Annotated in this window: 57 protein-coding genes (2 of these 57 cut by a window edge); 45 read left to right on the top strand and 12 right to left on the bottom strand. The window is 66.3% G+C overall.

Features of this window, described 5'->3' with window-relative positions; genetic code table 11:
* From U0042_RS18810 to flhA, 18 genes are all read left to right on the top strand, one after another.
* Positions 1–24, top strand: the 3' portion of a protein-coding gene (locus U0042_RS18810) for a hypothetical protein (protein WP_157977876.1). The gene continues 327 nt to the left of window position 1, outside the view; the window shows 24 of its 351 coding nt (coding positions 328–351); the start codon falls outside the window, past its left edge; the stop codon is at positions 22–24.
* Complete coding sequence (gene flhD / locus U0042_RS18805; protein WP_114813772.1) at positions 2–328, top strand: flagellar transcriptional regulator FlhD; 327 nt, start codon at positions 2–4, stop codon at positions 326–328. Before U0042_RS18810 ends, flhD begins: the two co-directional genes overlap by 23 nt.
* Before the next feature lie 45 nt (positions 329–373).
* Entirely contained in the window at positions 374–925 is a 552-nt protein-coding gene (gene flhC / locus U0042_RS18800; protein WP_114813770.1) for a flagellar transcriptional regulator FlhC, read from the top strand.
* A 306-nt stretch (positions 926–1,231) separates the two neighbouring features.
* Complete coding sequence (gene motA / locus U0042_RS18795; RefSeq protein WP_017772160.1) at positions 1,232–2,092, top strand: flagellar motor stator protein MotA; 861 nt, start codon at positions 1,232–1,234, stop codon at positions 2,090–2,092.
* A gap of 22 nt (positions 2,093–2,114) precedes the next feature.
* Positions 2,115–3,185 (top strand): flagellar motor protein MotB, encoded by a 1,071-nt coding sequence (motB, locus tag U0042_RS18790; RefSeq protein WP_114813768.1) that lies wholly within the window; start codon positions 2,115–2,117, stop codon positions 3,183–3,185.
* A 7-nt stretch (positions 3,186–3,192) separates the two neighbouring features.
* Positions 3,193–3,570, top strand: a complete 378-nt coding sequence (locus U0042_RS18785; RefSeq protein ID WP_114813766.1) for a response regulator — start codon at positions 3,193–3,195, stop codon at positions 3,568–3,570.
* Between the two features lie 93 nt (positions 3,571–3,663).
* A complete protein-coding gene (cheA, locus tag U0042_RS18780) occupies positions 3,664–5,970 on the top strand; it encodes a chemotaxis protein CheA (protein WP_114813764.1) in 2,307 nt (768 codons plus the stop codon).
* Positions 5,971–6,015: 45 nt separating this feature from the next.
* On the top strand, positions 6,016–6,552 hold the full coding sequence (locus U0042_RS18775) for a chemotaxis protein CheW (RefSeq protein WP_114813762.1): 537 nt from the start codon (positions 6,016–6,018) through the stop codon (positions 6,550–6,552).
* A 239-nt stretch (positions 6,553–6,791) separates the two neighbouring features.
* A complete protein-coding gene (locus U0042_RS18770; protein WP_114813760.1) occupies positions 6,792–8,759 on the top strand; it encodes a methyl-accepting chemotaxis protein in 1,968 nt (655 codons plus the stop codon).
* Positions 8,760–8,869: 110 nt separating this feature from the next.
* Positions 8,870–9,817 (top strand): CheR family methyltransferase, encoded by a 948-nt coding sequence (locus U0042_RS18765; protein WP_114813758.1) that lies wholly within the window; start codon positions 8,870–8,872, stop codon positions 9,815–9,817.
* Positions 9,814–10,596: a chemoreceptor glutamine deamidase CheD gene (cheD, locus tag U0042_RS18760; RefSeq protein ID WP_114813755.1), complete on the top strand. Its 783-nt coding sequence runs from the start codon at positions 9,814–9,816 to the stop codon at positions 10,594–10,596. Before U0042_RS18765 ends, cheD begins: the two co-directional genes overlap by 4 nt.
* Before the next feature lie 5 nt (positions 10,597–10,601).
* Entirely contained in the window at positions 10,602–11,684 is a 1,083-nt protein-coding gene (locus U0042_RS18755; protein ID WP_198665383.1) for a protein-glutamate methylesterase/protein-glutamine glutaminase, read from the top strand.
* Positions 11,685–11,751: 67 nt separating this feature from the next.
* Positions 11,752–12,147, top strand: a complete 396-nt coding sequence (gene cheY, locus U0042_RS18750) for a chemotaxis response regulator CheY (protein ID WP_026120914.1) — start codon at positions 11,752–11,754, stop codon at positions 12,145–12,147.
* A 1-nt stretch (position 12,148) separates the two neighbouring features.
* The gene (cheZ, locus tag U0042_RS18745) at positions 12,149–12,871 is read left to right on the top strand and encodes a protein phosphatase CheZ (RefSeq protein ID WP_114813750.1); all 723 of its coding nucleotides are present in this window, start codon (positions 12,149–12,151) and stop codon (positions 12,869–12,871) included.
* Positions 12,872–13,379: 508 nt separating this feature from the next.
* Complete coding sequence (locus tag U0042_RS18740; protein WP_114813748.1) at positions 13,380–13,946, top strand: DUF2844 domain-containing protein; 567 nt, start codon at positions 13,380–13,382, stop codon at positions 13,944–13,946.
* Positions 13,947–14,006: 60 nt separating this feature from the next.
* Positions 14,007–15,275, top strand: a complete 1,269-nt coding sequence (locus tag U0042_RS18735) for a DUF3443 domain-containing protein (protein WP_327204989.1) — start codon at positions 14,007–14,009, stop codon at positions 15,273–15,275.
* A gap of 408 nt (positions 15,276–15,683) precedes the next feature.
* A complete protein-coding gene (flhB, locus tag U0042_RS18730; protein WP_114815271.1) occupies positions 15,684–16,940 on the top strand; it encodes a flagellar biosynthesis protein FlhB in 1,257 nt (418 codons plus the stop codon).
* Complete coding sequence (gene flhA, locus U0042_RS18725; RefSeq protein ID WP_114815270.1) at positions 16,937–19,036, top strand: flagellar biosynthesis protein FlhA; 2,100 nt, start codon at positions 16,937–16,939, stop codon at positions 19,034–19,036. Before flhB ends, flhA begins: the two co-directional genes overlap by 4 nt.
* 114 nt (positions 19,037–19,150) lie before the next feature.
* Here the strand turns inward: flhA and U0042_RS18720 are convergent, their stop codons facing one another.
* Positions 19,151–19,402, bottom strand: coding sequence for a hypothetical protein (locus U0042_RS18720; protein WP_114815269.1), 252 nt, complete (start codon positions 19,400–19,402; stop codon positions 19,151–19,153).
* Between U0042_RS18720 and flhF the strand changes: the two genes are divergently transcribed.
* The 4 genes from flhF to U0042_RS18700 all read left to right on the top strand — a co-directional run bounded on the left by flhF (position 19,395) and on the right by U0042_RS18700 (position 24,003).
* Complete coding sequence (flhF, locus tag U0042_RS18715; RefSeq protein WP_114815268.1) at positions 19,395–21,509, top strand: flagellar biosynthesis protein FlhF; 2,115 nt, start codon at positions 19,395–19,397, stop codon at positions 21,507–21,509. The two genes, U0042_RS18720 and flhF, sit on opposite strands and share 8 nt — an antisense overlap.
* Positions 21,502–22,398 (top strand): AAA family ATPase, encoded by an 897-nt coding sequence (locus tag U0042_RS18710; RefSeq protein ID WP_114815267.1) that lies wholly within the window; start codon positions 21,502–21,504, stop codon positions 22,396–22,398. Before flhF ends, U0042_RS18710 begins: the two co-directional genes overlap by 8 nt.
* 32 nt (positions 22,399–22,430) lie before the next feature.
* Positions 22,431–23,165, top strand: a complete 735-nt coding sequence (locus tag U0042_RS18705; protein ID WP_114815266.1) for an RNA polymerase sigma factor FliA — start codon at positions 22,431–22,433, stop codon at positions 23,163–23,165.
* Between the two features lie 394 nt (positions 23,166–23,559).
* Positions 23,560–24,003, top strand: a complete 444-nt coding sequence (locus U0042_RS18700) for a hypothetical protein (RefSeq protein ID WP_114815265.1) — start codon at positions 23,560–23,562, stop codon at positions 24,001–24,003.
* Positions 24,004–24,228: 225 nt separating this feature from the next.
* Here the strand turns inward: U0042_RS18700 and U0042_RS18695 are convergent, their stop codons facing one another.
* The 3 genes from U0042_RS18695 to flgA all read right to left on the bottom strand — a co-directional run bounded on the left by U0042_RS18695 (position 24,229) and on the right by flgA (position 26,941).
* Positions 24,229–24,672: a flagella synthesis protein FlgN gene (locus tag U0042_RS18695; RefSeq protein WP_114815264.1), complete on the bottom strand. Its 444-nt coding sequence runs from the start codon at positions 24,670–24,672 to the stop codon at positions 24,229–24,231.
* A gap of 132 nt (positions 24,673–24,804) precedes the next feature.
* On the bottom strand, positions 24,805–25,158 hold the full coding sequence (gene flgM / locus U0042_RS18690; RefSeq protein ID WP_114815263.1) for a flagellar biosynthesis anti-sigma factor FlgM: 354 nt from the start codon (positions 25,156–25,158) through the stop codon (positions 24,805–24,807).
* Positions 25,159–25,459: 301 nt separating this feature from the next.
* The gene (gene flgA / locus U0042_RS18685) at positions 25,460–26,941 is read right to left on the bottom strand and encodes a flagellar basal body P-ring formation chaperone FlgA (protein ID WP_419150442.1); all 1,482 of its coding nucleotides are present in this window, start codon (positions 26,939–26,941) and stop codon (positions 25,460–25,462) included.
* Positions 26,942–27,228: 287 nt separating this feature from the next.
* Between flgA and U0042_RS18680 the strand changes: the two genes are divergently transcribed.
* The 19 genes from U0042_RS18680 to fliR all read left to right on the top strand — a co-directional run bounded on the left by U0042_RS18680 (position 27,229) and on the right by fliR (position 44,731).
* Entirely contained in the window at positions 27,229–27,723 is a 495-nt protein-coding gene (locus U0042_RS18680) for a flagellar basal body rod protein FlgB (protein WP_114815261.1), read from the top strand.
* A 261-nt stretch (positions 27,724–27,984) separates the two neighbouring features.
* A complete protein-coding gene (gene flgC / locus U0042_RS18675) occupies positions 27,985–28,410 on the top strand; it encodes a flagellar basal body rod protein FlgC (protein ID WP_017772137.1) in 426 nt (141 codons plus the stop codon).
* 20 nt (positions 28,411–28,430) lie between these two features.
* Complete coding sequence (locus U0042_RS18670) at positions 28,431–29,153, top strand: flagellar hook assembly protein FlgD (RefSeq protein WP_114815260.1); 723 nt, start codon at positions 28,431–28,433, stop codon at positions 29,151–29,153.
* A 73-nt stretch (positions 29,154–29,226) separates the two neighbouring features.
* Entirely contained in the window at positions 29,227–30,732 is a 1,506-nt protein-coding gene (locus tag U0042_RS18665; protein ID WP_114815259.1) for a flagellar hook protein FlgE, read from the top strand.
* Between the two features lie 17 nt (positions 30,733–30,749).
* Complete coding sequence (gene flgF / locus U0042_RS18660) at positions 30,750–31,508, top strand: flagellar basal-body rod protein FlgF (RefSeq protein WP_114815258.1); 759 nt, start codon at positions 30,750–30,752, stop codon at positions 31,506–31,508.
* A 40-nt stretch (positions 31,509–31,548) separates the two neighbouring features.
* Positions 31,549–32,337, top strand: a complete 789-nt coding sequence (gene flgG / locus U0042_RS18655; RefSeq protein WP_017772133.1) for a flagellar basal-body rod protein FlgG — start codon at positions 31,549–31,551, stop codon at positions 32,335–32,337.
* Positions 32,338–32,398: 61 nt separating this feature from the next.
* A complete protein-coding gene (gene flgH, locus U0042_RS18650; protein WP_114815257.1) occupies positions 32,399–33,085 on the top strand; it encodes a flagellar basal body L-ring protein FlgH in 687 nt (228 codons plus the stop codon).
* 2 nt (positions 33,086–33,087) lie between these two features.
* On the top strand, positions 33,088–34,266 hold the full coding sequence (locus U0042_RS18645; protein ID WP_114815272.1) for a flagellar basal body P-ring protein FlgI: 1,179 nt from the start codon (positions 33,088–33,090) through the stop codon (positions 34,264–34,266).
* A gap of 12 nt (positions 34,267–34,278) precedes the next feature.
* Complete coding sequence (flgJ, locus tag U0042_RS18640) at positions 34,279–35,211, top strand: flagellar assembly peptidoglycan hydrolase FlgJ (RefSeq protein WP_114815256.1); 933 nt, start codon at positions 34,279–34,281, stop codon at positions 35,209–35,211.
* A 465-nt stretch (positions 35,212–35,676) separates the two neighbouring features.
* Entirely contained in the window at positions 35,677–36,447 is a 771-nt protein-coding gene (locus U0042_RS18635; protein WP_198665444.1) for a flagellar brake protein, read from the top strand.
* A 237-nt stretch (positions 36,448–36,684) separates the two neighbouring features.
* The gene (flgK, locus tag U0042_RS18630) at positions 36,685–38,649 is read left to right on the top strand and encodes a flagellar hook-associated protein FlgK (RefSeq protein ID WP_114815254.1); all 1,965 of its coding nucleotides are present in this window, start codon (positions 36,685–36,687) and stop codon (positions 38,647–38,649) included.
* 11 nt (positions 38,650–38,660) lie between these two features.
* Complete coding sequence (flgL, locus tag U0042_RS18625) at positions 38,661–39,881, top strand: flagellar hook-associated protein FlgL (RefSeq protein WP_114815253.1); 1,221 nt, start codon at positions 38,661–38,663, stop codon at positions 39,879–39,881.
* 324 nt (positions 39,882–40,205) lie between these two features.
* Positions 40,206–40,709 carry a flagellar basal body-associated protein FliL gene (fliL, locus tag U0042_RS18620; protein WP_114815252.1) on the top strand — a complete coding sequence of 168 codons (504 nt, stop codon included), beginning with the start codon at positions 40,206–40,208 and terminating at the stop codon, positions 40,707–40,709.
* Positions 40,710–40,787: 78 nt separating this feature from the next.
* On the top strand, positions 40,788–41,786 hold the full coding sequence (gene fliM, locus U0042_RS18615; protein ID WP_114815251.1) for a flagellar motor switch protein FliM: 999 nt from the start codon (positions 40,788–40,790) through the stop codon (positions 41,784–41,786).
* Positions 41,779–42,225, top strand: a complete 447-nt coding sequence (gene fliN / locus U0042_RS18610; protein ID WP_114815250.1) for a flagellar motor switch protein FliN — start codon at positions 41,779–41,781, stop codon at positions 42,223–42,225. Before fliM ends, fliN begins: the two co-directional genes overlap by 8 nt.
* Complete coding sequence (gene fliO, locus U0042_RS18605; RefSeq protein ID WP_114815249.1) at positions 42,222–42,782, top strand: flagellar biosynthetic protein FliO; 561 nt, start codon at positions 42,222–42,224, stop codon at positions 42,780–42,782. The genes fliN and fliO overlap by 4 nt, the downstream gene beginning before the upstream one ends.
* A 102-nt stretch (positions 42,783–42,884) precedes the next feature.
* Positions 42,885–43,595 (top strand): flagellar type III secretion system pore protein FliP, encoded by a 711-nt coding sequence (gene fliP, locus U0042_RS18600; protein ID WP_232833636.1) that lies wholly within the window; start codon positions 42,885–42,887, stop codon positions 43,593–43,595.
* A 26-nt stretch (positions 43,596–43,621) separates the two neighbouring features.
* The gene (gene fliQ, locus U0042_RS18595) at positions 43,622–43,891 is read left to right on the top strand and encodes a flagellar biosynthesis protein FliQ (RefSeq protein ID WP_017772120.1); all 270 of its coding nucleotides are present in this window, start codon (positions 43,622–43,624) and stop codon (positions 43,889–43,891) included.
* A 57-nt stretch (positions 43,892–43,948) separates the two neighbouring features.
* Positions 43,949–44,731, top strand: a complete 783-nt coding sequence (fliR, locus tag U0042_RS18590; protein ID WP_114815247.1) for a flagellar biosynthetic protein FliR — start codon at positions 43,949–43,951, stop codon at positions 44,729–44,731.
* Between the two features lie 86 nt (positions 44,732–44,817).
* On the opposite strand, the gene U0042_RS18585 is transcribed toward fliR, so the two are convergent.
* The 8 genes from U0042_RS18585 to fliF all read right to left on the bottom strand — a co-directional run bounded on the left by U0042_RS18585 (position 44,818) and on the right by fliF (position 55,236).
* Positions 44,818–45,435, bottom strand: coding sequence for a hypothetical protein (locus U0042_RS18585; RefSeq protein WP_157977927.1), 618 nt, complete (start codon positions 45,433–45,435; stop codon positions 44,818–44,820).
* A gap of 9 nt (positions 45,436–45,444) precedes the next feature.
* A complete protein-coding gene (locus tag U0042_RS18580) occupies positions 45,445–47,694 on the bottom strand; it encodes a peptidase M23 (RefSeq protein WP_327204988.1) in 2,250 nt (749 codons plus the stop codon).
* 388 nt (positions 47,695–48,082) lie between these two features.
* Positions 48,083–49,705, bottom strand: coding sequence for a flagellar hook-length control protein FliK (locus U0042_RS18575; RefSeq protein ID WP_114815082.1), 1,623 nt, complete (start codon positions 49,703–49,705; stop codon positions 48,083–48,085).
* 81 nt (positions 49,706–49,786) lie between these two features.
* Entirely contained in the window at positions 49,787–50,236 is a 450-nt protein-coding gene (fliJ, locus tag U0042_RS18570) for a flagellar export protein FliJ (protein WP_114815083.1), read from the bottom strand.
* 2 nt (positions 50,237–50,238) lie between these two features.
* The gene (gene fliI / locus U0042_RS18565; protein WP_114815115.1) at positions 50,239–51,732 is read right to left on the bottom strand and encodes a flagellar protein export ATPase FliI; all 1,494 of its coding nucleotides are present in this window, start codon (positions 51,730–51,732) and stop codon (positions 50,239–50,241) included.
* Positions 51,729–52,409, bottom strand: coding sequence for a flagellar assembly protein FliH (gene fliH, locus U0042_RS18560; protein ID WP_114815084.1), 681 nt, complete (start codon positions 52,407–52,409; stop codon positions 51,729–51,731). Before fliH ends, fliI begins: the two co-directional genes overlap by 4 nt.
* Positions 52,402–53,397: a flagellar motor switch protein FliG gene (gene fliG, locus U0042_RS18555; protein ID WP_114815114.1), complete on the bottom strand. Its 996-nt coding sequence runs from the start codon at positions 53,395–53,397 to the stop codon at positions 52,402–52,404. Before fliG ends, fliH begins: the two co-directional genes overlap by 8 nt.
* Before the next feature lie 60 nt (positions 53,398–53,457).
* Positions 53,458–55,236: a flagellar basal-body MS-ring/collar protein FliF gene (gene fliF / locus U0042_RS18550; RefSeq protein WP_114815085.1), complete on the bottom strand. Its 1,779-nt coding sequence runs from the start codon at positions 55,234–55,236 to the stop codon at positions 53,458–53,460.
* Positions 55,237–55,616: 380 nt separating this feature from the next.
* On the opposite strand from fliF, the gene fliE reads away from it, so the two are divergent.
* The 4 genes from fliE to U0042_RS18530 form a co-directional block, all read left to right on the top strand.
* Entirely contained in the window at positions 55,617–55,952 is a 336-nt protein-coding gene (gene fliE / locus U0042_RS18545; protein ID WP_114815086.1) for a flagellar hook-basal body complex protein FliE, read from the top strand.
* Between the two features lie 232 nt (positions 55,953–56,184).
* Positions 56,185–56,619, top strand: a complete 435-nt coding sequence (gene fliS, locus U0042_RS18540; protein WP_114815087.1) for a flagellar export chaperone FliS — start codon at positions 56,185–56,187, stop codon at positions 56,617–56,619.
* Positions 56,616–56,948, top strand: a complete 333-nt coding sequence (locus U0042_RS18535) for a flagellar protein FliT (RefSeq protein ID WP_114815088.1) — start codon at positions 56,616–56,618, stop codon at positions 56,946–56,948. The genes fliS and U0042_RS18535 overlap by 4 nt, the downstream gene beginning before the upstream one ends.
* Before the next feature lie 209 nt (positions 56,949–57,157).
* Positions 57,158–57,397, top strand: partial view of a flagellar hook-length control protein FliK gene (locus U0042_RS18530; RefSeq protein ID WP_114815089.1) — the 5' portion only. Its footprint extends 1,446 nt past the window's final position; the window shows 240 of its 1,686 coding nt (coding positions 1–240); its start codon is at positions 57,158–57,160; the stop codon falls past the right edge of the window.

Here is a 57,397-nt window from a genome sequence, read left to right as displayed (position 1 = left end):
CATGAGCGCCACCACGACCAGTGACATGCTCACTGAGATCAAGGAAGTGAATCTGTCGTACCTGTTGCTCGCCCAACGTCTGTTGCGCGAAGACAAGCCGATGGGCATGTTCCGCATGGGCATCTCCGAGCAGCTCGCCGACGTTCTGGCCAGCCTCTCGCTCGCGCAGACGGTGCGGCTGGCGGCGTCGAACCAGGTGCCGTGCCGCTTCCGCTTCGACGATCACGCCATTCTTTCCTCGCTTGCCGACAAGGGCAAAACGCTTGCGCACGCGCAAACGCATTCCGCCATCCTGATGGCGGGCCAGCCTGTCGAGCAGATCGGCTGATGCGCGCCCCACGGGCGCTCCACCCGCACACGGGACACGAGGCGCATGGCCTATAAGAGTGTGGTACTCGAGGTCCGCGAGATCACGCTCGCGATCGAGCTGATCGAACTCGGCGCGCGGCTGCAACTGCTCGAAGCCGAGACCGGCCTGTCGCGCGACCGGCTCATCAAGCTGTACAAGGAACTGAAGGGCGTTTCCCCGCCCAAGGGCATGCTGCCGTTCTCGACGGACTGGTTCATGACCTGGCAGCCCAACATCCACTCGTCGCTGTTCTACAACATTTACCGGTTCATGATCGACCACGGCGGCTGCGAGACCATCCAGTCCATCGTGAAGAGCTACCGGCTCTACCTCGAACACGTGCAGTTGCAGGGCGAGGAGCCGGTGCTGAGCCTCACCCGGGCGTGGACACTCGTGCGCTTCTTCGACTCGGGCATGCTGCAGATGACCGGATGCGTGCGCTGCGGCGGACATTTCGTCGCGCACGCCCACGACCCTCAGCAAGGCTTCGTATGCGGTCTGTGCCAGCCGCCGTCGCGCGCGGGCAAGACGAGGAAGCCCGCCATCGCAGCCGAATCGCCGCTGCTCGCCTCCTGAGGCAAAACGCACCGCTCCTTACGCTGGTGAGGTTTTGCACCACCGCGCCTCAAGTAAGCACCCATGAAGCCGTAAAGCAGATACCGCCTGTCGCCCCCGGCAGGCGGGCCGATGCACCGGTCAAGTGCATCGGCAGGTCGGCCTTGACTGGCGGCGTGGTCGGATCGCCCGGAAGTCGCCGTCGCCTCTGGGTTTACACCGGCGCGACGTCCCCCTTTTCCACCAAAGTTTTCCGCTGCACTGCCGTAAACCGGGTAAACGACGCGGCCAACAACGGCCTCGCTCGATTCTTGTGAGGGCTCGGCAGTGCTGATTTTCGTGGGAACACTCGTAACGCTGTTGTCCGTCTTCGGCGGCTACGCGCTGGAGGGCGGTCATCTGGCCGCGCTGGTGCAGCCGGTCGAAGTGCTGATGATCGCGGGCGCCGGTTTCGGCGCGTTCATCCTCGGCAACGGCATCAAGACCATCAAGGCGACGGCACGCGTCATTCCGACCCTTTTCAAGGGGTCGAAATACAACAAGGACGTGTACATGGAGCTGATGGGCCTGCTTTACGTCCTGCTCGCCAAGGCGCGCAAGGAAGGCACGCTCACGCTCGAAGCCGACATCGACGATCCGGACAAGAGCCCGATCTTCACGCAGTACCCGAAGATCCTGGCCGACCGGCACATCGTGGAATTTCTGACCGATTACCTGCGCCTCATGGTGGGCGGCAACATGAACGCTTTCGAGATCGAAAGCCTCATGGACGAGGAAATCGAAACGCATCACTCGGAAGGCGAGGCGCCCGCTCATGCGCTCGCGAAGGTCGGCGACGCGATGCCGGCGTTCGGTATCGTGGCCGCGGTGATGGGCGTGGTGCACACCATGGCCTCCGCCGACAAGCCGCCGGCGGTGCTGGGCGAGATGATCGCGCAGGCGCTCGTGGGTACCTTCCTCGGCATTCTGCTGTCGTACGGCCTGATCGGGCCGCTCGCGAGCCTCGCGGAGCAGCGCGTGACGGAGTCCACCAAGATGTTCCAGTGCATCAAGGTGACGATTCTCGCGAGCCTGAACGGCTACGCGCCGGCCATTGCCGTGGAGTTCGGCCGCAAGGTGCTGTTCTCCACCGAGCGTCCGTCGTTCGCCGAGCTCGAAGAGCACGTGCGTCGCGTGAAGGCGAAGTAACCAGGGCGCGCCGGAGCACCGAATGAGCAAGGACAAGGATCGCGCCATTGTCGTCAAGCGTGCTGCCCCCGCGAAGAAGGGGCATCACGGCGGCGCGTGGAAGCTCGCCTACGCGGACTTCATGACCGCGATGATGGCGTTCTTCCTGCTGATGTGGCTGCTGAGTTCGGCGTCCACCACGCAGCTGAAGGGCATCGCCGAGTATTTCAACCAGCCGCTCAAGATCACGCTCTGGGGCGGCGACCGCAGCGCAGAGGATTCGAGCATCCTGCGCGGCGGCGGCCGGGACATTTCGACGGACCAGCAGGGCATTACGCGCATGAGCGACGGCTCCACGTCGCACGCCGAGCATAGCCAGTCGCGCGCCGACGACCAGGCCATGAAGCAGCTGCAAGGCGAACTGGAGCGTCGCGAGCAGGTACGCCTGCACGACCTGCAGGTGAAGCTGATGGCCGCGATCGAGGCGAACCCGGTGCTGCGCCAGTTCAGGCAGCAGATCCGCATCGACTCGACGCTCACCGGCCTGCGCATCGAGATCGTGGATACGCAGAAGCGGCCGATGTTCGCCACGGCGAGCGACGAGGTGGAGCCGTACATGCGCGACATCCTGCGCGAGATCGGCAAGACCTTGAACGACGTGCCGAACCGCATCGTCGTGCAGGGCCACACCGACGCCGTGCCGTACGCGGGCGGCGAGAAGGGCTACAGCAACTGGGAGCTTTCAGCGGACCGCGCGAACGCGTCGCGCCGCGAGCTGATTGCAGGCGGCATGGACGAAGCGAAGGTGCTGCGCGTGCTGGGACTCGCCTCCACGCAGAACCTCGTGAAGGACGATCCGCTCGCGCCGGAAAACCGTCGTATCAGCATCATCGTGCTCAACAAGAAGTCGGAAGAGGCGCTGACGCGCGACGACACGACCACGACGACGCTCTCGGACGACGCCGCGGGCGCGGGCCGGCAGCTGTTCCCGAAGATCGCGCCGGAGATGGCGTCGGCGCCCGTGCAGGCGCGGCCGCAGCCGCCGCTGATCCAGGAACCGCACCCGGCGCAGCAGCAACAGGCGCAGCAGCAACACGAACAGGCAGGGCAGTGAGGACTTCATGATCAGGAACATTCTGGCGATCGACGATTCGGCCGCGATGCGGCAAATCATCTCCGCCACGCTGACGGCGGCCGGCTACGAGGTCACGGTGGCGTCGGACGGTGAAGAGGGGCTCGAAAACGCGCTGGCGGTCCAGTTCGACCTCGTGCTCACGGACCAGCACATGCCGCGCGTGAGCGGGCTCGATCTGATCGGGCGGCTGCGCAGGAACCCGGCGTACCAGAACACGCCCATCCTGCTGCTGACGACCGAAGACAGCGAGCCGTTCAAGGACGCGGCGCGTGCGGCGGGCGCGACGGGCTGGATCGAAAAGCCCGTGGACCCGGACCTGCTCACGGACCTCGTCGCGTCGCTGTCGGAACAGGAAGCGTCCTGACGGGAGCGACCCGGCCAGCAGACCGGCCAGACTCGCGGAAGGCAACGGACAGCATACGAAGTACAGACCCAGATATCTCGCGGTGAACCAGGCATGACACTCGACATCACACAGTTCTATCAGACGTTCTTCGACGAAGCGGACGAACTGCTCGCGCAGATGGAGCAGCTCCTGCTCAATCTGGACATCGGCCGGCCCGATCCCGAAGACCTCGCAGCGATTTTCCGCGCGGCGCACTCCATCAAGGGCGGCGCGGCCACGTTCGGCTTCACGGCGCTCACCGAGACCACGCACATTCTCGAATCGCTGCTGGACCGCGCGCGCAACAACGAACTCGTGCTGCGCAAGGACATGATCGACACGTTCCTCGAAACGAAGGACGTGCTCTCGGGCCAGCTCGCCGACTATCGCGCGAGCGCCGAACCGGACGCCGCCGCAGCCGCCGCCGTGCGCGCGAAGCTGGAGCGGCTCTACGCCGAAAGCCGCGGTGCGGCCGCGCCGGAGGCGGCGCAGCCTGCCGCTGCGGCGCCGGCCCCTGAAGCGGCACCTGCGCCGGCCGCGCCCGCACCGCAAGCCGTGGCGGCCGAACCCGCCGCGAGCGGCCCGGCCAACGGCGCGCCCGACCACGTCGTCGATGAAGCCATTCAAGCCGCACCGTCGAGCGCAGGCGCAGCCGCCGGCGCCGACGCGGCAGAAGGACCCCACCTGAAAATTACGCTACGGGGCGTAGGGGAAAAGGACCAGGAACTGCTCGTCGAAGAACTGGGCAACCTCGGTCACATTGCCGGACAGGCAAAAGAAGGGAACGACCTCACGCTGTGGGTCGACACCGACGTGCCGTCCGACGACATCGTTGCCGTGTGCTGCTTCGTGATCGATGAAAGTCAGATCTCGATTGGCCGCGGCTCCGCGCCGGGACAGGGCGAACAGCAGGGCGAGCCTGGAACGCCTGCCGCTGCCGCTCATGAACCGGCGTTGCCGGCAGCGGTCGCCACGCAACCCGTTGCGCCGCCGCCCGCCACTTCTTCGAATCACACCGATGCCGCAGCGAGCCAGCCGGCCGCGCCCGCAGCGTCGGCACCCGCTGTTCCCGCGCCGGCACCGGCAGCCGCACCGGCCGAGCCCGCCGCCGCAGCGGCCAAGCCCGCAGCCGCCGCCGCTTCGGCGGAAGAGCGCAAGGCGCGCCCCGCCGCAGCGGCCGCGGGCAGCGAAGGCAGCTCCATTCGCGTGGGCGTCGAAAAGGTCGACCAGCTCATCAACCTCGTCGGCGAACTCGTCATTACGCAGGCCATGCTGGCCGAAACCACCAGCACCTTCGACCCGGCGCTGCACGACCGGCTCTTCAACGGCATGGCCCAGCTCGAGCGCAATGCGCGCGACCTGCAGGAAGCCGTGATGTCCATCCGCATGATGCCGATGGATTACGTGTTCAGCCGCTTCCCGCGTCTCGTGCGCGACCTCGCGTCGAAGCTCGGCAAGGAAGTGGAACTGGTCACGTTCGGTCAGGCGACGGAACTCGACAAGAGCCTGATCGAGCGCATCATCGACCCGCTCACGCACCTCGTGCGCAACAGCCTCGACCACGGCATCGAAACGGTGGAAGCACGCCGCGCCGCAGGCAAGGGCGCCACGGGCCAGCTCGTGCTCTCCGCCGCGCACCACGGCGGCAACATCGTGATCGAGGTGAGCGACGACGGCGCCGGCCTGCGTCGCGACAAGATTCTCGCGAAGGCGATGAAGCAGGGCCTGCCCGTCTCCGACACGATGACCGACGACGAAGTCTGGCAACTCATCTTCATGCCGGGCTTCTCCACCGCCGAACAGGTCACCGACGTGTCGGGCCGCGGTGTGGGCATGGACGTCGTGAAGCGAAACATCCAGGCCATGGGCGGCCACGTCGAGATCACTTCGCACGCGGGCAAGGGCACGACCACGCGCATCGTGCTGCCGCTCACGCTCGCCATTCTCGACGGCATGTCGGTGAAGGTGGGCAACGAGATCTTCATCCTGCCGCTCAACTTCGTGATGGAGTCGCTCCAGCCGCGCAACGAAGACATCTACACGGTCGCCAACGGCGAGCGCGTGGTGCGCGTGCGCGGCGAGTACCTCCCGCTCGTGGCGCTGCACGAGGTGTTCTCGGTGGAAGGCGCGCGTACGGATCCGACGCAGGGCATCGTCACGATTCTCGAGACGGAAGGCCGGCGCTTCGCGATGCTGATCGACGAACTGGTCGGCCAGCAGCAGGTGGTGGTGAAGAACCTCGAGACGAACTACCGCAAGGTGCACGGCATTTCCGCCGCGACCATCCTCGGCGACGGCAGTGTCGCCCTGATCGTGGACGTGGCGGCATTGAATCGCGAGACGCGCGCGGCGCACGGTTCGCTCGCGGCGCTCGCATAAGCAAACCTATTAACCGAATCTTTTCCCAACCGTTTGGGGGCTAACGTGGCAGAAGTCCAATCCATCCAGAACAGCGGCGCGAGCGGCGGCGCCCTCGCGCATCGTCGCGACGCGCAGCAGGCCGAGGCGGGCGGTCAGGAATTCCTCGTCTTCACGCTGGGCGCGGAAGAGTACGGCATCGACATCCTGAAGGTGCAGGAAATTCGCGGCTACGAAAGCGTGACGCGCATCGCGAACGCGCCCGACTTCATCAAGGGCGTGATCAACCTGCGCGGCATCATCGTGCCGATCGTCGACATGCGCATCAAGTTCCACCTGGGCCGCGTGGAGTACGACCACCAGACCGTGGTGATCATCCTGAACGTCGCGCATCGCGTGGTGGGCATGGTGGTGGACGGCGTGTCCGACGTGCTCACGCTCCAGACCGACCAGATCATGCCGGCGCCGGAATTCGGCGCGACGCTCACGACCGAGTACCTCACGGGCCTCGGCACCGTGGACGGCCGCATGCTGATCCTGATGGACATCGAAAAGCTGATGACGAGCCGCGAAATGGCGCTCATCGAAGCGCTGGGCGTATAAGCCCGACGCGAACCAGTTATGCCGGGGGGCGCAGTCGGCGGTGACGGATGCCTGCGGGCTCGCAGCAGGCGGGCGTTCGTTGCCTGACCGGGGAAAGCAGTGAAAAAGGGTGCAAGCCGACAGGACGCAGTTCACGAGAAGCGGCGCAACGCCTGAATCGAACGAACGGGTATGAACACGCGCATGTGCGCGCACGGTTTTCTGGCAGGACAACTGCAGCTCAAGTGAGGAGTATGACGATGTTGCAGAAGTGGTCGATCCGCACGACCTTGACGGTGGTCGGACTCATTCTGGTCGCGCTGACCCTCGTGGTGGGCGCGCTGGGGCTCGTCGCGCTTTCGCGTGCGAACGGCTCCATCGAAACGATTGCGCACGGCGACCTCGTGGCCATTCGCGCGCTGAACGACGCGTCGTCGTTGATGCTGCGCACGCGGGTGGCGATCGATCGCGTCAGCACGCTCACGGCGGGCGGCAACACGGACGAAGCGAAGAAGGTGCTGGACCGCGCCCAGGAGCTGTACGGCAAGTCCAACGAAAACTGGAAGACGTTCCTCGATACGCCGAAGGCCGGCATCGAGCAGACGACGCTCGACGAACTCGGTACCAAACGCACGTCGCTGCTGCGTGACGGCGTGGACGCAGAACTCGCCGCACTGCGTGCAAGCGACCTCAACGCGTACCACGCGATTGCCGACACGAAGATCAGCCCGATGTTCGTCTCCTACGACAACACCGCCGCGCAGATCGTGAAAGCGTTGCAGGACCACGCCGAGAACCAGCAGTCGAGCGCGCAATCGCAGATCGGCCTGATGCAGACGCTGATCGGCGCCGTCATCGTGGTGGCGCTCGTGATGGTGGTGGCCATCCGCCTGATGCTGCGCGGCCTCATCGTGCAGCCGCTCGCCGACGCCGCGAACTGCTTCGAGCGCATTGCCGCCGGCGATCTCACGCAACAGATCGACGTGCGCAGCAACAACGAAATCGGCCGGCTGTTCGGCAGCATTCGCCGCATGCAGGAGAGCCTCGCGACGATGGTGCGGTCCGTGCATACGAGCACCGAATCCATCGATACCGGCGCGCGCGAAATCGCCATGGGCAACACGGACCTCTCGCAGCGCACCGAGCAGCAGGCGGCCTCGCTCCAGGAAACGGCCTCCAGCATGGAACAGCTCACCGGCACGGTGAAGCAGAACGCCGAGAACGCGCGTCAGGCGAGCCAACTGGCCGTGAACGCGTCGGACATCGCAACGCGCGGCGGCGAAGTGGTGAGCCAGGTGGTGCACACCATGCAGGACATCGCGTCGAGTTCGAGCAAGGTGGTGGACATCATCGGCGTGATCGAAGGCATCGCGTTCCAGACCAACATCCTCGCGCTGAATGCGGCGGTGGAAGCCGCCCGCGCGGGCGAGCAGGGCCGCGGCTTCGCCGTGGTGGCGGGCGAAGTGCGCAGCCTCGCGCAGCGCAGCGCGAGCGCCGCGAAGGAAATCAAGGAACTCATCAGCGACGCGGCCGGCAAGGTGGACAGCGGCTCCGAACTGGTGGGCCGCGCGGGCACCACGATGGACGAGATCCTGCAGGCCGTGCGCCGCGTGACGGACATCATGGGCGAGATCAGCGCCGCGTCCGAAGAGCAGTCGAGCGGCATCGAACAGGTGAACCGTGCCGTCGTGCAGATGGATACGGTCACCCAACAGAACGCGGCGCTCGTGGAGCAGGCCGCGGCCGCCGCGGCATCGCTTGAAGAACAGACGCGACAGCTGCAGACCGTGGTGGGCGGATGGCGCGTGGCCGGCGGGCAGCGCCCGCAGGCCTCGTACAGCGCGGCAAAGCCGGCAACGGCAACGGCCGCAGTAGCGCCGAAGGGTTCGAGCGCAGGCGGCGCGTTGGCGACGTCGGCGAAGACGGTATCGACGAGGGCCAAGGTTGCGACGACGTCGCGCGCGGCGGCGAGCAAACGTGGCGCACCGGCATTGAATGCGGAGAAGTCCGCAGCGGCCGAAGCGCAGGGCGCCAACGCGGCGAGCGAAGCCGCGAGCGCAGCCAGCACGACTGGCGCCGCGCCGGCTCATGCCGCCACGGCACAGGCTCCGAAGGCCGCGCCGGCGCCCCGCACCGAGCCGTTGTTGAGACCGAAGACAGGTGCATCCGCCGCAGCGTCGCGCGCAAGCGAGACGAGCGCCTCGGATGCGGATTGGGAAACTTTCTAGCAGGCATGCCGCGATTGCAGGCAATTACCAGGCCCTTACCCGGTAGTTGGCAGGCATGTCCCCACGAACGGGAACAGGCGCAAAGCCTTGCATGACAGGCACGAAACATCATGATGGCGAGGCGCACACCACAGTCCACCCAGCCCGATCTGTCTGACCGGCAGAAAATGGGCGAGCCGGGCCGGGACTTCGAGTTCACGTCGGCGGACTTCGCACGCATTCGCGAGCTGATCCACCGCCGGGCGGGCATTTCGCTCTCGGACCACAAGCGCGACATGGCATACAGCCGTCTCGCGCGGCGTCTGCGGGCGCTCGGGCTCGACACGTTTCGCGACTATCTCGACCAGCTGGAAGCCACCAACGATCCGGCCGAGTGGGAAGCGTTCACGAACGCGCTCACCACGAACCTCACCGCGTTCTTCCGCGAGGCGCATCACTTCCCGATCCTCGCCGACTTCGTGAAGCGCCGTCAGCAGCCGGTGTCGGTGTGGTGCTCGGCGGCGTCGACGGGCGAGGAGCCGTATTCGATCGCCATGACGCTCGTGGAAGCGCTCGGCGAGCAGGCCGCGCGCCACGCCACGGTGCTCGCTACCGACCTGGACACCCAGGTGCTCGCCAAGGGCGAGGCCGGCGTCTACGCGTTCGATCAGGTGAAGCATCTTTCGCAGGAGCGCCTGAAGCGCTTCTTCCTGAAGGGCACCGGCGCGCACGCGGGGCTCGTGAAGGTGCGGCCCGAACTGCGCGCGATGGTGCGCTTCGAACAGCTCAATCTGACGGATGCCGACTACGGCTTGCGCACGCAGTTCGACGCGATCTTCTGCCGCAACGTCATGATCTATTTCGACAAGCCGACTCAGTCGCAGGTGCTTTCGCGCTTCGAGCCGCTCGTCAAGCCGGGTGGCCTGCTGTTTGCCGGCCACTCCGAGAACTTCACCTACGTCACCCAGGCGTTTCGCCTGCGCGGTCAGACGGTCTACGAACTCACGCGCGATAGCGCCGAAAGCACGCGCAGCGGCGCGCGCGCCGGAGCTGCGGCAATGAGCGGAGCGATCGCATGAGCACGACATTGCCGGTTGCCACCAACCTGTACTACGACAACCACTTCCAGCGCCCCGGCGTGAAGCTGCTGCCGAACGAGTTCTACATGACGAGCGAAGACATGGTGCTCGTCACGGTGCTCGGCTCGTGCGTGGCGGCGTGCATTCGCGACCGCACCGCGGGCATCGGCGGCATGAACCACTTCATGCTGCCCGACGACGGCGCGGACGCGGGTCAGGCCGCGTCGGACTCCATGCGCTACGGCGCGTATGCGATGGAAGTGCTCATCAACGAGATGATCAAGGCGGGCGGCCGGCGCGAGCGCTTCGAGGCGAAGGTGTTCGGCGGCGCGGCCGTGCTGGCCGGCATGACGACCATCAACATCGGCGACCGCAACTCCGAGTTCGTGCGCCGCTACCTCGCGCTGGAAAAGATTCCCATCGTGGCGGAAGACCTGCAGGGCGAGCATCCGCGCAAGGTCGCGTTCCTGCCGCGCACGGGCCAGGTCATGGTGAAGAAGCTGCGCCTGCAGCAGGACCCGAGCGTGGCCGAGCGCGAACAGGCGCTTGCGCGGCAAACCGCCGAAGCGCGCGCCGAACGTCTTGCGAGAGCGCGCGCCCGTGTCGAACTCTTCGGCGGCCCGCAGGCTGCCGCTGCACGCCCCGACTCGCCTCGCGCCGGCCCGGCCGGCGCGCCTGCGCGCCCGGGCGGCGCCGCGAAGCCGCGCATCGAGCTGTTCGGTGCGCGCTCCCGCCCCAACAACCAGGACAACAACGCCAAGACAGTAGAGGAGGCGTGACAGCTGTGCAAACGATCAAGGTTTTGTGTGTGGACGACTCAGCGCTGATCCGCAGCCTGATGACGGAAATCATCAACAGCCAGCCGGACATGACGGTGGTGGCAACGGCGCCGGACCCGCTCGTCGCGCGCGAGCTCATCAAGCAGCACAACCCCGACGTGCTCACGCTCGACGTGGAAATGCCGCGCATGGACGGCCTCGACTTTCTCGAGAAGCTGATGCGCCTGCGGCCCATGCCGGTGGTGATGGTGTCGTCGCTGACCGAGCGCGGCTCGGAAATCACGCTGCGCGCGCTCGAACTGGGCGCCGTGGACTTCGTGACCAAGCCGAAGGTGGGTATTCGCGACGGCATGCTCGAATATTCCGAAAAGCTCGCCGACAAGATTCGCGCCGCGGCTCGTGCGCGGGTTCGCCAGGCCGCGCCCGCGCATGTCGCGGCGGCGGCCGCAGGTGCCGGCGCGGCGGCGCCGCTCATCAACAATCCGCTCGTGAGTACGGAAAAGCTCATCATCGTGGGCGCCTCCACGGGCGGCACCGAAGCCATTCGCGAAGTGCTCGTGCCGCTGCCGCCGGATGCGCCCGCGGTGCTCATCGCGCAGCACATGCCGCCCGGTTTCACAAAATCTTTTGCACAACGGCTCAATGGTTTGTGCCGGATTACCGTTAAAGAAGCTGAGCACGGCGAACGCGTGCTGCCGGGCCATGCGTATATCGCCCCGGGCCACGCGCACCTGCTGCTCGCGCGTAGCGGCGCGAACTACATCGCCCATCTGTCCGACGACCCGCCGGTGAACCGGCACCGTCCGTCGGTGGACGTGCTGTTCCGCTCGGCGGCCCAGCATGCGGGCAAGAACGCGATCGGCGTGATCCTGACCGGCATGGGCCGCGACGGCGCGGCGGGGCTGCTCGACATGCGCAAGGCGGGCGCGTACACGCTTGCCCAGGACGAAGCGAGCTGCGTCGTGTTCGGCATGCCGCGCGAGGCCATTGCGATGGGCGCCGCCGACGAGATCGCGCCGCTTGCCGACATGAGCCGCCGCGTGATGGCGCGCCTTGCGTTGATGGGCGACCGCGTGCAGCGCGTATGATGCCGTTCGGCTGCGTCGCGAACGGGCGCGCGTACGCCGCACACACAATTTGCACAGAGGAACCAAGATGGATAAGGGAATGAAAATTCTGGTGGTGGACGACTTTCCGACGATGCGCCGGATCGTTCGCAACCTGCTGAAGGAACTGGGCTACGCCAACGTCGACGAGGCGGAAGACGGCGCGGCCGGGCTCTCGCGCCTGCGCGGCGGCGGCTACGACTTCGTGATTTCCGACTGGAACATGCCGAACCTGGACGGTCTCGCCATGCTGAAGGAAATCCGCGCCGACGCGAGCCTCTCGCACCTGCCGGTGCTGATGGTGACGGCCGAGTCGAAGAAGGAAAACATCATCGCGGCGGCCCAGGCCGGCGCGAGCGGCTACGTGGTGAAGCCCTTCACGGCTGCCACGCTCGACGAGAAGCTCAACAAGATTCTCGAAAAGATGGCGAAAGCCGGGAGCTGACGTGAACCAGCCGACCAGTGCGAAAGCCGCCACGCCGCGCGAGGGCGGCCACGAGGAAGCGGGTGAACTCGCAACCGACCGCATTCTTGCCCGCATCGGACACCTGACGCGCACGCTGCGCGACTCCATGCGCGAGCTCGGGCTCGACAAGCACGTGGAACGCGCCGCCGAAGCCGTGCCGGACGCCCGCGACCGCCTCAAGTACGTAGTCGCGATGACCGAACAGGCCGCCGAGCGCGCGCTCAACGCCATCGAGATCGCCAAGCCGTTGCAGGAACGCATGGAGCGCGACGCCGGTGCGCTCAACGAGCGCTGGGCGCGATGGTACGAAGCCCCGCTCGGCCGCGAAGAAGCCCGCACGCTGATGGACGACACGCGCGCGTTCATCAACACGGTGCCCGACGCCACCGCGGCGACCAGCCAGCAACTGCTCGAAATCATGCTGGCCCAGGACTTTCAGGATCTGACGGGCCAGGTGATCAAGAAGATCATGGACGTGGTCTACGTGATCGAGCAGCAATTGCTGGGCGTGCTCGTGGAGAACATCGCGCCGGAGCGCCGGGAACAGTTCGCGGCCACGGCTGCGGCGCTGGCCGCCGCCGAGTCGTCGACCGGCAGCCCCGAAGGGTTGCTCAACGGCCCGCAGATCAATCCCGAAGGCAAGGCCGACGTCATGCAGGACCAGTCGCAGGTGGACGACCTGCTGGCGAGCCTGGGGTTCTAGCCGGCTGCTACTGCCTCCAGTCGGCTTCTTGCCCGGGTTGTCGCTCGTAGCCGGCATGTAGTCCGGCTTTCGGCCGGAGTCCGGCCCGAGCGTGGCCGACTTCGGTCGGGCTTCAGCCAGGGGGCTCGGCGTTCGCCCAGGTTGGCCCCTGGGTTGGTCCCGGCTTGGCCCCGCGCTTTGACCCGGGTTCGCCCCGGGGTTTGCCCAATCCCCACCGCCGTCTTTTCGCTTCCGATCTTCCTCTCCCGCAAGCCGGGGCGGCCGCCTGTGCGGCACGCCCCGTGCTTCGCTTCCCCGGCCTTGAGCGCGGACTGTCTGTTTGGCCGCCCGTCCCAAGCGCAGGCATACTACGCCGTACGCCCGGCCTCGCGCGGCGCTCATGCCGCAGCTCAGCATCGCTTGCCGCCCAGCGCGCGGGACCGAGGCGCCGCGGCACAGCGTCGTCTGTCTGGCCGGCGTTGCGCCCCCTCATCACAGCGGCCCACCCAGGCCGTGCATCGGGAGGACTATGAGCGCGCTGAACCGAATCACGCGCGGCGTCGCAGCGACGTCGCTCACACTTGGCTGTTGGCTCTTGGCCAGCACGAACGCCTTTGCCGGCTTGGGCGCCGCGCCCATGACGACGCCCGCGGGCGCCGCCGTCACGGGCGTGACGACGCGCTCGCCCGGCGCGGCCTCCACCTCGGCGTCCACCGTTGCGCGCGCCGCGACGCAGGCTTCCTCCTCGGGCATGACCTCGGGCGGCGGCACTGCCGCCGCTTCCTACACCGTGCGTGAGACCAGGCTTGCCAGCGGCACGGTGGTGCGCGAGTACGTCGGACCGGACGGCACCGTGTTCGGCGTGGCGTGGCAGGGTCAGCAGATGCCCGACCTCTCCGCGCTCCTGGGCACCTATTTCCCGCAGTACCTGGCGGGGCTCAAGGCGAACCGGGCGGCCGGCGCTGTGCGTGGCCCCGCGACGGTGGAGCAGAGCGGCCTCGTCGTGCATTCGGGCGGCCACATGGGCGCTTTTTCGGGCCAGGCGTGGCTGCCGCAGGCGCTACCCGCGGGCGTGAACACGTCCGACATCCAGTGACAAGCCGGCATACACAGGCCGAACAGGCTCAAACAGGCCACCGGGCCAGGGAGACATAGCGTGCGCATCGGACTTCGTAACGGATTCGCCGGGCAGGTCGCGGCCCGGTTCGTCAAATGGGGGCAGGTGGCCACGTTCGTCGTGGCGGCAGGCATCGTCGCGGCCTGCGGAGGGGGAGGGGGCGGCGGAGGAGGTGGTGGTGGAGGGGGCGGCGGCACGCCGAGCGCGGCCAACACCGTGCCCGTCACCGTGGACCGCGGGCTCTTCGGCGTGGTCAACATTCCCAGCGTGAGCGTGACGATCTGCGTGCCCGGCACCTCGACGTGCCAGACCATCGATCACGTGCAGCTCGACACCGCGTCCTACGGGCTGCGCGTGGTGAACACGGCGCTCAATTCCACGATGCTCGCCCAGTTGCAGCAGGCGAGCGTGGGCGGCCAGCCGCTTGCCGAATGCCCGCACTTCGCCGACGGCTACACCTGGGGCAGCATCCGCAACGCCGACGTGAAGCTGGGTGGGGAGACGGCCGGCAACATCCCGGTCCAGGTGATCGGCGACATGGGCAGCAGCACGGTCCCGCAGGACTGCCAGAACTTCGGCGTGGGCAACAACACGGCGCAGGACCTGGGCGCGAACGGCATTCTCGGCGTGGGCGTGGCGCCTGCGGACTGCGGCGCCGCCTGTGCCGGGTCGGCCGCGAGCAGCAATTACTACACGTGCCCGGGCGGTCTGACCTCCACCACCTGCACGGCGACCACCGTGCAGATCGCCCAGCAGGTCGCCAACCCCGTGCCGCACTTCGCCACGGACAACAACGGCGTGATCCTCGAGCTGCCGCAGGTCTCGGACTCCGGCCAGGCGTCGGCGAGCGGCACGCTCGTGTTCGGTATCGGCACGGCGGCCAACAACGCGATGACGGCTTCGCAGCAGTTCCAGACCACGCAGTGGGGCGACCTGGTGGGCAGCACGTTCAACGGTGCCACGGTGACGGCGTTCCTCGATTCGGGCTCCAACGGGCTTTTCTTCGAGGACAGCGCGTTGCAGCAGTGCGGGAGCAACTTCCAGGGCTTCTACTGCCCGTCGTCCACCCAGACGCTCAGTGCCACCCTGCTAGGCGCCAACGGCACGAAGGCCACGGTGAACTTCAACGTGGCGAGCGCCTCCGCGCTGTTCGGCAACGGCAACAACTTCGCCTTCAACGACCTGGCCGGCACGATCGGCTCGGCCACCACGCTCGACCTCGGCCTGCCGTTCCACTTCGGCCGCAACGTCTTCGTGGGCATGGACCGCACGGGCTCGGGCGGATCGGCGCCGTTCGTCGCGTTCTAGCGCGAGGGCGGCTCTGGCTGGCCGGGCGCGGTCGCTCAGGTGGACCGGTTGGTCAGGCGGCTAGCGTCTACGCCGGGCGCCGACCGCTGACCGCCGACCGCGCCAGCCTACGGCGGCTTTCGGCGCGGCCGAACTCGCCCTGACGGGCCGCCCGACCCAAGCAGCCCTGCCCAGCGCGCCTTGCCGAGGGCGCCTTGCCGAGGGCGCCTTGCCGAGGGCGCCCGCCCTCCGCCCACCCGCCTGCGGGCTCCCCGTCCACCGTCCCCCGGACCGCACGCCCCCGCCCCGCCTCATCCGCCGAAATACCCCCGTTTCTCCGTCTTTATCCGTCGATCATCCATTGCGCAGCGCGGGAATAATCGCTCTCACTGAAAAAGGGCATTCCGCCGCGATCGACTGGAGAACCTGGTGGCAGAGGACAGCGACCTCGAAAAAACCGAATCAGCCACTCCCAGGCGCCTGGAAAAGGCGCGTGAGGAAGGGCAGGTGGCGCGTTCGCGCGAGCTCGCCACGTTCGCGCTGCTTTCGGCGGGGTTCTTCGGCGTCTGGGCGATGTCCGGGCCCATTGGTCTGCATTTCCAGACCATCCTGCGCAGCTCGCTCACCTTCGACCACGCCACCGCCTTCGACACCGGCCGCATGCTGGTGGGTGCGGGCGGCGTGGTGCGCGAGGCGGCCTGGGTGCTGCTGCCCGTGCTCGGCCTGACGGGCCTGGCCGCGCTGCTCGCGCCCATGGCGCTGGGCGGCTGGCTCTTTTCCACCAAGTCGATCGGCGCGAATTTCAGCCGGCTCGACCCCGTGGCGGGGCTGGGCCGCATCTTCTCGATCAACGGGCCGATCCAGCTCGGCATGTCGCTCGCGAAGACGGCGGTGGTGGGGCTGATCGGCGGCGTCGCGATCTGGCGCCACAAGGACGACATCCTCGCGCTCGCCACCCAGCCGCTCCTCACGGCGTTCGCCAACGCCACGCATCTGGTGGCCATCTGCTGCGCGATGACGGTGGCCGGCATGTTCGTGGTGGCCGCGCTCGACGTGCCGTACCAGATGTGGAGCTACCACAAGAAGCTGCGCATGACGAAGGAAGAGGTGAAGCGCGAGCACCGCGAAAGCGAGGGCGATCCGCACGTGAAGGCGCGCATCCGTTCGCAGCAGCGCGCCATGGCGCGCCGCCGCATGATGAGCGAGGTGCCGAAGGCCGACGTCGTGGTGACCAACCCGACGCACTTCGCCGTCGCGCTCAAGTACACGGACGGCGAGATGCGCGCGCCGAAGGTCATCGCCAAGGGCGTGAACCTGGTGGCCGCGCGCATTCGCGAAATCGCGACGGAAAACAACGTGCCGCTGCTCGAAGCGCCGCCGCTCGCGCGTGCGCTCTATCACAACGTGGATCTGAACCGCGAGATTCCGGGCCCGCTCTACGGCGCGGTGGCCGAGGTGCTCGCGTGGGTTTATCAGCTGCGCCGCTTCAAGACCGAAGGCGGCGAGGCGCCCGTCGCGCCCACCGAATTCGACGTGCCGCCCGAACTCGACAAGGGCGGCGTGTCCGACGAAGACGCCGCCGAGGAAGCCGCCGAAACGCTTTCGGGCGAAGGCGACGGCACTGGCTCACCGGGTGCCCCGTCCGGCGGCCGCAACAAACGTGGTAACGAAGGAGCCTCTGCATGAACGCCCGCACCGGTTTGCTCGCGCGACGCGCCGACGTGCTTCAGGGCACGAACCTGCGCGCGCTGGCGGGGCCGATCCTGATCTGCATGATCCTCGGCATGATGATCCTGCCGTTGCCGCCGTTCCTGCTGGATCTGCTGTTCACCTTCAACATCGCCCTTTCGGTGATGGTGCTGCTCGTGTCCATGTACACGATGAAGCCGCTCGACTTCGCCGCTTTCCCGAGCGTGCTGCTGTTCTCCACGCTGTTGCGCCTGTCGCTGAACGTGGCTTCCACGCGGGTCGTGCTGCTCGAAGGCCACACGGGCCCGGACGCCGCGGGCAAGGTGATCGAGTCGTTCGGCCACTTCCTCGTGGGCGGCAACTTCGCCGTGGGTATCGTCGTCTTCATCATCCTGATGGTCATCAACTTCATGGTGATCACCAAGGGCGCGGGGCGTATTGCCGAAGTGGCGGCGCGCTTCACCTTGGACGCGATGCCCGGCAAGCAGATGTCCATCGACGCCGACCTGAACGCCGGTATCATCAACGAAGAGCAGGCAAGAAAGCGCCGCTCCGAAGTGTCCCAGGAAGCCGAGTTCTACGGCTCCATGGACGGTGCCAGCAAGTTCGTGCGCGGCGACGCCATTGCCGGCCTGCTGATCATGGTGATCAACATCATCGGCGGGCTGATCGTGGGCGTCGTGCAGCACGGCATGGACTTCGCCGCGGCGGGCAAGAACTACACGCTGCTCACCATCGGCGACGGCCTCGTGGCGCAGATTCCGTCGCTCGTCATCTCCACGGCGGCGGGCGTGATCGTCTCGCGCGTGGCGACCAACGAGGACATCGGCACCCAGCTCACCGGCCAGCTGTTCACGAACCCGCGCGTGCTGATGATCACGGGCGTGATTCTCGTGCTGATGGGCCTGATTCCGGGCATGCCGCACTTCGCGTTTCTGGTGCTGGGCGGCGGCGCCATCCAGCTGGGCCGCGTCATGAAGAAGCGCGGCGAGGAAAAGAAGACCTCCGCCGCACTCGTGGACGTGGCGCCCGCGGCACTCGCGCCCGCCGAGAACACCGAGGCAAGCTGGGACGACGTCGCGCTCATCGACACGCTGGGCCTCGAAGTGGGCTACCGCCTCATTCCGCTCGTCGACAAGAATTCGGACGGCGAGCTGCTCAAGCGCATCAAGAGCATCCGCAAGAAGTTCGCGCAGGAAATCGGCTTTCTGCCGCCCGTCATCCATATTCGCGACAACCTCGAACTGCGGCCCAACGCTTACCGCATCGCGCTCAAGGGCGTGGAGGTGGGCACGGGCGAGGCGTATCCGGGCCAGTGGCTCGCCATCAACCCGGGGCAGGTCACGGCCGCGCTGCCGGGCACGCCGACCCAGGACCCGGCCTTCGGCCTGCCCGCCGTCTGGATCGACACGAACCTGCGCGAGCAGGCGCAGGTGTACGGCTACACCGTGGTGGATTCGAGCACCGTGGTGGCCACGCACCTGAACCACCTCGTGGTGACGCACGCATCCGAACTGCTGGGCCGCCAGGAAGTGCAGGCGCTGCTCGAGCGCATGCAGAAGGACACGCCCTCGCTCGTCGACGACCTCGTGCCGAAGGCGCTGCCCGTCACGACGCTGCAAAAGGTGCTGCAAAACCTGCTGGACGAGGCGGTGCCCATCCGCGACATGCGCACCATTCTCGAAGCGCTGGCCGAACACGCGCCGAAGATCAGCGACCCGCACGACCTCACGGCCATCGTGCGCCTCGCGCTGGGCCGCGCCATCACGCAGCAGTGGTTCCCGGGCAACGGCGACATGCAGGTGATGGGCCTCGACGCGAACCTGGAGCGCGTGCTGTCCCAGGCGCTCACGACGGGAGCGAACCCAGGCCTGGAGCCGGGGCTCGCTCATACGCTGCTGGAACAGACGCAGAAGGCGATGACGCGCCAGCAGAGCCTGGGCCTCGCGCCCGTGCTGCTCGTGCAGCACTCGCTGCGCGCCATGCTCGCGCGCTTCCTGCGGCGCAGCCTGCCGCAGCTGAAGGTGCTCTCCTACGCCGAAGTGCCCGACACGCGGCACGTCAAGGTGGTCAATGTGATCGGCACGGCTTGACGGGCGGCGCCGCGCGCGGCGCCTCCTTCCATGTTCGCGCAGTATCCCCGCGGTGTGCCGTCAGCGCCGCCGCGGTTCCCTGGTAGCGGCCCGCAGTCTCCCCTCAGTCTCCCCTCAGTCTTCCCTCAGTCTCCCGTCAGTCCTCGCCCCGCAGCGCCCCCTTTTCAGCCCGATCAAACGAATTGCCTGCATTTCCCCGCGCTGATCCATCGATAGTCCCCCGTTCACCTCCTCAATAATTTCACCATCGGCAAAGGCTTTGTCGCGCACCAGGTTCCTGCGGAGCCACCGCGCAACGAAGCCGGCGCCTCGCAATTGAAACGCCACGTCAGGGTCGTCAACCTCATCGGGGGTCAGCTTGAACATCCGCAAATTTATCGGTGCCACCAGCCGCGACGCGCTACGCCAGGTGCGCGAAGTGCTGGGTCCTGACGCAGTGGTGCTGTCGAACCGCACGCTCGACGACGGCAGCGTCGAGATCGTCGCCGTAGCCGACCGCGAACTCGCGGCCATCGCGCCTGCCGCGGGTGAAGGCGCCAACGCAGGTGCCGCTTCGCGCGGCTTGCCGCGCAGCGGCGCGGCGCCGGTTGCAGGCAACCCCGTTGCCGGCCTGGGCGGCAACCCCTACGCGAACGGCATGCCGGACGTGTTCTCGTCGGTGTTCGGGGCCAGCCCGGAAGCGGGCGCGGGCCGCGCGTCCACGTCGGACGACGAAGACGACGCCCCGTCTTACACGAACGCCGCCGCGCAACCGGTGACGAAGCCTGAAGCGCAGGCAGGCGGCGCGCTTACCACGCGTGTTCCCGCGCTGGACCGACCGGGCGCGTTTGTGGCCCAGTCTGCGGCGCAGTCCGCAGGCCAGGCCGACAGTGGCGGCGGTGCCGATCGCTTCGCTGCCGAATCCGCCGCGATCCAGGCAGGTGCGCCGGCGCGTCCGGCCGCGCGTCCTGGCCCGGCCCACGCCGCCGGTCATGCCACGACCCAGGCGCCCGCCGCCAGCCGCGGCGCGCCGTTCGCCACGCCGGCCGCAGGCGTCGCCATGCCGGCATCGGCTGCGCCGTCGTACTCGGACAAGACACGCGCGCCGCGCACGATGGCCGAAACGAACCCCTGGCTCATCGACCACGCGCGCCGCATCGCGGACAAGGACAGCGCGGGTCAAGGCGAAGGGCACAGCGCGAAAGCCGCGGGCATGACGCCCGCCGACGCCATGGCCAAGGGCCTCGGCATGCCCGCCGACCCGCACGACGAACACGGCCACCACCGCGTGGAAGGCGCGGGCGTGCTCAACGTCAGCACGCCGGACTGGGCGCGCGAAGCGGCCCAGCTCGCCGCACGCCGCGCCACGCAACGCATCGCGCCGGCCTTCGATCTGCCGGGCAACAGCCAGCCGGCCACGCCGCCCTCGATCAACGCCAAGGCGCCCAGCGACGCCGCGGGGGCGAGCGCCTCGGCCAGCGTCACGGAAGCCATCAAGGCCCGCATCGAGCAGGTAGTGAACGAAACGGTGATGAGCGAGCTGGCCTCCATGCGCGGCATGATGGAAGAGCAGTTCGCCGGGCTCCTCTGGGGCGAGCGCCAGCGCCGCAGCCCCACGCACGGCGCCCTCACCAAGCAGCTGTTCGCCGCCGGCTTTTCGGCCCAGCTCGTGAAGATGGTGGTGGACAACCTGCCCGAAGGCAAAGACCCGGAAGGCGCGCTGGAATGGGCGCAGTCGGTGCTCGAATCGAACCTGCCCGTGCTGGAAAACGAAGACGCGCTCATGGAACGCGGCGGCGTGTTCGCACTGATGGGCCCGACGGGCGTGGGCAAGACCACGACCACGGCGAAGCTCGCGGCGCGCTGCGTGATGCGCTTCGGCGCGAGCAAGGTGGCGCTGCTCACCACGGACAGCTACCGCATTGGCGGCCACGAGCAACTGCGCATCTTCGGCCGCATCCTCGGCGTATCGGTGCATGCGGTGCGCGACGGCGCCGACCTGCAACTCGCGCTCACCGAACTCAAGAACAAGCACATCGTGTTGATCGACACGATCGGCATGAGCCAGCGCGACCGCGCCGTAACCGACCAGATCGCCATGCTCTGCAGCGCCGGCCAGCCGGTGCAGCGCCTCTTGCTGATGTCCGCGACGAGCCACGGCGACACGCTCAACGAAGTGGTGCAGGCCTACCAGAGCACGGCGGACAAGGCGCCGCTCGCGGGCTGCATTCTCACCAAGCTCGACGAGGCCACCAACCTGGGCGGCGCGCTGGACACCGTGCTGCGCTACCGGCTGCCGGTGCACTACGTGTCGACCGGCCAGAAGGTGCCCGAGAACCTCTATGTGGCAACGAAGCGTTTCCTGATTCGCAGCGCGTTCTGCATTCCGCGCGAGCACTCGCCCTTCGTGCCGCACGAAGACGACATCCCGGCGCTGCTTTCGGCGCTGTCCACGCGTTCGAACGCCGACCTGCACGAGGTTCGCTTTGGATAAATTCGTAGCCGACCAGGCGGAGGGGCTGCGGCGGCTGCTCGCCCGTAGCGGCTCGCGAGTCATCGCGGTGACCGGCGGCTCGGAGAGCGTGGGACGCACCACGACAGTAGTGAACCTTGCGGCGGCGTTGGCCGAGCAGGGCAAAGACGTGCTCGTCATCGACGAGTGCCTGGGCGACCGCTCCGTGAGCGCCACGCTGGGCGGCCTGCATGGCGTAGGCAATCTCGCCGGCGTGATGCGCGGCGAGGTGCCGCTCGCGGCGGCCGTGAGCCGGCATCCGCTCGGCTTCGGCGTGCTCTCGGCCTGGCGCGGCAGCCAGGAAGGCTACACCGCCGAACAGTACGGGCTCGTGCTGAACGGCCCCGCCGACGTCGTGCTCATCGACGCCGGTCTGGACAAAAACGGCGCGCTCTCCGGGCTCGCCATGCGCTCGCACGACGTGATGGTCGTGACGCGCGTCTCGGCGCAGGCCATCACCGATGCCTACGCCGCCATGAAACGTCTTCATTTCGCGCACGCAATCGCGCAGTTCCGCGTGCTCGTCAATTACGTCCAAAGCGCGGCCGATGCCCACACGGCATTCGAGAACCTCGCAGGCGTGGCGGGTCGTTACCTCACCGTCTCGCTCGAAAACGCAGGCTGCATTGCGGCTGACCCACACATGGCGCGGGCCGTCGAGCTCGCACGCTGCATCGTGGACGCTTTTCCGTCCGCGGCCGCCGCGCGCGACTACCGGCATGTCGCCGCAGAACTGCAGTACTGGCCCATGCGGCCAGCCATGTCGTCGCGCGCGGCCATGACGCGCCCGACCGTAACAACGTCGGCCCCATCGCCATCCGTGTGGCAGGCCGACCCGGCCGCCGAATGGCCGTCGGCGCAGCATGCGTGACGCCACTCGGGGACTTCAGGCAGGAGAGCACGATGTATAACGCTCAGGGAAAAATTTCGCAGGCCGACGTGCTGGCGAAGTACGCGCCGCTCGTAAGACGGCTGGGTTTGCAGCTCGTGGCGAAGATGCCGGCGAGCGTGGATCTGGACGATCTGATCCAGGCCGGCATGATCGGTCTGCTCGATGCGGCGAGCCGCTACAAGGAAGATCAGGGCGCGCAGTTCGAAACCTACGCGAGCCAGCGCATTCGCGGCGCCATGCTCGACGAGCTGCGCAGCAACGACTGGCTGCCGCGCAGCCTGCGGCGCACCTCGCGCGAGGTGGAAAGCGCGGTGCACCAGGTGGAGCAGCGGTTGGGCCGCTCGGCGAGCGAGACGGAAATCGCCGGGCACCTCAACATGCCGCTCGACGAATATCAGTCCATGCTGCAGGACCTGCATGGCAGCCAGCTGATCTACTACGAAGACTTCGACCGTTCCGCGGACGACGAGCCGTTTCTCGACCGCTACTGCGTCGATCACTCGGACCCGCTTTCCGCGCTGCTCGACGAAAGCCTGCGCGCGGCGCTGGTGGAAGCCATCGACAAGCTGCCCGAGCGCGAGAAGCTGCTGATGTCGCTCTACTACGAGCGCGGCATGAACCTGCGCGAAATCGGCGCCGTGATGGAAGTGAGCGAATCGCGCGTGTGCCAGCTGCACAGCCAGGCCGTGGCGCGACTGCGCACGCGCCTGCGCGAACTGGCCTGGGCAGGCGCCGAGGCCGACTGAGAAACCTGACCGGGGCTCGTTCGGGGAGGGTTTGCGCCTTCTTCGGCGAGCGTTGCGCAAGGGGTTGGGCGCGACGGCGATGGCCAGGCTTCCGGGCCGCCTTCGCTGCGTTTGTGGGGCGGCTGGTTTTCTGCTGCTTTATCGGCGCCTGGGTTGCGCGTTGTTTGCGTTTCGTCTGCACCCGGCTCGCGGCCTGGTCCGCGGCTTTATCCGCGCCTTGTCGGATTCATCAGCGGCTTTTCCGTGTGCCTCGCGTTCGCTCTTCGTCCGCTTTGCCCCTCCTCATCTGCGGGCTTTTCGCCCGTAACACCACTAACACTTTCTTACACCACGCTTTCTGGCGGGTGGCTACACTTGCGCCCGCGTTATCACTAAAACAATGGGGTTAAACCAGATGCTCAAGAAAATCGCAGGAATCGCCGTGTTGACCGTGGCTTCGGCCGCCGTATCGCTGCCGGCCGTGGCCGGTGACTTGAACAACGCGCTCGGCGGTGGGCTGGGCGGGGTAGCGGGCGCAGCCGTGGGCGGCGCGCTGGGCGGCAGCACGGGCTCCGTGATCGGCGGTGCGGTGGGCGGCGGCGCAGGCGCCGCGGTCACGTCGAACCGACGCGAACGCACGGGCGCCATCGTAGGCGGCGCACTGGGCGGCGGCGCCGGCACGGCGGCAGGCAACGCGATGGGCGGCCGCACGGGCGGGCTGATCGGCGCGGGCCTGGGCGGCGGCGCAGGAGCGGCACTGGGCGGCAACATCTCGCGCAGCAATTCGTACGCGGACGAGGGCGAGCGCGGCTATCGCAGCACGGGCCACCACCGCAAGCATCGCAAGCACTGGGATTGAGCCGCGAGCAGCAAAGGCAAGAGGATCGAGAAAGGCGCAACGACGCCTGAGGCTGAAAACCAGGCTTGAACGCCTGGTCTGAAAGCACAACGGGCCGCACATCCGGAAGGATGTGCGGCCCGTTGGTTTTTGATGCGGCTAGTCGGTCAATTCAGAGCGTTCAGCGACGACGCGGCGCCCGGATCTCGCGCCGCACGTCTCGAAAGCCGCCGCGATCGAATCCGCTCAAACCCGCCCGAACGACGGAATGCGCCCGTCCGGTCCGTACAGACCGGCCTTGTGCTGCGCGCCCTTGAGCACGTCGAGGGCACGGCGGTTGTATTCCATGCGCGTGTGGATCAGCACGCCGTTGGTGGCATTGGAGCGCTTCGCGCGTTCGGCGGCCTTTTGCAGCAGCGCCCATTGCGTGGCGAGCCGCGGGTCCGCCCCGGAGGCCAGCTCCATGCCGCGCCAGCCGGGCGGAAAGCCCAGCTCCGCAAGCTGCGCGTCGCGCAGCTTTTCCAGCGCGGAGAGCTTCTCGACCAGTTCGGTCTTCATCTCGATGATGGGCGGCAGCTGTTCGAGCGGAGAGAGGGCCGTCAACGCCTTCTCTTCGCACGCGAGCACCGAAGCGAACGCTTCGACGGCGGCATATTCGTCGATGACGGTGGCAAGGAGGGCGTCTTTCATCACAATCACTCAACTCGCAGTCGGCTTGCCGTACCCGGACGAGGGTGCACAAGCCGTGGTCAATTGGCTGCTGCGCGCGGTGCTTCGCCGGAAGGTGCGGCGAAGCACGGTGAACGCGCAGGCCAACCGGGGTTAATTCCCCGCCGACCCCGCGCGCGTTTGCAGCAGGCTACGTGCCGTTTCGAGAACGGCGTCGGCAATCTTGCCGGTATCGATACTCAGGCTGCCGTCGCGCAGCGCCTGCTTGATCGACTCGACGTGTGCCGTATCGATGTCCGCCGCGCCCGACGCGGCGAGGCCGCGCAGTTGCGCCGACAGCGCCGACAGGCTCACGTTCGCGTCGCCGGACGCGCCGCCGCCCGTGGACGGTGCGGGGCTACCGGCTGCGCCTTGCGTGCTGGGCGCGGCCGTTTCGCCTTGCTGGGTACGCTGCAGCCCGTCTTTTAGCGACTGCAGGCTCGAATTGCTGGTGGAATCGACTTTCACGATTGGCTTCCTGAACGGTTGACCGCAGTCTCCGAATTCGACTGAGGAATCCGGGTTCCGCGTGGCCTTCTTCGGCCACGGTGGGGCGCGTCATGGGCGCTGCTTTGCCCAGATTAACGGCAGGTACCAATCAAACTTTAGTGCATGGGCGGCAAGGCCGCCAAAGGGCCAGCCAGGCAAATTGCCGGCGCGGCCGCCGCACGCAAGGGCCATAACAGCCCGTCGAAACCCCTTCACCACCCGAGGCGCACTGGGCGCCGGTCCCCCTCTCCTTTCCCAACCACGGCACAACCTGAAACGCTCAAAGCTGGATCTCCACGGTGCCGCCTTCTTTCACGATGCCGCTGATGATCTGGCCATTCGCCGTCTTCACGCGCACCTGCTGGCCGGGCGCCGCGTTGTTCATGGCGCTGCCCTCCGACGAGATCGAAAAACCGGGGCCTTGCGCGACCACGCGCACGGTCTGCCCGATCGTCACGGAACTGGCGCTGCGCAGCATGTCCTGGCGCAGCGGCAGCCCGGCGGGCACGCGGACCAGCGCCACGGCGCCGATAGCCTGCGACGGGTCGGTGACCACTGCCTGCGGCAGCAGCGTGAGATCGCCGTCGCGCGCCACGAGGTCGGCGGCGCTGAGCGGCTCGCCGGGGGCGATGGCGCGCGACGCCGTGTAGTAGGTGGCCTCGACCGAAATCTTCGCCTGCAGGTAGAGCGTCCACGGACGCTCGCCCGCGCAGCGCACGCCCACGGTGGTGCGGCCCCACATGCGGGTGCCGGCGGGTGCGAACGGCTGCATCGTCGTGCACGCCGCGAGGCCGCGCGGAAAGACGTTGGCCACGGTGATAACGACCTTGCCGGGCAAGCCGGCAGCCTGTTGCTGGAGCCAGGCAAGCGCGGCACGCCGGATCGATTCGCCGTCCTGCTGGCCTTCGGGTACGGCGGTTTGAGCGGCTTGAGCAGGCTGAGTGGCTTGAGCGTTCGATGCAGGCGCCTGGGAGATTCCCGGCACCGTGGCCTGCGCGGGCTGAACGCGCTGATACGTTTGTGCGGCCTGCGCCGGCACAGCGCGCGGCACCATGCGCTCGAAGCGCGGCGCGGTTGTTGCGTAGCCGGCACTGGCAGGCGGATTCATGGCGATGGCCTGCGGCGCGACGCTCGTCTCGCGGCCCTGCGCGGACACCGACGCCGCCGCGGGCGTCACGACCACCGGCATCACCTGGCTCGCCGCCACGGGCAGGTTCACGCGCATCAAACCGGACGCCATGCCCGGCCGGGACGCGGACGCGTCTCCCGGTCCCGCGATCACGATGGCGCCGTCGGCCTTCGCGGCCTGCTCGAAGCGATCTGGGGCGCCGGCACTTGCGGTCGGCCGCATGGACGCGGCCATCGTCGACTGCGCGGGCGAGAGCGGCTGCATTCCGGCGTTCGTGCGTTGCGCCGTCGCACTGGACGACGCGCCGGCCGGGCTCGTCACCATCCTGCTCATGGCGGCGAGCGCGTCCGGGTTCTTTTCGCCCGGGCCAGGAATCACGATCGGCTCGCCCGTACCCTGGGCGTGCGCGGCGGTCGAAACGAAGAGGCCCAGCGTGCCGGCGCTTGCCGAGAGTGTCCACGCAAGCGCGACGAAGAGCCGGCGCAGCGCAGGCGCGCGGCCGACGCGTGCCGGGCCAGCCGGAACGCGCGAAGCAGCCGAAGCGCCCGGCGCCATCGAAGCATCGAAAGCCGTTTCAGCAGCGGTCTCTACAGTCGACAAGGCGGTCGGAGCATTTGAAGCGGGCTCGTTCATCGCCACTCTCCACGGCCCGGTAAGGCCAAACAAGAACCAGACGGCAGGCCCAGCGGCCAACAACAAACAAGGACCAACAACAAGGGCCAACAACAAGGGCCAACAATACGAGAGGCATTCTAGAGAGCCCCCCCTTCGCGCAAACGTCGAATAGAGGCCCCCTTCCCCGGCTATTCCTCCGATTGCGGCTTGCGTCCCAGACCTAAGATGCACCACAAGCAAAAAGGCCTTCCACGCGGCCACCGCTGCAAGGGTGACGCAAGGAAGCGTTTTTTCGGAGAACCGCAATGCTGGACAAACTCGATGCCGAATTCGCCTTCGGGCGCGAGGCGCTCGATGTGCGCGCCTACCGTCAGGAGCTGCTCTCGTCGAACATCGCCAACTCGGACACGCCGGGCTACAAGGCACGCGACGTCGATTTCGCGTCGTCGCTCGCCGGTGCGCTGAGAAAGAGCGGCGCCGCGACGGGAACGGCCACCTCGAACGCCGCGCCGCTCGCCATGGCGCAGCCGGCCGGCGTGACGAGCGGCATGACCATGGCGACCACCGAAGCAGGCCACATGGCCGGCAAGGCGCGCCTGACGCCCACGGGCGGTTCTTCCGACGACTACGGCCAGCTGCAGTACCGCATTCCGACGCAACCGGCGCTCGACGGCAACACCGTCGACCTCGACAGCGAGCGGGTGCAGTTCGCCGACAACACGCTGCACTTCGAGACCGGCATGACCGTGCTCACGCAGCAGATCAAAGGCATGCTCGCGGCCATCACGTCAGGCAGCTGACGCGGCGGCCCGCCCTCAGGCAGTGACTCGCGCAGTAAAGCGGGGCACGCGGCAAAACAGGGCAGGCAGCAAAGCAGGAAGCCGGACCGGCGGCACAGGCCACATGCAGCAGGCCGCACCGGTCGGGCAAGAGACAAATCGCTACGGGAAAGCAGGCGGGCCGTGCGCAGGAGGCACCAGGGCGCGAAAGCGCAAGGGTGACAGGCGCGGCCCGCGCAACCGCCGGCCAATGCAGGCCGGCAACGAGAGGTGAGATTCGCCATGCCATCGCTGATGAACATCTTTAGCGTCGCCGGCTCTGCACTGTCCGCGCAGTCGGAGCGGCTCAACGTGACCGCGTCGAACCTCGCGAACGCGGACAGCACGACGGGACCGGACGGCAAGCCGTACAAGGCCAAGCAGGTCGTCTTCGCGGTGCAGCCGCTGGGCGGCGCACGCACGCAGAGCGGCCAGCAGGTGGGCGGCGTGCAGGTGACGGGCGTGGTCGACGACCCGACGCCCATGAAGACTTCCTACGACCCGGGCAACCCGGCGGCGGACGCGAACGGCTACGTGACGTTGCCGAACGTGGATCCGGTGCAGGAAATGGTGAACATGATTTCGGCGTCGCGCTCGTACCAGGCGAACGTGGAGACCCTGAACACCGCCAAGACGCTGATGCTCAAGACGCTCACCATCGGCACCTGAAGAACAGACGGAGAACCGCCTTGACCACCCAGACCACGATCGGCAGCAACGGCACGACCATTTCGCAGACGCTGCTCGACACCATGAACGGCACGTCGAGCGCAAGCAGCTCGTCGTCGAGTTCGTCCAGTTCGTCCAGCACGTCGCCCACGGCACTGCAGAACACGTTCCTGCAACTGCTGATTGCGCAGATGAAGAACCAGGACCCGACCAACCCGATGGACAGCTCGCAGATGACCTCGCAGCTTGCCCAGATCAACACGGTGACGGGCATCAGCCAGCTCAACACGTCGCTCACTTCGCTCGCCACGCAATTGAACGCGGGCCAGCAGGGCCAGGCGGCGCTCCTGATCGGCTCCACGGTGCTCGCGCAAGGCACGACCTCGACGGTGGCAAGCGGCAAGGCGTCGGCCATCGGCGTGCAGGTGGCGACTGCGGCAAGCAACGTGCAGATCACCATCAAGAACTCGTCGGGCCAGGTGGTCAACACGATCAACGTGGGCAGCGTGCCGGCAGGCGTCACGCCCATTTCGTGGACGCCCACCGACGCGCAGGGCAACACGCTCGCCGACGGCACGTACACCATCAGCGCGACCGGCACGATTGCCGGCAAGTCGGGCTCGCCCACCACGCTGTCGGCCGCCACGGTGCAAAGCGTCGTGCAGCAGACGGACGGCACGCCGGGCCTCGTGCTCTCGAACGGCAACACCGTCGGCATGACGAGCGTGGCCGCGATCCTGTAAGGCGCGCGCGGCAAGGCTCTCAGGCAGATTCACAGCACAGTATTCATCGATATATCCCGATACGGAGACCGTCATGGGTTATCAACAAGGTTTGAGCGGTTTGTCGAGCGCGTCCAACGACCTCGACGTGATCGGCAACAACATCGCGAACGCGAACACGATCGGCTTCAAGCAGGGCGCGGCGGTTTTCGCGGATGTCTACGCGAACTCGGTGGCCACCGCGGTGAACAACCAGATCGGCCTCGGCTCGCGCCTCGCGGCCGTGCAGCAGCAGTACAGCCAGGGCACGATCACCACGACCAACCAGGCGCTGGACGTGGCGATCAACGGCAACGGCTTCTTCCAGATGTCGAACAACGGCACGCTCACGTACTCGCGTAACGGCGTGTTCCAGCTGGACAACCAGGGCTACATCACCGACACGAGCGGCCTCAAGCTGATGGGCTACGCGGCCAGCAACGGCGGCGTGATCAACACGGCCACCACGGTGCCGCTGCAGGTGCCCACCACCAACATCGCGCCCACGGCCACCAGCGTGATTACCGGCCAGTTCAACCTGAACGCGCAGGATTCGCTGATGCTCGGCGCGCCCAGCGTGGCCGTGACCACCACGGGTTCGCTTGCCACGAGCGGCTCCACCATCACGAACGGCGCGGCAGGCACGAACCTCGACAACTACACGATCAACTTTACGTCGCCCACCACCTACACGGTGACCGACACGACCACCGGCGTGACCGGCGCGGCGCAGACCTACAGCACGGGCACGGCGATTTCGCTCGGCACGGGCCAGACCGTCACGCTGACGGGCACGCCTGCCACCGGCGACAGCGTGGCCATCACACCGAACCCCACCACGTTCAACGCCAACAGCGCGAGCACGTACAACTACCCGACCTCGATCCAGGCGTACGACTCGCTGGGCGGCACGCAGACGGTGGACCTGTACTTCGCGAAGACGGGCGTAGGCGCATGGACGGTGTACGGCGGCGTGGCCGGCGGCACGATCTCGAAGATCGGCACGGCGACGTTCAACTCGTCGGGCACGCTGGTGAGCACGACGGACGCCACGGGCGCCCCGACCACCACGCCGCTCGCGTTCAACTTCACGATTCCGACCAGCGACGGTTCGTCCACGCCGCAGAAGCTCACGTTCAACATCGCGGGCACGACGCAGTTCGGCGGCAAGGACGGCACCAACAACCTGACGCAAGACGGCTTTGCGGCCGGCCAGCTGACCAACTTCACGGTGGGTACGGACGGCACGCTCACGGGCAACTACTCGAACGGCAAGACCCAGGCACTCGGCCAGGTCGTGCTCGCCAACTTCAACAACCCGAACGGCCTCGTCGATCTGGGCAACAACCAGTACGAAGCCACCTCGGCCTCGGGCGTGGCGCAGATCTCGGCGCCGGGCAGCACGAACCACGGCACGCTGCAAGGCGGCGCGGTGGAAAACTCGAACGTCGACCTGACGAGCGAGCTGGTGAACCTGATCACGGCGCAGCGCAACTACCAGGCGAACGCGCAGACGATCAAGACCCAGCAGACCGTCGACCAGACGCTCATCAACCTGTAATACCTGGCGGCCTCATCATGGACCGGCTGATCTATACCGCGATGACGGGCGCCACCCAGGCGCTCGAGCAGCAGGCAGTCGTCGCGAACAACCTGGCGAACGTCTCCACGACGGGCTTTCGCGCGCAGCTTGCGGCGTTTCGCGCCGTGCCGATGTCGTTCGGCGACGGCAACACGGTGAACACGGACACCACGCGCACCTTCGTGCTGGCGTCCACGCCCGGCGCGGACTACACGCCGGGCCCGATCCAGCAGACCGGCAATCCGCTCGACGTCGCGGTGCAGGGCCCGGGTTGGCTCACGGTGCTCGACAGCAACGGCAACGAGGCCTACACGCGCGCGGGCAACCTGCACGTGGACACCAACGGCCAGATCGTCAACGCGATGAACCAGCCCGTGGTGGGCGGCGGCGGCCCGATTTCGGTGCCGCCGGGCTCGGAAGTCACTATCGGCAAGGACGGCACGGTCTCCGCGCTGATCCCGGGCGACCCGCCCACGACCATCGTCAACGTCGATCAGCTGAAGCTCGTGAACCCGGACCCCGCCACGCTCAAGCACGGCGACGACGGCCTTTACCGCACGGCGGACGGCAACCCCGCCGACGCGGACCAGAACGTCGTGCTCGCGCCGCAGTCGCTGGAAGGCAGCAACGTGAACCCGGTCTCCGCCATGGTCGCGATGATCACGAACGCGCGGCAATTCCAGATGCAGACCAAGCTGCTCGAATCGGCCAGCCAGAACGAACAGTCCGCCAACCAGTTGCTCAACTTCAGCTGACGGGCTCGCCCGCAAGCCAGCCCACAGGAGAAGATTCAAAGTGAACCGCTCACTCTATATCGCCGCTACCGGCATGAATGCGCAGCAGGCGCAGATGGATGTCATCTCGAACAACCTCGCGAACGTCAGCACCAATGGCTTCAAGGGCTCGCGCGCGGTGTTCGAAGACCTGCTTTACCAGACCATCCGCCAGCCGGGTGCGAACTCCACGCAGCAGACCGAACTGCCCTCGGGCATCCAGCTCGGCACCGGCGTGCAGCAGGTCGCCACGGAACGCCTGTACACGCAGGGCAACCTGCAGCAGACCGGCAACTCGAAGGACGTGGCCATCAACGGCGCGGGCTTCTTCCAGGTGCAGATGCCCGACGGCACGAACGCCTACACGCGCGACGGTTCGTTCCAGACCAACGCGCAGGGCCAGCTCGTGACTTCGAGCGGCTACCAGATCATTCCGGCCATCACAATTCCGCAGAACGCCACGTCGATGACCATCGGCAGCGACGGCGTGGTGTCGGTCACGACGGCCGGCTCGAACAACACGCAGCAGATCGGCTCCATCCAGCTCGCCACGTTCATCAACCCGACGGGCCTCGAAGCCAAGGGTGAAAACCTGTTCGCCGAAACGGCGTCGTCGGGCGCGCCGAACGTGACCACGCCGGGCCTGAACGGCGCCGGCTCGCTCAACCAGGGCTACGTGGAAGCGTCGAACGTGAACGTGGTGCAGGAACTGGTCAACATGATCCAGACCCAACGCGCGTACGAGATCAACAGCAAGGCCGTGACCACGTCCGACCAGATGCTGCAGACGCTCTCGCAGATGCCGGTGTAATGGTCTGATCCGGGCCTGATCGTGGCCCGGATCCGGCTGAAAGTGCAGGAAGGATGGAAGGATGTCGCAATTCATTGAAACTACGCGGATGAAGGCCCTCTCGGGCGCGGTGCTGCTGGCCGCGCTCGCGGGCTGCGCGCTCGTGCCGAGGCAGCCCATCGTGCAGCAGCCGATGACGGCTGTGCCGCCGATGCCGCCGCAATCGCAGACCCCGGGCTCGATCTACAACCCGGGCTACGCGGGCCGGCCGCTCTTCGAAGACCAGCGTCCGCGCAATATCGGCGACATCCTCACCATCGTCATTTCGGAAAACATCAACGCGACGAAGTCTTCCGGCACGGGCGCGGGGCGCAACAGCGCGACCGACTTCAACGTGCCTACGGCGGGCTTCATGGGCGGCATCTTCGGCAAGGCCAAGCTGTCGGCCACGGGCGACAACACGTTCAAGGCGACGGGCGGCGCGAACGCGTCGAACACGTTCAACGGCACGATCACCGTGACCGTCACGAACGTGCTGCCGAACGGCAACCTGGTGGTAAGCGGCGAGAAGCAGATGCTCATCAACCAGGGCAACGAATTCGTGCGTTTTTCCGGCGTCGTGAATCCGAACACGATCTCGGGCCTCAACTCCGTGTACTCCACCCAGGTGGCGGACGCGAAGATCGAATACTCCGCCAAGGGCTACATCAACGAGGCGGAAAACATGGGCTGGCTGCAACGTTTCTTCCTGAACGTGGCGCCGTGGTGATCATGAGCTTCACTCTCTTTTCCGCCTGCCGCCGTCTGGGTGCCGCTGTTTTTGCGGCGCTGGCGCTTGCCGTTGGGCTCGGCGTCGCCGCCCCGAGCGCGCACGCGGAGCGCCTCAAGGACCTCGTGCAGATCCAGGGCGTGCGCGACAATCCGCTGATCGGCTACGGCCTCGTGGTGGGTCTCGACGGCACGGGCGACCAGACCTCGCAGACGCCGTTCACGACGCAGACGCTCGCGAACATGCTCGCGAACCTGGGCATCTCGATCAACAACCAGTCGGCGGGCTCGGGCAGTTCGAGTTCGTCGTCGCTGTCGAACATGCAGTTGAAGAACGTTGCGGCCGTGATGGTCACGGCGACGCTGCCGCCGTTCGCGCGGCCAGGCGAGGCGATCGACGTGACCGTGTCGTCGCTCGGCAATGCCAAGAGCCTGCGCGGCGGCACGCTGCTGCTCACGCCGCTCAAGGGCGCGGACGGCCAGGTCTACGCGCTCTCGCAAGGCAACGTGGCCGTGGGCGGCGCGGGCGCAAGCGCCAACGGCAGCCGCGTGCAGGTGAACCAGCTGGCCGCGGGCCGCATTGCGGCGGGCGCGATCGTGGAGCGCGCGGTGCCTACGTCCGTTTCGCAGGCGGGCACCATGCAGCTCGAACTCAACGACATGGACTACGACACCACGCAGCGCATCGTGGCCGCCGTGAACAACGCCTTCGGCAGCGACACCGCCGTGGCGCTGGACGGCCGCACGATCCAGCTGCGCGCGCCGACGGACAGCGCCCAGCAGGTCGCCTTCATGGCCCAGTTGCAGAACCTCGACGTGACGCCGGCCAAGGCCGCGGCGAAGGTGATTCTCAACGCGCGCACCGGCTCCATCGTGATGAACCAGATGGTCACGCTGCAAAGCTGCGCCGTGGCGCACGGCAATCTCTCGGTGGTCGTGAACACGCAGCCGGTGGTGAGCCAGCCGGGGCCGTTCTCGAACGGACAGACCGTGGTGGCGCAGCAGTCGCAGATCCAGCTCAAGCAGGACAACGGGGCGTTGCGGCTCGTGACTGCGGGCGCAAACCTGGCCGACGTGGTGAAGGCGCTCAACGCGCTGGGCGCGACGCCGGCCGACCTGATGTCGATCTTGCAGGCCATGAAGGCTGCGGGCGCGTTGCGCGCCGACCTCGAGATCATTTGACGGGAGCATGAGTTGAATTCCGATCCGTCTCTGAAGGGCAACGAACTTAGCCAGCGCTTCGCGCTCGACGTGCAGGGCTTCGACGCCCTGCGTGCCCAGGCGAAGAACTCGCCGCAGGCCGGCCTCAAAATGGCCGCGCAGCAGTTCGACGCCGTGTTCACGCAGATGATGCTGAAGAGCATGCGCGACGCGACGCCCTCCGACGGCCCGCTCGATTCGCACGACGGCGCCACGTTCACGTCGATGCTCGACCAGCAGCTTTCGCAGCAGATGTCGTCGAAGGGCATTGGCGTGGCCGACGCGCTTTTCAAGCAGCTTTCGCGCAACGCGGGCGTGCAGGGCGGCGACGCCAACGCGGGCAACAACGCGGCGCTTTCCGCGCTTTCGAAGGCATTCGCGAACCCGTCCGCCAACGGCGCGCTCGCCACGGGCAAGGGCTACACGCGCAACAGCGCGCTCACGCCGCCGGTGCGCGGCGACGGCTCGTCGCCGAAGATCGACGCGTTCGTCGACAAGCTCGCCGCACCGGCGCAGGCCGCGAGCGCGGCGACCGGCATTCCGGCGCGTTTCATCATCGGCCAGGCCGCGCTCGAATCGGGCTGGGGCAAGCGCGAAATCACGAACAGCGACGGCACGCCGAGCCACAACGTGTTCGGCATCAAGGCCACGAAGGACTGGACGGGCAAGACCGTCTCCACGGTGACCACCGAATACGTGAACGGCCGCCCGCAGCGCGTGGTGGAAAAATTCCGCGCCTACGACTCCTACGAGCAGGCGATGACCGACTACGCGAGCCTCCTGAAGGACAACCCGCGCTACGCGCAGGTGCTGAACTCGTCGCACGACGTGAACGGCTTTGCGCAAGGCATGCAGCGCGCGGGCTATGCAACGGACCCGCACTACGCGAAGAAGCTCATCTCGATCATGCAGAAGATGACTGCCTGAAGAGCGCCTGAAGCGCGCCTGAGCGTTCGCGGCAACGACCGCGAAGAACGACCGCAACAACCGAACAAGCAACCGCACAAGGCCGCAGCGAGGCCGCACGAAAACACGCGACGGGGCCATGTCGTGAGAAGAAGACGGTGCAGGCCCGTCGTTGCTCCACGCCGAAAGGCGGCGGGCGGCGGCGGGCCGAGCCGCATCCGGAAAGCATAGGTTTCAGGCATAAGCGCCCGCTCCTGGGTCATCGCCCGAGGTTTTAACGTTTGCGCCAAATATTTGCCATGCGGGCCCTAAACTTTGGCCTTATGCTGCCGCTAATCAGACAAACCAGCGACCGCGCGGGGCGTCTCCGCATGGTCGGACGCGTGCCGAAAGACCGCGGAGACCGGCACCGAGGGGGCACGGCTCCCGGGGCAAGCGCCCGGTCGGGACTTCGCGCGTCGCACGAACATGCACATCGGCAAGGCCATGGATATCACCCAGTCAAACGGAGAAAACGCCGAAGCGAACGGCGCTTCGGAGGCAGACGAGGCGCTCGACTTCGGACGGCGCAACCCGCTGGAAATCGGCGTGCAGTTGCGCAATCTCGTGAACCGCGGCGACTTTCTCACCGTGCAGTACAAGGGCGGCCAGCTTGTCACGCGGCTGCTCGACGTGGATGTGCGCGGGCGCGTCTTCACCTTCGACTGGGGCGCCGTGGAGGCGCACAACAACGGTTTGCTCATGGCGCCGCGCTGCCAGTTCCACGCCTCGCCCGACGGCGTGCGCATGGAGTTCGCCACGGCCACGCCGCGCCAGACGCGTTTCGAGGGCCTGCCCGCGTTCGAAGCCGACTTTCCCGAAGTGCTCTATTACGTGCAGCGGCGCGAGTATTTCCGCGTGGAGACGCCGTTGCTCGAGCCGTACCTGTGCCACGGCCGGTTCCCGGAAGGCGAGCCGTTCCGCTTCGAGGTGCACGACATCTCGCTGGGCGGCGTGGGCATGCGCACCACGGACGAACGCGTCGTAGGCCTGCCCATGGGCGTGACGCTGATGGACTGCGAACTCGCGCTCGGCCCGCAGGGCACGCTCTCGCTCGACCTGCAGCTCGTTTCGCATCGCATGTTCGACCTGCCCAACGGCTCGCAGCGTTATCAGTTGGGCTTTCGTTTCGTGACACTGCCGGGCAGCGCCGAAAACACACTGCAGCGACTCATTACGCAGCTGGAAATGAAGCGCCGCTCGCTCGTGCGCGCCTGAACGCTTGCCTGAAGGCAAGCCTGAACCGCGCCGATAGCCGTACGCAACAGCAGCACCGGTTTCACCTCACCGTCTTTCCCGCGCGGTCATGTCCACGGCATGACCGCCGCGCGTGCCGCAATTCCTTTCCGAAAATTCTGCCGGCGCCCTAAAACTTTCCGCGCCAAAGCCGATAAACACGCAGTTATCGCCATAACAGGACGAGTACGCGCGAAAGCGCCGAGGGACCACGGAACAATGTCCAGCAACCTCTTCAATATCGGCTTGAGCGGCCTCAATGCCGCCCAATGGGGCCTCACCACGACGGGCCAGAACATCAGCAACGCGTCCACGCCGGGCTACTCGGTGGAGCGGCCTGTCTACGAGGAAACCGCGGGGCAGTACACGTCCTCGGGCTTCCTGCCGCAGGGCGTCTCGACGGTCACGGTGCAGCGCCAGTACAGCCAGTACCTGAGCACGGAGCTCAACAGCGCGCAGTCGCAAAGCGGTTCGCTCACGGCGTACTACAACATGATCGCGCAGCTCAACAACCTGGTCGGCAGCCCGACCGCGGGTATTTCGAGCGCGATCACGTCGTATTTCACGGGCCTGCAAGGCGTGGCCAACAGCGCGTCGTCGCTGTCGGCGCGGCAGACCGCGATGAGCTCGGCGCAGTCGCTTGCCGCGCAGATCAACGCGGCCGGCGCGCAGTACGACCAGATGCGCCAGAGCGTGAACACGCAGTTGACCGACACCGTCTCGCAGATCAACACGTACACGAAGCAGATCGCCGACCTCAACCAGCAGATCCAGGCCGCCAACGGCTCGGGCCAGCCGCCCAACCAGCTGCTCGATCAGCGCGACCAGGCGGTGTCGAGCCTCTCGCAACTGGTCGGCGTGCAGGTGGTGCAGAACTCGAGCGGCTACAGCGTCTTCATGTCGAGCGGCCAGCCGCTCGTCGTCGGCACGGGTACGTACAACCTGTCCGCGGTCACGTCGCCTTCGGACCCGAGCGAGCTTTCCGTCTCCATTCAGGCGGCGTCCAGTTCGGGCGCGTCCAACCCCGCCACCTTGCTGCCCGATAACCTCGTGAGCGGCGGCACGCTGGGTGGACTGCTTGCGTTCCGCAGCCAGACGCTCGATCCGGCCGAAGCGCAACTGGGCGCCATTGCGACCAGCTTCGCGGCGCAGGTGAACTCGCAGAACGCGCTCGGCCTCGACATGAACGGCAACCCGGGCACGGCGCTGTTCACGGTGGGCAGCCCGACGATCTACGCGAACCAGAACAACACCGGCAACGCCACGCTGGGCGTGACGCTCGCCAACGCTTCGCAGCCCACGACGGGCGACTACACGCTCTCGTACGACGGCAGCGCCTACAAGCTCACGGACAACGCGACGGGCGCCATGATCGGCTCGTCCACGAGTCTGGCGAGCCCCATCGGCGGCTTGCAGTTCTCGCTCACGGGCACCATGAACGCCGGCGATTCGTTCGACGTGCAGCCCACGCGCGGCGCGCTCAACGGCTTCGCGCTCGCCACCACGAATGCGACCTCGATTGCAGCGGCTTCGCCCGTGCTGGCCTCCGCGCCCACCACCAACACGGGCACGGCGAAGATCACGCAAGGTGCGGTCAGCGCGGGCTACGTGCTGCCGTCCACGTCGACGACGCTGACCTACAGCTCGGCCTCGGGCGGTATCTCGGGCTTTCCGGCGGGCTCCACGGTGAACGTCAACGGCACCAACTACACGATTGCCAGCGCCGCCACCGTGGTGCCGTATTCGTCGTCCACGGGCGCTTCGATCTCCGTGAGCGGCAGCACCATGAACGCGGTGAGCTTCTCGATTTCCGGCACACCCTCCAACGGCGACACGTTCACCATCGGGAAGAACACGGGCGGCGGCAACGACGGACGCAACGCCCTGCTGCTGTCGAATCTCGTGTCGGCCAAGCAGTTGAACGGCGGCACCTCGACGCTCACGGACGCCTACTCGGGCTACGTGAACACGATCGGCAACCAGACGAACCAGGTGCAGGCGGCGAACACGGCGCAGACCACGCTCGTCACGCAGATCACCTCGGCGCAGCAGTCGGTCTCGGGCGTGAACATCAACGAAGAAGCGGCAAACCTGTTGCAGTACCAGCAGCTCTACCAGGCGAACAGCAAGGTGATCCAGACGGCATCCACGCTGTTCCAGACGCTGCTCGGCATTTTCCAGTGAGGCGATAGGCCATGCGCATCTCGACCACCCAGCTTTTCGGCCTGAACGTTCAGCAGATGAACAATCAGCAGAGCGAACTCGCGCAGCTGTACCAGCAGATCGCGAGCGGCCAGGCGATCTCGACGCCGTCGGACAACCCGCTCGGCGCGTCGCAGGCCGTGCAGCTCTCCATGCAGGCGTCCGAGCTCTCGCAGTACACGAGCAACCAGAGCACCGCGCTCACGTCGCTGCATGCGGAAGATTCAACGCTTTCCAGCGTGAGCAATGTCTTGCAGAGCGTCAACACACAGCTCGTGCACGCGGGCGACGCCTCGCTCAGCGACACGAACCGCGGCGCCATCGCGCAGGACCTGATTGGCTTGAAGAACCAGCTGCTCGGCCTCGCGAACGCCAACGACGGGCAGGGCAACTACCTGTTCGCGGGCTTTCAGACCACGTCGCAGCCGTTCAGCACCAACGCGGCGGGCACGGTGACCTACAACGGCGACACGGGCGTGCGCTCCATCCAGGTGACGAGCAGCCACCAGGTTGCCGTGAGCGACAGCGGCGCATCCGTGTTCCTTTCGGTTGCGGCGGTGGGCACGACGTCCATCTCGGCGGGCTCGGCCAGCAACACGGGCACGGGCGTGGTCGGCACAGTGAGCACGCTCAACGCCTCGAATCCGGCCAACCAGGACAAGTACACGATCACGTTCGCGGGCTCCGGCGCCTCGAGCACCTACACGATCACGGACAACACCACCGGCACGACGAGCGCGGCGCAGCCGTACTCGGCGGGCTCGGCGATCACGCTGGGCGGCCAGAGCGTCTCGATCACCGGCGCGCCCGCTGCGGGCGACACGTTCACCGTGACGCCGGCTACCCAGGCGGGCACGGACATCTTCTCGTCCATCGACGCCGCCATCGCCGCGCTGCAGACGCCCGTGGTGGGCACCGCAGGCTCGGCAAACCTCAGCAACTCGCTTTCCACCGCGATGCAGAAGGTGCAGAACGCCATGAACAACGTGGTGACCGTGCAGGCGTCCGTGGGCGGCCGCGAGCAGGAGTTGCAGGCGCTGCAGACCGTCACGCAGAACAGTTCGCTGCAGACGCAGAGCAACCTGTCCGACCTCACGCAGATCAACCTCACGTCCACCATCAGCAAGTACACGATGACACAGTACGCGCTGCAGGCGGCCCAGCAAGGCTTCGTGAAGATTCAGGGCATGTCGCTCTTCAACTACATCAACTGAGGACGGGAGCGCGGGACCGGGTGAGCCGTACCAGCCGCCCGGCATGTTCCGCGGCCCTTATCGGATACGCGGCCGGTTGATCTGTACCGGCCACCACCTGCTGTACTGCGCCGCCGCTTCGGGAGGGCTTGGGTCTGTTTTACGGCCGGCCCCGGCCGGCTTTCCGCTTCCGCGGGAACCGGCCGCCCGCGCGGCGCCCCGCCTGGCACTGTTCTCGACAAAACCACGAGCTAACCGCAAATCCCCCTTCTTTTCCCCCCATCGCGGAAGGCCAAAAGCCAGAACAATGCAAGGTACCAGCACTAACGCAACACCTTGAGCGAAATGGCGACCACGACCGCACCCCAGGCAGCAGCAGCCACGCCGGCGAAATCCGGCAAGATGAAGCGCATTCTTGTGATCGCCGTGATCGCGATTCTGGCCGCCGGTGTGGCGGGCGGCGCGACCTGGTTCTTCATGTCCCGGCATGCGGGCACGCCCGCTGCGCCCACCCCTGCGCCGCCGCCCGCGCCGCCCGTGTTCTTCGCGCTCGAGCCGATGACGGTGAACCTGCAGTCGGACGACGGCGAGACGCACTACCTGCGCATCGGCCTCACGCTGAAGCTCGCGGACCAGAAGACCCAGGACAAGCTCACCGAACACATGCCCGAGATTCGCAGCCGCGTGTTGCTCGCGCTGTCGAACAAGCATCCGCAGGATCTCGCGCCGCTCGAAGGCAAGCGCGCGCTGGCCGAGGAACTCAAGAAGCTGATCGAGCAGCCCACCGAGACCGGCAGTGCACCCGTGCACGTGCAGGACGTGCTGTTCACCGAATTCGTCGTGCAATAAAGACGGGCGAATCATGACGTTCTGCGCAGATCCAGCCGGTTCACGCCTCTATCGCGAGGAGTCGCACGCATCATGACTATGGGCCACGACGAATTCATGTCGCAGGAGGAGGTGGATGCCCTCCTCAAAGGCGTCACGGGCGAGACCGACCAGGATGCCGGCCAGACCGAGCACAAGGGCGTACGCCCTTACAACATCGCGACGCAGGAACGCATCGTTCGCGGCCGGATGCCCGGCCTCGAAATCATCAACGACCGTTTCGCGCGGCTGTTGCGCGTCGGCATTTTCAACTTCATGCGACGCAGCGCCGAGATTTCGGTGGGTCCGGTGAAGGTGCAGAAGTACAGCGAGTTCACCCGCAACCTGCCCATTCCGACCAACCTGAACCTCGTGCACGTGAAGCCGCTGCGCGGCACGTCGCTGTTCGTGTTCGACCCGAACCTCGTGTTCTTCGTGGTGGACAACCTGTTCGGCGGCGACGGGCGCTTTCACACGCGTGTGGAAGGCCGCGACTTCACGCAGACCGAACAGCGCATCATCAGCAAGCTGCTGCATCTCGTTTTCGAGCACTACACGACCGCGTGGAAGAGCGTGCGCCCGTTGCAGTTCGAATTCGTGCGCGCCGAAATGCACACGCAGTTCGCCAACGTCGCCACGCCCAACGAAATCGTGATCGTCACGCAGTTTTCGATCGAGTTCGGGCCCACGGGCGGCACGCTGCACATCTGCATGCCGTACTCGATGATCGAGCCGATTCGCGACGTGCTCTCTTCGCCCATTCAGGGCGAGGCGCTCGAAGTGGACCGCCGCTGGGTGCGCGTGCTCTCGCAGCAGGTGCAGTCGGCGGAAGTGGAGCTCACGGCGGACCTCGCGCAGATTCCCGTGACGTTCGAGCAGATTCTCAACATGCGTGCGGGCGACGTGCTGCCCATCAACATTCCCGAGCACATCGTCGCGAAGGTGGACGGCGTGCCGGTGATGGAATGCGGTTACGGAATTTTCAATGGTCAATATTCGCTGCGCGTCCAGAAGATGATCAGCGCGGCGGATACGATGAAGGAAGGTGGATATGAGTGACCTCAACGCAACGCCGGCTCCGGTCGAGCCGCCGCTCACCACGCCGGGCGCGGAAGCCGAAGAGGCCTCGCTCGACGATTGGGCGAGCGCGCTGGCCGAACAGAACGGCAACGAAGTGAACCCGGCCGCGGCGGGCGTGTTCCAGCCGCTCTCGAAGGTGGAGCCGAGCACCACGCGCAACGACATCGACATGATTCTGGACATTCCCGTCCAGATGACCGTCGAGCTGGGCCGCACGAAGATCGCCATTCGCAACCTGCTGCAACTCGCGCAGGGGTCGGTGGTGGAACTGGACGGCCTCGCCGGCGAACCGATGGACGTGCTCGTGAACGGCTGCCTCATCGCCCAGGGCGAAGTGGTGGTGGTGAACGACAAGTTCGGCATTCGCCTGACCGACATCATCACGCCGTCCGAGCGTATCCGGAAGCTGAACCGATGAAGTACGCAGCAGTCCGCCGCGCGCTGGGCGCGGCGGTGGTCCTCGCGGCCGCCATGCCGCACGCGCTCCTCGCGGCGGACATGAACGCGGTGAACAACGCCGCGAAGATCGCTTCGAACGTGGGTGCAGGCAGCGCGGTGCCGTCGCTGGGCGTGGGCGCCGTGTTGCAGACCATCGTAGGGCTCGTGGTGGTGGTGGGGCTGGTGTTCGGCTGCGCGTGGCTTGCGCGGCGCCTCGGCCTTCAGCCTTCGCAGCGCGGCGGCCTCGTGAAGACGATCGGCGGCGCGTCGCTGGGCGGCAAGGAACGCGTCGCGGTGGTCGAAGTGGGCGACACGTGGCTCGTGCTGGGCGCCGCGCCCGGCAACGTGCGGCTGCTGCACGCGATGCCTGCGGGCAGTGCGGGCGTGGCCGGTTCCGTCGCCGCGGGCACCACTCAATCGGGCATGCCGCCCGGCGCAGCCGGCGACCTGTCCGGCACCTTCGGACAGCGCTTTCGCGACGCCTTGAAAGGCGAAGTGGGCAAACGTTTCAGCCGGCGCGACGGCGGAGAGCAGTAAATGCAGTTCAACCGATTTTCCGCGCGCGGCGCAGCCGCGCTGATCCGCCGCTCTGTGCCTGCGTTTGTGCCCGCCTTCGTGCCGGCGCTGGTGGCAGCCCTGATGCTGGCGCATCCCTCGCTTTCCTTCGCGCAGGCCACCGGCCTGCCGGCGTTCACGACGAGCCCGGGCCCCAACGGCGGCACTACCTATTCGTTGAGCGTGCAGACCATGCTGCTGCTCACGATGCTGTCGTTCCTGCCGGCGATGGTGCTGATGATGACGAGCTTCACGCGCATCATCATCGTGCTTTCGCTGTTGCGCCAGGCGCTCGGCACGGCGACGACGCCGCCGAATCAGGTGCTGGTGGGCCTCGCGCTGTTCTTGACGATGTTCGTGATGTCGCCCGTGCTCGACAAGGCTTACACGGACGGCTACAAGCCGTTCTCCGACGGCACGCTGCCCATGGAGCAGGCCGTGTCGCGTGGCGTGGCGCCGTTCAAGACGTTCATGCTGCGCCAGACGCGCGAGACCGATCTCGCGCTCTTCGCGAAGATTTCGCACGCGGCGCCCATGCAAGGCCCCGAAGACGTGCCACTGTCGCTGCTCGTGCCCGCCTTCGTGACGAGCGAGTTGAAGACGGGCTTCCAGATCGGCTTCACGATCTTCATTCCGTTTCTCATCATCGACATCGTGGTGGCGAGCGTGCTGATGTCCATGGGCATGATGATGGTGTCGCCTTCCACGATCTCGCTGCCGTTCAAGCTCATGCTGTTCGTGCTGGTGGATGGGTGGCAACTGCTCATCGGGTCGCTCGCGCAGAGCTTCACCTGAAGGCCTGCAATTCAAGGAACACGACGATGACACCCGAATCCGTCATGACACTCGCGCACGAGGCGATGTACGTCGCGCTGTTGCTCGCGTCGCCGCTCTTGCTCGTGTCGCTCGTGGTGGGGCTCGTGGTGAGCCTGTTCCAGGCCGCTACGCAGATCAACGAAACCACGCTCTCTTTCATCCCCAAGCTGATCGCCATCGTGATTACGCTCGTGATCGCCGGGCCGTGGATGCTTTCCACCATGCTCGACTACATGCGCCACATGTTCACGAGCGTGCCGGCGATTGCCGGCTGAGGCGCGCGGCGCTTGTTGCCCCTCTTCGCCGCTCTTTTTTCGCCCTGTGCGTAACCGATGTTTTCCGTTACCTATGCCCAGCTGAACACGTGGCTCACCGCGTTCCTGTGGCCGTTCGTGCGCATTCTCGCGTTCGTGGCCACGGCGCCCGTGGTGGGCAACGCGGCGGTGCCGGCGCGCGTGAAGGTGGGACTGGGGGCGTTCATCACGCTGATCGTGGCGCCCGCGCTGGGCGCCATGCCGCAGGACACCGTGTTCTCCGCCGCCGGCATCTGGATTCTCGTGAACCAGTTCCTGATCGGCGTTTCGCTCGGCTTTGCGATGCAACTGATCTTTTCGACCATCGAAATGGCCGGCGGCATCATGGGGCTCAGCATGGGCCTCGGCTTCGCAACCTTCTTCGATCCGCACTCGACTGGCGCCTCCGAAGTGCTTTCGCGCTACCTCAACGCCATCGCGCTGCTTGCATTCCTCGCCTTCGACGGACACCTCCAGGTGTTCAACGCGCTCATCGCGACGTTCCAGGCCATGCCGGTTTCGGCGAACGTGCTCGGGGCGCCGGGCTGGCGCGCGCTGGCCGGATGGGGATCGATGGTGTTTTCGGCGGGACTGCTGCTGGCATTGCCCGTGGTGGCGGCGCTGCTCATCGCGAACCTTTCGCTCGGCATCCTGAACCGCGCCGCGCCGCAGATCGGCATTTTTCAGATCGGATTCGCGGTGACCTTGCTGGTGGGCCTGCTGCTCGTGCAGCTGATGCTGCCGAACATGATCCCGTTCTTCGGACGCCTGTTCGACAGCGGGGTCGAACAGATGGGGAGAGTGGCGGTGGGGTTTAGGTAGGGGGGCTTGCATCTTTTCAACGATGCCGTGAGATCGCTGGTAACTCCAAAAACGATACTGTAGCGTCACCCGCGTCAATCATCGATTTACGGGGTCGTGGTTGAGCTTTCGAAACTAAATGATGAAAACAAGCTTCTATACAATGCAGCCTTATTCTTATCATTCTTAGTCATCCTTGCTCCTGTATATTGAATGTAAGATACTGAGCGGGAATCATTTCCGGCCGCAAAAATTGTCTCTTCGGTCTCATTTAGTCGAAGCATATTTTTCGTCGGCTTTAATGCCGAATAACGCAACACATACACCTCGCCCCCTGGAATTTGAAAATGCTCATTTGATACCAAATTAAACATCCCCGGTCGCTCTAGCCCCTCGCTTGTCTTAATTTTAGTAAGACCATCTCCCAAAGACTCACCTTTAACTGCAAGCACGAAATCCGTCAGCCAACGCCAATCGTCCGCCGTGGAAGGAGGATTGGGTCTGGGCTTTATTTTTAAATCTCCAGTATAACGAAACGCGATATAGCACTCGTTGTTGCCAGAAATTTTTGCGCCATTTATCTCGACATATTCCAAGCCATTCGGCACCAGGAAAGTTGCATGGCAGTCATCCCGCGAGATACGCTCAGGCTCCTTGCCATTCGCAACAGTGATTGCAACTGCAAGTGCAGAAATGCCAAGGGCGGTAAAAATTGTTATTTTCATATGACGCCATCAAGTTGTCGGTTTGTAGTCAGAATTCTGAGCGACTTCATCATTCAGTTCGTAAAAAGCATTTCTGAATCCCTGGCTTCGCCATTCCAAGGAAAGCCCCGCCGGGTTGACACATTTCGTCACCTGAAGTATTGCCTTGTCGTCCGCTCCTTGATCTGCCCAGTAATTAATACTCAGTTTACCCAATGGAATAAACTTCTTTCTATGAGTCTCCGGATCTTTAACTAGCTGGAGCCTTTGTTTCTGCGCCCAGTACCAACCTGACGCATCACATGTGCAGTATGGATCCGTTGAGATTAGAGAGCTAGTTTCGTCATTGTTAAATGTCATGCAGCGATACGAGCCATAGCTCTCGTAATTTGATCTCCCGGTAATCTGAATAATGCCGCGCCCCTTGAATCGAACGCCGTCGCCCCTTACGGTATTGCCGACCGCATCTCCCTCCGGATGACCGGGCTCGTATTTATCGAAATATTCCGGTTTGCCCCCTTCGACCATAAATTCCAGGCGGCCTGTTTCCGCTGTCAGCTGACCGAAAAGATGAGCAAGGCGCAAGCTGCTGGACGATATTCCGTATTTCCGCGCTGCGATCTGAAAATTAAGATGTAGATTTGCCGGGCGCCTTTCTGCTACCTCGGTAAGTCGCTTGATCACCTCAGACTTCGAAAGAGGGACGACCTCACGGTTGTGGTCTCTAATCGTCTTACGGATACAGCGAACCGTCTCCCCCTTACTCAACCACCCACACTTCCTGAAGTGCCGGATAAACGCGAGCGGATGGAAAAACCAGAGCTTCTGCCCCGCAGGCAACCCCGTCACGTCCCAGAACTGCAGTTCCTTGAGGTACTTCAGAAAATCCTCGTAGCCCTTCCGGTTGCCGTGATAGAACCCGCCTTCGTCGAGCAGCTTCGCGAAGCGCGTCTCGTTGTGCGTGCTATCCCATTCGCTCGGCGCGTTGCAGATGAATCCGCGCAGGGCCCGACGTACCTCCTCATGGCCCTTCACATAGTACGAAAGTGCGTCTGCCTTCTGGACTTCAGTGGCTTCCTTCACGACTGTGGGCTGCTCGCTGGCCGCAGCGTCCCTGACGAGCTTCTTCAACAGGTCGACATCGCACAGGCCGTCACTGCCAAAAGGTGTATTGCCTTCACTGATCTTCTGCCAGCCCATGAAGGACGGGAAATCCGCGTCAGACAGCTTTTTGACCTCTGCCCTGCTGATATCGATGTAACCCTGCTTCCCCGTGTCGTAGGGTATCTGCACCCACGTCGCACGGGCTGCCTCCGGGAGGGTCGCAGGCGTTGAAAGAATGCGCCCGAAGCGCAGCATCTCGTATCCGTCGCTGGGGCAGGCTTCGTAGAGCGCCGTTGCGCGATGGTACAGATCGTATTCGTAGTCCTTCTCCTCGACCGGCGCGGATGTGAGCAGCGTGCGCGAGCCGTCCGCCGCAATGCTCCAGACGTTGGTGTACTTCGCTCCCTTGCTGAAGTACATCTCCACGGCAAGTGGCAGGGCATTCGTGCCTGCGTAGCCCGCCTTGAAGGCGATGCCGTGGAGTTTGCCGTGTGCGTCCGTTCCCTGGGGCAATGCGTAAAACTGCTGTCCCGCAGGAATGGTGAAACAGGTATGCCCCCAGCAGTCCGAGGTTGTCGCTGTTGCCGGCGACGTCACTCCGAGCTGCGTGTGCCCGAAATACGCTTCGAAATCGCCCGGCGTCATGAAGATCTCGGAGTGCATGTAGGTGACGCCCTGATAGCGCCCGAGAAAACCCAGCACATCCTTGCGCCGCACCTTCTGGCCGTTTCCCTTCGCCGCAGGCGTGACCTTGCCCTGGGTATCCGGCCCGGATGGTTTGTGCAGGAACGCCGGTAGCTGGGTCCCGTCGTGTCCGAACGTGTGGTATTCAGCAAGCGGCAGCAGGTGCATGTAGAGCGAATAGAACGTCAGCGCGCGTCCGTCGCCGGTTTCGGTGGCGTGCCTGAGCAGCACGAAACCCGCATTGCCGTTGCCGTCATCCATCGCATGCTGGCAGACGCGGTACGCCACCACCTCGCCGTCGGCGATGGCATGGACCGGGCCGTGCACGTCCGGCGCAAGATGGGAGCCGCAATGCCAGGTCCGGTCGGCTGCGACCGGATAGACGCCGTGCGCCAGCTCGAACCTGTCGACGGCATCCATCATGGGGTCGGGCTTCGATGCGTCGGTGGACGTGAGCCCCGATGCGGGCAGAAAGGGCGGGCTGATGATCATGACGTGTCAGTTCGTATGGGGAGGACGGTCGTTGAGCTGGAGATCGCTTTTCGGCAGGACGGGTAACGGGCCGGATTAAGCCGGCTAACCGTAGCAGCGGCGGGGCGCGGATATTGTCACTAATGGTCAAAACCCAGCCAGCCTTTACCTCGCGCGGTCATTGCCGGCGAATGTCATGCTCGATGCATGCTATTAGGCGCGACCCTTAATCGAACAATTGTGAACCGGATGCTCGAGAGGCGAGAGGCGGCTCGCGCACATTGCGCGGCGCCATTGGAGGATGACGCGGGAGACGCGGCAGCGATAACGACGACGCTGCGAAGAAGAGAAGGATCTGACGATCCCGGACCGAAGCGGCCCAGGATCACGGCACTGCGCTATTTACTGCTCAAACAAACGTATCGACCATTCCCACCGTTCGCCTGACCGTGGCCGTTGCGGCTGCGCTCACCGAACCGTCGTCGATGCCCGCCGTGCCCGTCACGCCGCCGTTGCCACGGCCGCTGCCCGACGAGCCCTGGCCGTTCTGCTGGGCCTGCTGGCCCGTTTGACGCGCAAAGCCGTCGCTCACGCTGGCACTGCCGAGGCCGATGCCGCCGGCTTCCATTGCTTCGCGCAGCTTCGGCAGCGCGGCTTCCACGGCCTCGCGCACCTGCTGGTGCTGCGAGACGAAGAGTGCGTGCGCGTGGTTGTCGGCCACCTGGAGCACGACCTGCAGCGGGCCCAGGTCCTTCGGGTTGAGCGTGAGTTCCGCCGTCTGCTGATGTGCGTTGGTGAGGAACACCACCTTCTGGCTCAGCGCGTCTTCCCAGTCGGGCGTGCCGACCTGCGGGCTGAGCGCGGCGGCGTTGGCTGCCGCAGCCATGCCCGGTTGCTGCACCACCTGGGCCGGTGCCGTCGCGGCGGCCTGGGCCGATGCCAGGGCCTGGGCGGCGTGCGCGGCGTCGGCGCCGCTCGCGGCCTGGATCGCGTTGCTCTGCGTCGCGTTCGAATTCGAAGCCAGCGCATCGGCCATGCTTTTCACGGTGGCGTCGGCGGTGGCTGCCGTCGTTGCGGTGCTCGTGCCGGCGGCGGTCGTTTGTGCGTCTTTCGCGCCGTTGTGCGCGTCGGCGAAGGCGGTGGTCCACGCGGCGCCCTTGGCGTTGCCGTGGCCGCTCGCGAGTCCGAAGCCGTTGGCCGCGGACCCGTTGCCGCTGTCGGCCGTACCGCCGCCTGTTGTGCCCGCACCCGACGCCTGGAGCGCTGCGCCCTGGCCGTTCGTGAGCGAGGCAAGGGCGGCTTGCAGGGCATCGCGCACCGACTTCGGATCGCTTGCCGTCGCCGTGGTCTTGCCTGCGCTCGCGCTGCCCGCTGCGCCCGCGCCCGCGCCCGCGGCGGCGCCGGCCGCGGTTGTCGCAGCGATGCCGGCAAGCGTGGCCGTGGGGCTGTTCGTGTCGCTGCTCGACGCGGCGTCGTTGCCCGCGCTCGCTTGAGCTTGCGCCTGAGCCTGAGCGGCCTGGGCCTGTGCCTGAAGCTGAGCCGCGACTGCTGCCGCTGCGGCGGCTTGGGTGGCCGCTTCGGTTGCGCTTTGCGTGCCGTCGCCTTGCGTTTGCGAATTGCCGTTGCTCGCGCTCTTCGTGCTGCTCGACGACTTGCCGGTGCCGGCCGTCGTCGAGTCCGTGGGCGCGCTCGACTGCGCATCCGTGGTGGACTGGCTGTTGCCCGACGAAGAAGACTGCGCCGCGTTCGATGTATTCGAGGCGTTCGATGCACCAGACGCGTTCGCCGCGGCCTGTGCCGACGAAGAAGCGGCCGCTGCGGATGAAGACGAAGCCGCGCTGCTCGCTGCGTTGCTCGCGTTCTGCTGCGCGTTGCTGGATGCGCTCGAGTCCGACGACTGCGCGCCAATGCTCTGCTGCAGCGTCTGCGCGAATGACTGCGCGCTGTTCGCGGCGGCGTTGGCGGCCTGGCGGCTGTTGTTGTCACTGCTCGACCCGCCAAGCAGGGAGCTGATCAATGAAAGTGGCGACATGCTGGATTCCGTGAGTGCGTGTATCCGGTCGTGATTAATCGTGGTTGAGCGTGGTCAAGCGTAGTCAGTGCGACGTCCGCTTCACAGGCCGTGCGTGCGCATGCGCAGCGCACGTGCGGCGTGCTCGTCGGAGTCGCGCTGTTCGCGCCGTGCCGTTCGTTTGGCTTCGGTCGCGTCGCTGCGCGCCTGCAGGACTTCATACGATCCCAGCTTCTGCTTCGAGCGCTGCCATTCGGGCTTCGCAGCCTCCACGCGCGCCGTGGCGGCCGCGAGCAGGCGCCGCTGCTGTTCGATGGCGGCGTCGAGCGTATCGATGAACGCTTGGAAGTTGCGCATGTTGCCCGCGGGCATGCCGTTCTGCGCGGAGTTCGTGAAGCGGGCGTGGTACTCGTCGCGGTACTGGAGCAGCGACTGCAACTGCGCCTCGACCTCGCCGCGTTCGCGCTGCACGCGTCCGAGCCGTTGCGCGGCTGCATCCACGTCGTCCTGCGCGAGGCCGATCAGTGTTTGCAGCGGAGTCTGCTGGGTCATGGTCATGCTCCTTCACCGAAGAGGGCGCCGAGCATCGCAACGCTCGACTCGAAGCTCGCGCTTTCGCGAAAGCCTTGTTGCAGGAATGCCTCGATGCGCGGGTACAGCGAGATGGCGCGGTCGAGTACCGGATCGCGCCCACTCGAATAGGCGCCTACGTTGATGAGGTCGCGGTTGCGCTGATAGCGCGACAGCATCTGCTTGAACATGCGCGTCTTGTCGAGATGCGCGTCGTCGATCAGCGCCGTCATCGCGCGGCTGATCGAGGCTTCGATGTCGATGGCGGGGTAGTGGCCCGCTTCGGCCAGTGCGCGCGAGAGCACGATGTGGCCGTCCAGAATCGCGCGCGCCGAGTCGGCAATCGGATCTTGCTGGTCGTCGCCTTCGGTGAGCACGGTGTAGAACGCCGTGATCGATCCGCCGCCCGCCGGGCCGTTGCCGGTGCGCTCCACGAGTGCCGGCAGCTTCGCGAACACCGAAGGCGGATAGCCCTTCGTGGCCGGCGGCTCGCCGATGGCGAGCGCGATCTCGCGCTGGGCCATCGCGTAGCGCGTGAGCGAATCCATGAGCAGCAGCACGTGCTTGCCCTGGTCGCGGAAATATTCGGCGAGCGAGGTCGCGTACGCCGCGCCCTGCATGCGCAGCAGCGGCGACACGTCCGCGGGCGCGGCCACCACGACGGAACGCGCAAGGCCGTCTTCGCCCAGAATCTGCTCGATGAACTCCTTCACTTCGCGGCCCCGTTCGCCGATCAGACCGATCACGATGACTTCGGCGCTCGTATAGCGCGCCATCGTGCCGAGCAGCACCGACTTGCCGACGCCCGAGCCGGCGAACAGGCCCATGCGCTGGCCGCGTCCCACGGTGAGGAGCGCGTTGATGGCGCGCACGCCCACGTCGAGCACCTTGTGGATGGGCTCGCGGTTCAGCGGATTGATGGAGGGCGCGGTGAGCGGCGCGTCGGTTTTCGAACCGAGCGGCCCGAAGCCGTCGAGCGGGCGGCCTGAGGCATCCACCACGCGGCCCAGCAGCTCCCAGCCCACGGGCAGGCGCTTCGCGCCCGCCATCGGGTCGGCGATCGGCACCGTTTCGAGCGGATAGACGCGCGCGCCGGGCAGCAGGCCCGCCACTTCGGTGGTGGGCATGAGGAACAGCTTGTCGCCGGAGAAACCCACCACTTCGGCTTCGGCCATCGGCAACGAACTGCCTGCGGGCAGCTCGATCATCACTTCGGCGCCCACCGAGAGACGCAGGCCCACCGCTTCGAGCACGAGGCCCGCGGCACGCGTGAGGCGCCCGCAGGCGCGCAGCGGCAGCGCGCGCGCATTGCGCTCGCGCAGGCCGTCGAGCCGGCCGCGCCACGCCTGCAGATACGGATTGGCCGCGAGCGCGGCGTCGTGCACGGGCGCCTGCGGACCGAACGACGCCAGCGCCAGCTCCTGTTCGAGCGGCGTGAGGTCGCTTGCGCGAATGGCGTCGATGGTCGGTTGCTTCACCACGTGCTCACTTTTCCAAGGGCGGCCGCCACGCGCTCCCAGCGCGTGCTGATCGCCGCGTCCACTTCACCGCTCGCCGCCTGTGCGCGGCAGCCGCCGCGTTCCATGGCGGGGTCGGTGCGCACGGTCCAGCCGCGCGTTTGCAGTTCTTCCAGCAGATACGCTTCCACCACGGGCAGGTCGGCCGGGCTCACCACGAGTTGCGGGGCGCCCGTGAGCGCGGGCTCCGTGGCGAGCACTTCGCGCGCCGCCGCGATGAGCGCGGTGGGGTCGTGCTGCACGTGCTGGCGCACCACCTGTTGCGCGATGTCGAGCGCGAGCGTGACGAGCGTTTCGGCCACGTCGGCCTGCGCGCCTTCCAGCGCCTGACGGAACGTTTCCGCGAGCGCGCCGATCTGCGCGGCCTGGGCGCGCGCTTCGGTCAGGCCCTGCTCGAAGCCTTGCGCGTGGCCCTGCTCGTAGCCGGCCTGGTAACCGAGCGCCTGGCCCGCGACGTGGCCCGAGGCCACGCCTTCGGCATGCGCGGCGTCGCGCAGCCGCTGGAGTTCGGCTTCGAATGCGCCGTCGTCGACGGGCTCTTGCGGAGGCGGCGGGTCGAACGACGCCATCTCCCAGCGCTGGTAGGCCGTGGCATCGCGGCGGCGGGCCGCCTCGTGCCGGGTGTCGTGCTCAGACATATGCGTCTTCTGCCTTGCCGCCAATCACGATCTGCCCGCTCTCGGCGAGATTGCGGACGACCTGCAGGATGCGGCGTTGCTGCGTTTCCACTTCGGACACGCGCACCGGGCCGCGCGCATCCAGGTCTTCGGCGAGCAGCTCGGCTGCGCGCTGCGACATGTTCGAGAGGAACTTCTGGCGCAGCGCGGGCGGCGCGCCCTTGAGCGCGATGATGAGCGCCTCGGACTCCACTTCCTTCAACAGCAGCTGGATCGCGCGGTCTTCCAGGTCGAGGAGGTTTTCGAACACGAACATCTGATCGACGATCTTCTGTGCGAGTTCCGCGTCGTACTGGCGCACGTTTTCGAGAATCGATTCCTCGAACTGGCTCGGCATGAAGTTGAGAATTTCCGCCGCGGTGCGGATGCCGCCCATCGGGCTGCGCTTCAGGTTGTCGCTGCCCGAGAGCAGCGTGGTCAGCACGTCGTCCAGCTCGCGCAGCGCGGCCGGCTGAATGCCGTCGAGCGTGGCGATGCGCAGCAGCACGTCGTTGCGCAGGCGGTCCGTGAAGCATGCCGCGATTTCGGAAGCCTGGTCGCGGTCGAGGTGCACGAGGATCGTCGCGATGATCTGCGGGTGCTCGTTCTTGATGAGTTCGGCCACGGCGGCCGAGTCCATCCACTTGAGCCCTTCGATGCCGCTCGTGTCGCTGCCCTGCAGGATGCGGTCGATGATCACGCCCGCCTTGTCTTCGCCCAGCGCCTTGGTGAGCACGCTGCGGATGTATTCGCTCGAATCGAGCGAAAGCGCGGTGTGCTGCTCGGCTTCGCGCACGAATTCCTGGAGCACGTCGTCCACCTGCTCGCGCGTCACGTTCTTGAGCGACGCCATGGCGAGGCCGATCTTCTGCACCTCGCGCGGGCCGAGGAACTTGAACACCTGCGCGGCTTCTTCCTCGCCGATGGACATCAGCAGCAGTGCGCTGCGCATCACGCCTTCGTTGTTCATGGCCATTGCCTGTCAGTGTTCGTCGCCGGGTTATTCATCGCTGGGTCATTCGTCACTGGGTTATTCGTCACTGACCCAGCTCTTGACCACGGTGGCCACGATCTTCGGATCCTGGCGCGCGATCGTGCGGGCGTACTCGAGATTGCGTTCGAACTTGTGCTTCTGGTTTTCGAAGGCCAGCTGCGCGAGTTCCGATTCGTCTTCGCCCAGCTTCTCGACCGGCGTGACGCCGTCGAGCAGCAGCGGCTCGTCGGGGCCGGCCAGCGCGGCGGCCGCGGGCGGCTCCGGCGGCGGGAACGCACGCCGCATGGCGGGCTTCACCATCGCGAAGTACAGGAACAGCGCCACCGCCGCAATGCCGATCCACGTACCGATCTGCTTGGCGAGCGCGATCATGTCGGGCTGGCGCCACCACGGCAGGTTGGCGTTCGGGTCCACGTCCGTGGTGAACGCGGCGTTCACCACGTTCACGGAGTCGCCGCGCTTGGCGTCGTAGCCCATGGCGTCCTTCACGAGCTGCTCGACCTGGGCGAGCTTTTCGGCCGAGAGCGGCTGCATGGTGGCGTGACCCTTGGCGTCCACGAGCGGCTGGTAATTCACCACCACCGCCACGGAAAGCCGCTTGATGTCGCCCATGGCGCCCTGCACGTGGCGCACGGTGCGGTCCAGTTCGTAGTTCGTCGTCTGGTCCTTGCGGTCGCTCACCGGGATGGCGGGCGCCGCGCCGCTCGCCCCGTTCGGCGCGACGACGGGCGCGGAAGCGGGCTGCGGCGGCTGGTTCGACAGCGCGCCGGGCACGCCGGAGGCGCCGCCCTGCGACATCTCGGTAGCCGTGCTGGTCTGCTGGCTGCGGATGGCGGCTTGCTGCGGCGTGCCGTTCGGGCCGTAGGTTTCGGCGGTCTGCTCGACCTTCGAGAAGTTCAGGTCGGCGCTCACCTGCGAGCGCGCGTTGCCGGCGCCGAAGAGCGGCGCGAGGATCGCGTCGATGCGCTGCTGCGTGGTGCGCTCCACCTGCTGCACGTACTTGAGCTGCGAGGCGTCGAGCCCGGCGCCCGAAGACGACGTGGTGAGCAGATTGCCGTCCTGATCCACGATCGTGACGTTGCGCACGGGCAGATCGGGCACGGCCGAAGACACCATGTGCGTGATCGCCGACACCTGGCCTTCGTCCAGCACGCGGCCCGGATACAGGTTCACGAGCACGGAGGCCGACGGCGCTTCCTTGTCGCGCACGAACACCGAAGCCTTCGGAATGGCCAGATGCACGCGCGCCGAGTGCACGCTGGAAATGGATTCGATGGTCTGCTGAAGTTCGCCTTCCAGCGCGCGCTGGTAGTTGACCTGTTCGGCAAACTGGCTGATGCCGAATTTCTGGTTGTCCATCAGCTCGAAGCCCACCGCGCCGCCCTTGGGCAGCCCCTGGGAGGCAAGGCGCAGGCGCAGCTCGTGGACCTGGTCGGCCGGCACGAGAATGGCGCCGCCGCTGTCGCTGAAGCGGTAGGGAACGTTTGCTTGTTGCAGTGCGGCAATGATGGAGCCGCCGTCACGGTCCGAGAGGTTGCTGTACAGCACCTTGTAGTCCGGCGCGCGCGACCACAGGATCAGGCCGGCCACGATGGCCACCAGCAACGCCACCGCGAAAATGAGCGGCGCACGCGGGTTGCCGCGCATCTGCCGCAGGCCTTGCAGCGACGACAGCCGTTGCGCGAAGCCGCCGCCCAGGTCGTCCGCGGCGCCCGGCTGGCCGCCGGCGGCGGGCGTGCCCGCGCCCGGCTGGCCTGCGCCGGCGAGGCCCATGCGGGCGTCGGGGTTGATCAACGAGTTGGCAGACGAATCCATGCGTCGGGTATCTCCGGAATGCGGGCGTCTGGCGAGCCGGCGGGCGCCCGGGCCGCGGAGGCTATTTCGGTGTCGCGCCGGCTTGGGCGCGTTCCGGAATGCCTCTCGTCAACTGTCCCGGGGGCGTACGGACGCAGACTTTCATGCCACCGATTATCCGCACGACCCCGCAACCCTATTGTCCGAATAGAGCCGGGTTTTCCCCCTTCTTTCCGGTCTTTCGGAAAGACCCCGCTGCTATGCTTTTCGTCAAGGCTGGACCAGGTGTCGCACGGGCCGCCGATAGTGGTCCGTGCGCCGCATCTGTCCCCGCTGCCGCCTCTCGCATTCCCCTGTAACGGGCGGCGCCGGGCCAGCCTTCCCATGCTCCTGGAGACATCATGACTTTGCCCGTGAACGCGCTTTCGTCGGCGCTCTCGCAGATCCAGTCGATGGCGGCGCAGGCCGCCGGCGGCTCGCAGAAGGCCGAAGAAAGCTCGGGCGCCGCGACGCCCGGTGGTTTCGCCGCGGCCCTCAAAGCGTCGCTCGACAAGATCAGTTCGGACCAGAAAAGCGCCGTGGGCGAAGCCCAGGCGTTCGAACTGGGGGCTTCCAACGTGTCCCTGAACGACGTGATGGTGGACATGCAGAAGGCCAACATCGGGTTCCAGTTCGGCCTGCAGGTGCGCAACCGGCTGGTGTCGGCCTACAACGACATCATGCAGATGTCGGTCTGACCCCCGGCGCTTCGGCGCCCGGTTCTACCACCCTGTGTCCGCGGCGGCTTGCGGCGGCGCCGAACGGCTACGCGCAGGTGCGGCGCGCCCCCGTTCAGGCCCCGTGGACTTCCCTCGAAGCAGGCTAAAGCTTCCCCGCGTTCTTCCGATAACACGGCTACAGCGGTCGCCTTGCATGTGCGCATGCGAGGCGGTCTCACCGTACCCACCGACCCAAGAAGAGGAGCGCCCCATGTTTTCCCCAGCCCATTCAGGAGCCAATGCGTACGCACGCGTAGGCGTCGAAACTGGGGTGATGGGTGCCAGTCCGCATCGCCTGATCGCCATGCTGTACGAAGGCGCACGCAAGGCGATCGCGCAGGCTCGCATGCACCTTCAGCAAGGCAACGTCGCGGCGCGCGGCGAGGCTATCGGCAAGGCGATCAACATCGTGCAGAACGGGCTGCAGGTGTCGCTGAACCAGGAGGCGGGCGGAGAGATCGCGCAACGGCTCGATGCGCTCTACACGTACATCGGGCGGCGCCTCGTGGAAGCAAATCTAAAACAGAGCGAAGCGATGCTGATCGAAGTGGACGGTCTCATTGCAACGCTCGAAGAGGCCTGGTTGGGCATAGCCCCGGAGATCGCGCGGATGGCGGGACAGCCGTCCGCGGAAACGATGAGATGAATTCGAAAGCAGAATATTTCGCCCGTTACGAGGCGATTGCAGCGCTTTCCGGGCGGATGCTGACGGCGGCTCGCGAAGCGCTCTGGCACGATCTGATCGGACTGCAGGACGAGTACCGGCGTCTCGTCGAGGCGCTCAAGGAGGCCGAGCAGGGCGTGAAGCTGAGCGACGCCGAACGGATGCGCAAGTACGACCTGATTCGCCGGATTCTCGCCGACGACGCGGCCATTCGCGACCTCGCGAGCCCGCGCATGGCGAGGCTTTCGCGGCTTTTTTCAGGCGCCTCGCATCCGGCGCGCGTGTTGCAGGAGTTGTACGGCGCCCGCTGAAGTGGCCACGCCGGGTTGGCCTGGCAGAAGTGGTCACGGGCGGGCGTGATGGGCGTTTTCCGATGGACGTTTTCTTATAACCAGCGAGTAACCAGCGACTTTAGGCCGGCAGGGACCGGCGCTGCACCCGTACCCGTCGCGCCGCCCGGCTCTGGACCGCGGGCTGCGGCGCGTGCCGGCGGTACGGGGCGACGCATCTTGGGGAGCGCATGAACGGAATCGAACCGGTAGCGGCTGCGCTCGCCGCGAGCCGCCTCGACAGTCTGCTCACGACCGGCCCCACGGGCGCCGCGGGTACTACGCAGGCCGGCGCATCCGCACTGGCGGCTGGCACCGCGGCCCAGCCCGGCGCTGTGCCGGCGCCACCGCCACCACCTCCCGCCTCGGCCCAGACCGCGCTTTCCGCCGTGGCCCTCACGCTCGACGCCATCGTGCGCTCGGGCGGCGAC

It is taken from the genome of Paraburkholderia kururiensis (assembly GCF_034424375.1).
GTDB classification, from domain to species: Bacteria; Pseudomonadota; Gammaproteobacteria; order Burkholderiales; family Burkholderiaceae; genus Paraburkholderia; species Paraburkholderia kururiensis_A.
Note: the sequence above shows the minus strand (reverse complement) of the source record. Positions and strands in the feature narration are given on the sequence as shown.

Excerpts from the sequence above, each read along its gene's own strand:
- flhD (WP_114813772.1), top strand. The coding sequence starts at position 2 with ATGAGCGCCACCACGACCAGTGACATGCTCACTGAGATCAAGGAAGTG.
- flhC (WP_114813770.1), top strand. The coding sequence starts at position 374 with ATGGCCTATAAGAGTGTGGTACTCGAGGTCCGCGAGATCACGCTCGCG.
- motB (WP_114813768.1), top strand. The coding sequence starts at position 2,115 with ATGAGCAAGGACAAGGATCGCGCCATTGTCGTCAAGCGTGCTGCCCCC.
- U0042_RS18785 (WP_114813766.1), top strand. The coding sequence starts at position 3,193 with ATGATCAGGAACATTCTGGCGATCGACGATTCGGCCGCGATGCGGCAA.
- cheA (WP_114813764.1), top strand. The coding sequence starts at position 3,664 with ATGACACTCGACATCACACAGTTCTATCAGACGTTCTTCGACGAAGCG.
- U0042_RS18770 (WP_114813760.1), top strand. The coding sequence starts at position 6,792 with ATGTTGCAGAAGTGGTCGATCCGCACGACCTTGACGGTGGTCGGACTC.
- U0042_RS18765 (WP_114813758.1), top strand. The coding sequence starts at position 8,870 with ATGATGGCGAGGCGCACACCACAGTCCACCCAGCCCGATCTGTCTGAC.
- cheD (WP_114813755.1), top strand. The coding sequence starts at position 9,814 with ATGAGCACGACATTGCCGGTTGCCACCAACCTGTACTACGACAACCAC.
- cheY (WP_026120914.1), top strand. The coding sequence starts at position 11,752 with ATGGATAAGGGAATGAAAATTCTGGTGGTGGACGACTTTCCGACGATG.
- U0042_RS18740 (WP_114813748.1), top strand. The coding sequence starts at position 13,380 with ATGAGCGCGCTGAACCGAATCACGCGCGGCGTCGCAGCGACGTCGCTC.
- flhA (WP_114815270.1), top strand. The coding sequence starts at position 16,937 with ATGAACGCCCGCACCGGTTTGCTCGCGCGACGCGCCGACGTGCTTCAG.
- U0042_RS18720 (WP_114815269.1), bottom strand. The coding sequence starts at position 19,402 with ATGTTCAAGCTGACCCCCGATGAGGTTGACGACCCTGACGTGGCGTTT.
- U0042_RS18705 (WP_114815266.1), top strand. The coding sequence starts at position 22,431 with ATGTATAACGCTCAGGGAAAAATTTCGCAGGCCGACGTGCTGGCGAAG.
- U0042_RS18700 (WP_114815265.1), top strand. The coding sequence starts at position 23,560 with ATGCTCAAGAAAATCGCAGGAATCGCCGTGTTGACCGTGGCTTCGGCC.
- U0042_RS18695 (WP_114815264.1), bottom strand. The coding sequence starts at position 24,672 with ATGAAAGACGCCCTCCTTGCCACCGTCATCGACGAATATGCCGCCGTC.
- flgA (WP_419150442.1), bottom strand. The coding sequence starts at position 26,941 with ATGAACGAGCCCGCTTCAAATGCTCCGACCGCCTTGTCGACTGTAGAG.
- U0042_RS18680 (WP_114815261.1), top strand. The coding sequence starts at position 27,229 with ATGCTGGACAAACTCGATGCCGAATTCGCCTTCGGGCGCGAGGCGCTC.
- flgC (WP_017772137.1), top strand. The coding sequence starts at position 27,985 with ATGCCATCGCTGATGAACATCTTTAGCGTCGCCGGCTCTGCACTGTCC.
- U0042_RS18665 (WP_114815259.1), top strand. The coding sequence starts at position 29,227 with ATGGGTTATCAACAAGGTTTGAGCGGTTTGTCGAGCGCGTCCAACGAC.
- flgF (WP_114815258.1), top strand. The coding sequence starts at position 30,750 with ATGGACCGGCTGATCTATACCGCGATGACGGGCGCCACCCAGGCGCTC.
- flgH (WP_114815257.1), top strand. The coding sequence starts at position 32,399 with ATGTCGCAATTCATTGAAACTACGCGGATGAAGGCCCTCTCGGGCGCG.
- U0042_RS18645 (WP_114815272.1), top strand. The coding sequence starts at position 33,088 with ATGAGCTTCACTCTCTTTTCCGCCTGCCGCCGTCTGGGTGCCGCTGTT.
- U0042_RS18635 (WP_198665444.1), top strand. The coding sequence starts at position 35,677 with ATGGATATCACCCAGTCAAACGGAGAAAACGCCGAAGCGAACGGCGCT.
- flgK (WP_114815254.1), top strand. The coding sequence starts at position 36,685 with ATGTCCAGCAACCTCTTCAATATCGGCTTGAGCGGCCTCAATGCCGCC.
- flgL (WP_114815253.1), top strand. The coding sequence starts at position 38,661 with ATGCGCATCTCGACCACCCAGCTTTTCGGCCTGAACGTTCAGCAGATG.
- fliL (WP_114815252.1), top strand. The coding sequence starts at position 40,206 with ATGGCGACCACGACCGCACCCCAGGCAGCAGCAGCCACGCCGGCGAAA.
- fliM (WP_114815251.1), top strand. The coding sequence starts at position 40,788 with ATGGGCCACGACGAATTCATGTCGCAGGAGGAGGTGGATGCCCTCCTC.
- fliN (WP_114815250.1), top strand. The coding sequence starts at position 41,779 with ATGAGTGACCTCAACGCAACGCCGGCTCCGGTCGAGCCGCCGCTCACC.
- fliO (WP_114815249.1), top strand. The coding sequence starts at position 42,222 with ATGAAGTACGCAGCAGTCCGCCGCGCGCTGGGCGCGGCGGTGGTCCTC.
- fliP (WP_232833636.1), top strand. The coding sequence starts at position 42,885 with ATGCTGGCGCATCCCTCGCTTTCCTTCGCGCAGGCCACCGGCCTGCCG.
- fliQ (WP_017772120.1), top strand. The coding sequence starts at position 43,622 with ATGACACCCGAATCCGTCATGACACTCGCGCACGAGGCGATGTACGTC.
- fliR (WP_114815247.1), top strand. The coding sequence starts at position 43,949 with ATGTTTTCCGTTACCTATGCCCAGCTGAACACGTGGCTCACCGCGTTC.
- U0042_RS18585 (WP_157977927.1), bottom strand. The coding sequence starts at position 45,435 with ATGAAAATAACAATTTTTACCGCCCTTGGCATTTCTGCACTTGCAGTT.
- U0042_RS18580 (WP_327204988.1), bottom strand. The coding sequence starts at position 47,694 with ATGATCATCAGCCCGCCCTTTCTGCCCGCATCGGGGCTCACGTCCACC.
- U0042_RS18575 (WP_114815082.1), bottom strand. The coding sequence starts at position 49,705 with ATGTCGCCACTTTCATTGATCAGCTCCCTGCTTGGCGGGTCGAGCAGT.
- fliJ (WP_114815083.1), bottom strand. The coding sequence starts at position 50,236 with ATGACCCAGCAGACTCCGCTGCAAACACTGATCGGCCTCGCGCAGGAC.
- fliH (WP_114815084.1), bottom strand. The coding sequence starts at position 52,409 with ATGTCTGAGCACGACACCCGGCACGAGGCGGCCCGCCGCCGCGATGCC.
- fliG (WP_114815114.1), bottom strand. The coding sequence starts at position 53,397 with ATGAACAACGAAGGCGTGATGCGCAGCGCACTGCTGCTGATGTCCATC.
- fliF (WP_114815085.1), bottom strand. The coding sequence starts at position 55,236 with ATGGATTCGTCTGCCAACTCGTTGATCAACCCCGACGCCCGCATGGGC.
- fliE (WP_114815086.1), top strand. The coding sequence starts at position 55,617 with ATGACTTTGCCCGTGAACGCGCTTTCGTCGGCGCTCTCGCAGATCCAG.
- fliS (WP_114815087.1), top strand. The coding sequence starts at position 56,185 with ATGTTTTCCCCAGCCCATTCAGGAGCCAATGCGTACGCACGCGTAGGC.
- U0042_RS18535 (WP_114815088.1), top strand. The coding sequence starts at position 56,616 with ATGAATTCGAAAGCAGAATATTTCGCCCGTTACGAGGCGATTGCAGCG.